Source organism: Kiloniella majae, assembly GCF_002118315.1.
GTDB lineage: Bacteria > Pseudomonadota > Alphaproteobacteria > Kiloniellales > Kiloniellaceae > Kiloniella > Kiloniella majae.
The window spans coordinates 230,685-288,355 of record NZ_MTSZ01000001.1; the positions used below are offsets into that span (position 1 = coordinate 230,685).

Below are 57,671 nucleotides of genomic sequence, written 5' to 3' on the forward strand. Positions count from 1 at the left end.
CGTGCCCATATATCTTCGTCCCCTAACCCTAGAACCTGCATCAGGGTAAAAAGTTTTGAAATAGACTGGATAGAAAAATCTTCTTCTGCGTCACCAACCGTAAATTCTTGTCCCTCAGCGGTTCGTATAGCCATGCCGAATTTATGGCCCGGCACATTCGCTAAAGCTGGAATATAATCAGCTTGTTTTCCCTTTCCAAAGAAAGGTTGAACTTCTTCTTTGATCTCTTCAAGAATTCCGGGAAGATCGATTGTATCAACAGTCATATAATAGCCTGATCCAGAAACAAGTGTGATATCGCACCACCACAAACAGCGCACGAAAAACCGTAAACGACCAAACCAATAAAGAAGATAGATTTCATTGCAACCGATTTATTCAGATTTTCACGGAACAAATAATACTCGGGATGCATATATCGAGATTCTATGAGCCTGATATTTCGATACAATCACATAATTTTTAATAAATAATAACAGTCTGAACCTCAGCGAGATCCAGCTACTTTTATGTTTCAGAAATAAAAAATCGGCTGACCAGTGCGATCAGCCGATTTTTATCACCACGCTTAAAAGGCGTTTTCCCCGTTATCCCCCACCCATCAGATAATTGGGTAGCCATGTTGCAATCTCGGGGAAGACACAAAGAATGGCAATGGCCAAAACCATACAGAGCATAAAGGGAAGCGCCCCTTTCAAGATGGTGGGGAGCGATACATCAGGTACAATACCGTTAATCACATAAAGATTTAGCCCCACAGGCGGTGTAATAAGACCTATTTCCATATTGATGGTGAAAACAACCGCAAACCAATAGGGATCAAACCCGGCTTGAATAATGATCGGCAGAAGAATTGGTGCGGTCATCAGTATCACAGCAACGGGTGGCAGGAAAAAACCCGCGACCAGCAGAAACAGATTGATAATGATAAGTAACTGCCATTTTCCAATATCAAGATTGGCAATGTACTCTGCCACAGACTGGGTCACAAAAAGTGATGAGAGGGTATAGCTAAAAAGTGCTGAGGCCCCGATAATCATCAAGATCATCACAGATTCTTTCATAGAATCAGACAGAATTGCCCAGATCTTTCGCGGCTGCCACATGCCATAGATCACAACAACCAATAGCAAACAGAAAAGAGCCCCTACGCCCGCGGCTTCTGACGGAGTTGCAACACCACCGTAGAGCACATAAAGCACCCCGATAATGATCAGCAGAAAAGGAAAAACGCGAGGTAAAACTTCAAACTTTTCGCGCCAACTATATCCACCAATTTGCGCTTTAAAACTATAGCCATTTCGCCAGGCTGTGTAGAGCGACCAGCACATAAACAAAACGGTCAGAAGTAACCCAGGTAGCAATCCAGCCAGAAACAGGCGGCCAATAGACGTTTCAGTCGCAATGCCATAAACAATCATCGTAATAGATGGCGGGATAAGAATTCCAAGGGTTCCACCAGCAGCAATTGAGCCTGTCGCCAATCCATCCGGATAGCCACGTTTGCGCATCTCAGGGATGCCCATCTTCCCGATTGCAGCACAGGTCGCGGGCGAAGAACCACTCAAAGCTGCAAAGATCGAACAAGCACCAATATTTGAGATAATCAAACCACCCGGTACGCGATTGAGCCAGCGATCAAGCGCCGCATATAAATCTTTCCCCGCAGGCGAAGAAGCAACCGCCGCCCCCATAACAATAAACATTGGAATTGAGACAAGCGCAAACTCTGCCAGACCAGAAAAGAAAGTTTCCGCGACAACATCCAGAGCATCAAAGCCCTCGAAAGCGAAGAGGAAGACAACAGCAATCAGCCCAAGGCCAAAGGCAACAGGAATTCCGGAAGAGAGAACGACAATAGTTACGATGGCGACCAACAGGCCAATATAAAGCGGATCCATTATTATTCCCCCTCGAATGAACTGTGGCTATCCATCGCAAAGGGCATGTCTCGCCCGCTCATTAAGGCCATGATATCTGCTACATACTGAAGGGATAACAAGCCAATACCAAGAGGAAGTGACAAATAGGGTATCCACAAAGGTAGCTCCCAAATAGTATCAGTTACCCACCCACCTTCCAATGCCTCGGCAAAAAGTTCATAACCCTTCCAAGCTAATAAGATCGTAAAGATCAAACCACAAATACTCGCGACAAAAGCCAGAATTTTTCGCGCTGGCAGGCTTAAGTAATGTGGTAGCAAATCGACATTAACATGACCCTTGATTAACAGGACATAGGGGCTTCCGATCAATGTCGCAGCGACCAATGCATAGGTAACATAGTCCGTTTGCCACACCGTTGATTCCTGGAGGAAATAGCGCAGGACAACCATTTGACAGACGACAACAATGGCTGAGGCAATAAGAATGGAAGCAAAGACACCACATACACGGGAAAGTTGGCGTACGAGATCAATAAAAAAATTCATACTGAACTGACCAAACGAAAAGAGTAAATCAACGCGAGGAAAGTGCCCCACAAGAGTTCTGTGAGGCACATATATTCTTCCTACTCAACAGCGAGAGCTTTGTTAATCAGCTCTTCACCCCCGTCCACTTTTTCGGCGAAAGCTTTGTAAGATGTTCCCTTAGCAATTTCAAGCCACGCGGCTGCATCTTCGTTACTCATTGTAACAACTTCAACGCCAGCACCTTCGTACGCCTCAACCAACTTGGTATCTAGTCCCTTGGCCGCATCAATAAAAAAGTCTTCAGATTTTTTACCTGCAGCCATTAAAGCGTCTTGCTGTTCTTTATTGAGCTTATTCCAGCTTTTCTTTGACATCAGGAGCGGCTCATACATGAACCACAGTGCGTTATCGCCGGGTGCTGTCAGACATTTAACCTGTTCATAAATGCGATAGGAAACAAAGCTTCCCGAGCTGGTATTGGCCGCATCCAGCACACCGGTTTGCATAGCGGAATAAATTTCCGAACTTGGCATAGACGCAATAGAGGCCCCTGCCCCAACCAGCATTTGCTCAAAAGATTTACCGGCAGCACGGGTAACCTGCCCCTTCATGGTATCAGGACCAAGGATACATTGCTTCTTTGACGCAAATCCGCCTGCAAGCCAGGCATCAGCCAGAACAACTACGCCCGCATCATCTATGATTTTCTTGATATCATCCATGAACGCCGATTTATTCAAGCGCGTCGCATGGTCGTGATTTTTGACCAATCCTGGCATATTTGTCGCGTTGAATTCTGGGTGGCGCCCCGCAGCATAAGCAAGGGGAAAAGCAGAAATATCAAGCTGTCCCTTCACCATTGCGCCCCACTGTTCTTTTGGTTTGAAAAGCGCTTTACCTGGATACACTTTTATATCCAAACCAACATTCGCAGCATTGACTTCGCGCGCGATGATTTGAACCATTTCATCTCTAACATCCCCTTTACCACCAGGCCATTGATGCGATGCCTTCAGACTTTTTGCCATTGCCGTTTCAGCAAACAATCCACCCGTTAGTACAAAGCTGCCCAGCGCCAACCCAAGCGCCTTTTTTGACATTTTCATTGGTAGTCTCCCTGTTTAGGTCAGTTTTCCCCAAAGAGAGAAGATGACCTGTTGCTTTTTATAGAATTTTAAATTCGATTTTGAACACAATAAGCCAGCTTAGAAATACAAGTCAATAATTCTTGTATACAATAATTATATTTAAATATACAAAATAACCTGTATTATAGTTTTCAATTTCCCGATTTTTGAGTGATAAACTCTCTTCAAAACCGCGAAGCACAAACAGTAAAACATCAGGAGTTCTAGGCGTGGCGAACATGTCGTCAAATGACTTGAGAAGACAGCTTGAACATGAAATTGTCCTCGGCGAGATTGTACCGGGCACAAGGTTGGACGAGGTTGCTTTAACCGAACGCTTTGGTGTTTCCAGAACACCTGTCAGAGAATCCTTGCAACAACTCAGTATGATGCAACTGGTTGAAATTCGTCCCAGGCGTGGTGCTTTTGTCAAAAAAATGAGTCTAAGAGAACTCGTCGATATGTTTGAAGTTATGGCCGAGTTAGAAGGTACCTGTGGCAAGCTGGCCGCTGATCGCATGCCCGACGATGAGCGTGATAAACTCAAGGAGTTACACCTCATCACAGAACCACTTGTCAAAAACAAGGATTACGATGGCTATTACCGCGCCAATGTCGCTTTTCATGAAGCAATATACAAAGGCAGCCATAATGAATTCCTTAGTGATCAGACCAAGAGTCTGCGAAACCGGTTAACACCATACCGACGTCTTCAGCTACGCCAGAGTAATCGCCTCAATAATTCTTTTCAGGAACATGCTGAAATTACCGAAGCCATAACAAGCGGCAACAAAGAATTGGCAGAACAGCTTTTAGGAACGCATGTTACCGTTCAGCGCGGATCCTTTAATGATTTTCTCGCCAGCCTTCCCATGGATTTGATTGATCAATCAGCCTAACTCAACCACCAAGTTCAAACGTATTTTCTGCATAGAGCTATTATGTCTAAAAATCTTTACGCCCTGTTCCAATCACGCTTCCCCAATGACATGTCATCTGATTTCATTAAGTCACCGAATGGGGAAAACCTGAGCTACAATGAACTGGATCAACAGACAGCCCAAATGGCTGGGACACTATTATCTCTAGGCGTTGAAGCCGGGGATCGCGTTGCCGTACAGGTAGAGAAAACAAAAGAAGCCGTTGTTCTCTATTTGGCGTGTTTGAGGATCGGCGCTATTTATCTGCCGCTCAACACTGCCTATACTGCAGATGAGCTTGATTATTTTATGGGGGATGCACAGCCCCATGCCATGGTTTGCACACCCGAAAAATACAAGAAGCTTGAAACAGTTGCGCAGCGAAATTCAGTTCCCCATCTTCTGACCCTAAGCAATAACGGAACAGGCGGCCTGATGGATCTGTTCAAGCGGGCATTACCTCATCATGAAGTAAAGGATGTTTTTGGTGATGACATTGCCGCGATCCTCTATACATCGGGCACGACGGGACGATCAAAAGGTGCGATGCTTAGCCATGATAATCTAGCCAGTAATGCCGATGTTTTACACAAGTATTGGGGATGGGTACCTAATGACATCCTCTTACATGCCCTGCCAATATTTCATGTCCACGGTCTTTTTGTAGCGATACACTGCGTGCTGATGAACGGTTCAGGGATGTGGTTTTTGCCCAAATTTAACACTGAAGAGATAATCAGTCTCCTTCCAAAGAGTACTGTGATGATGGGGGTTCCCACCTTTTACACCCGCTTGTTGGATCACCCCGGCTTTCATCAAACCGTATGCCAGAACATGAGATTATTCATTTCAGGCTCAGCTCCCCTTTTGGAAGATACTTTTGAGCAGTTTTCAAAACGTATCGGCATGACCATTCTCGAGCGATACGGCATGACAGAGGCCGGTATGATTACATCTAATCCTCTTGGTAACCCTCAGGATAATTCTCGACAGAGTGATCGCATTGCCGGGACAGTTGGTTATCCGCTTCCCGGGGTTCAAGCAAGATTGTCAAAAAGCACACCCGATGAAGATAGCAGAGATGAAGATGTGGGGGTTCTGGAGATAAAAGGGCCAAACGTTTTTAAAGGCTATTGGAAAATGCCGGAAAAAACCGCAGAAGAATTCACCAAAGATGGCTTTTTCATAACAGGGGATATCGCAACAATTGCCGAGGACAACCGCGTTGCCATCGTCGGGCGCGCCAAAGATCTAATCATCAGTGGTGGCTACAATGTCTATCCCAAAGAAATAGAACAACTTATTGATACTATTGATGAAGTAAAGGAATCTGCTGTTATCGGTGTCCAGCATCCAGACTTCGGTGAAGCCGTTGTCGCCATTATTATCAGCGATAATACAAACAATTTACACGAAGCGTATATTCTTAATCACCTAAAAGATCAACTTGCACGGTTTAAACAGCCAAAAGCGATTTTTTTCCTTGATGAGCTCCCCAGAAATACAATGGGAAAAGTTCAGAAGAACATCTTGAGACAGAAATATGTTGATTTATTCTCAAATGTTCTTTCCAAGTGAGATCAAGCTGTCTAAAAACTATACTTAAGGACATAGTTCACTAAAACTTCCAACTCCCATAATTATAATTAACTATCAAATACTTACACCAAAATTATAATAGATTTATGTACATAAACTGATGCTTTTTAATTCCCAGATATTCTTGTTAATTTTTTTGCCGTTAACTTTACTGGGTTACTATTACGTCTCAAAACGTCCGAAAATAAGAGAGTGGTTGCTAATCCTGGCTTCTATAGTATTTTATGGATATTGGGATTTTAGATTGATCCCTCTATTAGTAACGTCAGTTATTATTAACTGGTTTTTATCTTGGGCACTCCAGTCTTCTCTACAAAAGTTAACCGTTATTATTGGTATATTGGTCAATTTAGGTATTATTGGCGTCTTTAAATATGCTGATTTTTTTTCAGAATCATTCGCTTGGCTTCAAGGAGACACACACCAATCCTTAAACATTATTCTTCCGCTCGGTATTAGCTTTTTTACATTTCAACAAATCTCGTACTTGGTAGATCGTTATAAAGAAAACGCTCCTCTTTATAATTTTCGAAAGTACTTTTTATACGTATGTTTTTTTCCACAGTTAATTGCAGGTCCAATTGTTCGCCATAATGAGTTTATTCATCAACTCAAGCTTTCTCCTTTGCGAGAAGGGCTTTACGAACGTTTATCAAGAGGGGCGACACTATTAACTATTGGTTTGATCAAAAAAGTTTTTTTTGCAGATACAGCAGCTAAAATTGCAGACCCTCTATTTCAATCTGCAGAAATTGCCCAATTACCCTTTATGGATGTTTGGCTCGCAACAGCTGCTTTTACCGTACAAATTTATTTTGATTTCTCTGGCTACTCAGACATGGCTATTGGTATGGCATTCATGTTTGGATTTACTTTACCAATAAATTTCAATGCCCCCTATCGCGCCCTTTCAATTCAAGATTTTTGGCGACGTTGGCATATTACTCTTTCCCACTTCCTTCGCGATTACCTCTACATACCGATGGGGGGGAGCCGTTCAGGAATTTCACGACAAATGCTTGCCCTCATTATCACTATGTTCTTGGGTGGTCTGTGGCACGGAGCAGGTTGGACATTTGTTGTTTGGGGGCTAATGCATGGGTTAGCATTGGGATTATGTACCTTATGGCAAACAACAAATGTCCAACTCCCTAAAACCATCAGTTGGATGACCACATTACTCTTTGTTATGATTGCCTGGATACTATTCCGTGCTCCAGATTTTAACGTTGCAATGGGTATGATTCTAAGTTTAGTAGAAGTTAATCAATTCGGCGTAACAACAGGTAACTATGGCGCCAATCCTTTTCTCCTTGTAATCGCCGCAGGGGCCGCGCTTATGGGGCCAACAAGCCAAAAAATAGCTTTAAAGTCGAATTACAACACCCCCTTCGTAGCTGCGCCAATAGCACTAGCGCTGATCTTAATTATAATACAAGTCGGATCACAGACCCATCCTGACTTTATTTATTTTCAGTTTTAAAGCCGAGACTATGATCTGGAAATCTTATTGGGCCGTTTTAAGCAAAACCATTGTTATTGGAATGGCGTTCGTTTTAATGATGATAGCCGTCATCGATCCCTATGATAATTTGCCATTTTCGCCTGATTTCAAACGAACAGCAATGGCAAGTAATCAGCGTTTTTCTTACCCGGCAATTGCTAGAAACGATCAATTTGATAGCGCTGTTTTTGGCACGTCAACAACCCGATTGCTTAACCCGGAAAGCTTAAATCAATATATAGGTGGAAACTTCGCTAATTTATCTATGAACAGCGCAACTTCCTATGAACAATTTCGATTGTTTGAAGTTTTTATAAAAACCCACCCGGCACCCAAGAACATTATTATTGGTCTGGATATAGTATGGTGTAATGCTGGTAAAGATGCAGATAAATATACATTTCGCGCCTTTCCGGAATGGATGTACGACAACAACCCCTGGAATGATATTCCACATATGCTAAACTTTAAAACCTTAGAAACATTGGGTAAGCAAGCTGGGTATTTAATAGGAATTAAAGATGCTAAATACCTACCAACCGGGTACGCAAACTTTCTTCCCCCAATTGAAAAATATGATTTAAATAAAGCCCGTTTGAATATTTACGGCTCGGAAACACCTAAAGAGAAAACGCCTACAAGCGAACCAGCTCAATATAACCCGAATGATTTCAACTATCCAAGCCACGACTACTTGGAAAATATGTTGGATAAAATACCCGCAGAGACTAAAAAAATTCTAATGTTTGTTCCCTACCATCGCTACATACAAGCCACACCTGGCTCATTATCAGCGGCTCAATGGAAAGAATGTAAGAATCGAATAATAGCAATGAGTGCTACTCGCAAAAACTCTTTCCTGATTGATTTTATGATACCATCTTTAATTACAAACAAAGATGAAAACTATTGGGACCCGCTGCACTATACCGAAGAACTCTCCGAAGATATCATCAAATCTGTTGTAAAGGGGGTGAAAAATGAACCTGCGCCGCATAACACTTATCAAATTTTAGATCCCTATTAATACTGCTCTCGTCAATATTAATAGTAAAATAATTCTACCTATTTAGGATAAAGCAATAATTAAACTATACCTTAAGTTATCATGACTATCTTTCACCATAGTCATCATGAATTTTGGTCAAGATATGAACGCGCTTAAGCTGGATAGTGTTAAATCAGACAGTCTGCATTTATCAGAACTGGTCAGTGCCATCAGTACCGCACTGGACATGACCGAAGGACAGCCTATTGGCCACTGTGTCCGGAGTTGTTGGGTTGGCATTCATATCGGTCAGGAAATTGGCTTAAGTGATCATGACTTGTCTGAGCTTTACTATATGATTCTTCTTAAGGATTTGGGTTGCAGTAGTAATGCAGCCCGCATTTGCCAACTTTATTTAACCGATGATCAAAAATTCAAACACGACTTCAAAAAAATAAACGGCAGCCTGCCACAGGCTTTGCGGTTTGTGCTTTCCCATACAGGACTGCAAGCAAGTTTAAGTGAACGATTTCAGGCTATTATCAAGATATTGCAAGAAGGCGGCGAAATCGCGCGCGAGCTTATCGAAACACGGTGCCATCGGGGGGCTGAAATAGCCCTCAAAATGCGGTTCTCACAAAAGGTCGCTGATGGTATTTTAAATCTGGATGAACGATGGGATGGCAAAGGTTTGCCCGCTGGAGTATCTGGCATGGATATTCCCGTCTTTGCCCGCCTAGCCCTATTGTCACAGGTCGTGGACGTTTTCCATACTTCTGATGGTCGGCATGCTGCATTAAAAGAAGTTCGCTCCAGATCCGGCACCTGGTTTGAACCTGACATGGTCGCAGCTTTTGAGCGTATCGCAGTCCAGGACAAGTTCTGGGAAGAACTCAATAATCCAGACCTTGAAAACGTAATACAAGATTTGATTTTCCCGACACATGATGTCACCGTTGACGAAGATTATCTCGATGACATTGCTGCTGCTTTTGCCAAGGTCATTGATGCGAAGAGCCCTTTTACCCATGGCCACAGCGAAAGAGTTATGGGGTACAGTGATTTAATCGCAGAGAAAATGGGTGTTCCCAATCACAAAAGGCGGTGGCTTAAACGCGCAGCTCTGCTGCACGACATCGGTAAATTAGGTATTAGCAACAGCGTTCTAGATAAACCCGGAAAACTGACCGATGAAGAGTTTGCAATGATTAAAATGCATCCGGTTTTTTCCGTAAACATTCTAAAAAACATTGCTGCTTTTTCTGATATATCCCCGATCGCAGGTGGTCATCATGAAAGACTGGACGGTAAAGGATACCCCAATGGATTACACGGAAATGAAATCGACATGGAAATCAGGATCGTAACTGTTGCCGATATTTTTGACGCTCTTACCGCGGATCGTCCTTACCGTGCAGCAATGCCAATCGAAAAAGCCATTTCCATAATGGATGATATGGTTGACAGTGCGATTGACTCCCAATGCTACAAGGCATTGAAATCAGTTCTTAAGGAAATTGCCCGATTGAACTCGTCTCTTCAGGATACACTTGCCAGAGCCGGCGTAAAAGAAACCGCTTAAGAAATATGTTCTCGATCACAAAGCGACCCCGATATTCTGAAGAATACTCAGGGCCGTTTCGGTTATTTATTCCAAGATATATCCTGACAACTAGGAAGAATGAAGTTTGCGGTACTCGTCCGTTTGCAAACCGCCAGCCCCCCAATTTTCAAGCGCAACTTCATCAATCACGACATAGGTTGTATTCGGATCTTTATCCAACACATCTTGTAAAAGATCTGTGACACCCTTGATCAACCGAGCTTTTTGCTCTTTGGTCACGCCTTCATCAGTAACTTTTATATTCACGTAAGGCATTTCATACATCCAATAGCTTATAAAAAATAATCCTATTAGCATCGGGCAAATTTCCTGACACTAAATCAAAGCAATCTTTGATATAACCTTTTAGCAGTCTTCAACAAGGGTAAGAGCCCGAAATCGCTAATAATTTTCTTATAATCATACAATTAATATAGATGAAGGATGTGCTCGTCGTAAAACAGGACAAACGAGCACGATCTTTAAATCAATTGAGCAGGCCTTCTGCCGCAAGGGCCGCCTGTGTTTTTTCACGCGATGCAACGCGTTTCACAAAAGCAGAAAGATTTGGAACTTTATCAAGTTTTATTCCAACAAAATTCGACCAGTTGCTAACAACAAAAAGATACGCATCAGCAACAGAAAATTTATCGCCTAGTAGATAGTCTCTACCATCAGAAAGGATTTTCTCAAAATGAGCCATTTTCTTCAAGACATTCGCTTCAGCAGGCGCGCGTGCATCACCATCGGCTTTTCCCGTAAAAAAAGGGCCAAAAGCTTTATGAAGCTCCGAAGAGATAAAATTAAGGTGTCCTTGAAGCCTGGCGCGGTCAATCGAACCTGACACGGGCACAAGATCGGCTTCCGGCTTTTGATCCGCCAGATACTGAAGGATAGCTGCACCCTCGGTCAAAACCTCACCATTGTTTAATTTCAATGCAGGAACGTATCCATTAGGGTTAACGTCTAAGAAATCTTCTCCGCTTTCCGTTTTTTTAATCTCGGTATCAACTTTCTCAATATCGAAATCCTGCCCGAGTTCATGCAGTACAATATGAGACGCAAGAGAACAGGCACCAGGTTTGTAATAAAGCTTCATAAGATTTTTCCTCAATATGTGGTTCGTGATAACCAATGAGGTAAGATTACTAGTTACTTTTGTAAACTATATGATAGAATGATACTTAATTATATAGTTTCACTATGGTAACCCGGTTTCCTTTTGGTAACGCGTTAATATCTGAGAGTTACGAGTAATAATACTAAATGAGAGAGAACTATTGTGGCCTTAAAGATGCGAAAGAACCAAAGCGGTGATGTGCCTTACAATTGCCCATTATCAGAATGTATGGCCATTCTGGGAGGTGCCTGGACCACAAACCTCATCTGGTATCTATCTGGAGGCCCTCGCCGCTTCAGCGAACTGAAACACGATCTGGCAGGAATATCAGCAAAAATGCTAGCAACACGGCTAAAAGAGCTGGAAAGCAAAATGGTCGTCAATCGCCAAGTATTGCCAACATCTCCACCCTCGGTCGAATACAGTTTGACTGACCTGGGTGAAGAGCTTGTCCCAGCGATCAACGCTATTGTCGAAGTCGGTCACAAAATCAAACTGCGAAATGGAAAGGTATAAGCGGAAATGCTAATTATTTGCGGGAATAGTTCTCGTCTGAAACAAGGCTTTTCCAATTTCACTATTCCAATCTCGGTGATCTTCTGTATGAGTTGAAAACTGCCACCCGGCAATACCTCCGAAGACATCACCATATTCAGCACTCAGGGGATGAATAATCAGTTTAATAATATCTTCCGGTGAGATGTGACCACTGAATGCATCTGCTTTATACACCGGCTTGCCAATAACAATCTTCTCGCTTGGCCAGGCCAGTGCTCCATCCTTAGCAACAAGCCCTCGGTATGAAGTACGATATGCATCCTTTTTTAATCCGACTACCTTTGTGTCAACGGGGCCGTCCTGCCCCGGATTATTATAATATTGTACGGTTATCCAGTCGATTGCTTCTCCCGAAGCTTCTAAAACATCCAGATATGGGCCTTCATGCCATTCAGGATTTAAATAGGGAGATTGTGGTGCATGACTAATCGAAAATACCGGACGTGGTAATTCTCGCCTTAGAGCTTTGGTTAGCTTGATCAAGAAGCTCTTGCCATCCGCAACACCAGCTTTGCGTACTTTATGAAGCATGTCGCTAGCTTCAAAATCCAGATCCACACCATCAAGATTTTTCGTACGAATAAAAGCTGCAATTTCTGTTGCCAGTTGATCTTCGCGCCCAACAAACTGTTTATAATCTTTTGATTTGGCCAAGCCACCACCAAAAGAAATCAAGACTTTAACGCCTCTGGCTTTTAAGGCTTTAACCGTATCCCATTGATCAGTCATTTTTTTCGGTGGCAAAAGAACAATTTTATTGTCCTTAGCAATATCAGCCCCGAGAAAAGATAAAATGACATGAGTATAATCAGCTTGGGTAACATCAAGCAAAGCAGACGCGTCGCTGTTATAATAGATAATGAAACGCGGCTTCGCGGTTACAGAGAAGGTATTCATAAAATACACAAGAAATGTAACTACGAATATTTTTAAAATTTCAGTCATACGTGCCATATCGATTCATTATTCATCACGACGAACAAAATATCTAGACGAACACAAAATTGTCGTTGTTTCAAATAGATCAGAACACATTATTAACAATCTACGTATACATTACTGGATTAATTGTAATTATTAGTGGGTACGTCAGGATGCATACAATCAAGAAAAAAGGGTTTCGGATAGGGCATAGATTAATCGCATTGATTATTGTCTCTTCTTTCTCGCTCGTACTGATCGGGGGCTATTCTATTTATAACCTTCGAAATGACCTTTTCGACCAAAAACAATTGGAGTTGAAACATGTCATTGAAACCGCCACAGCAGTCGCTGACGAGTATTACCGACGTGCACAAGCTGGTGAACTAGACGATGCGGAAGCTCAAACCCACGCCTTGGACGCCTTGAGAGCATATCGTTATGGCGACGGGGACTACCTCTTTGTACATGACATAAATTCAGTCATGATAATGCATCCAATAAAACCTTCGCTCGAAGGCAAGGATTTAAGCAAACTTGAAGATAAAAATGGCAAACAAATCTTCACGGCTTTTGTGAATGTCGTGAAAGAAAGTGGTGGCGGTTTTGTCGACTACCTCTGGCCTAAACCCAATTTTGAAGACCCCGTAGAGAAGCTCTCATACGTACAAAGTGGGAGTAACTGGGGCTGGATTATTGGGACAGGCGTTTACATGGATGACTTCAACTCTGCCCTTCAAGAGCGTATCCAGTTTTTGGTCATCATCATGATTGCAGCACTAATCCTAACAATCGTTATTTCTATCACTGTTACCAGATCAATTATCAATCCACTAAGTGCAATGACAAAAACCATGAGAGATCTGGCACAAGGTGATATTGAAACACAGGTCCCCACAACAAGATTTAATGACGAAATAGCTGAAATGGCCGAGACCATTCAGGTATTTAAAGATAATGCTCACCAGGTAAAAAAATTAAGTGACGAGCGCGAAGAAACAGAACGAAAAAATGAAGAAGAGAAACGGAAAGCAATGGTCGATCTTGCTGACCGATTTGAGGATGAAGTCAAAGGCATAGTACAGACAGTATCTGCGGCAGCAACTGAAATGCGATCAACATCAGAAGGCATGCAAGTAACAGCAGGAAATACATCCGAACAAGCCGTTGCGGTTACGTCAGCTTCGGAACAAGCATCTGGAAACGTACAAACCGTTGCATCTGCTGCTGAAGAGTTATCCAGCTCTATCAGCGAAATCAGCAGGCAAGTAAGCCATTCGACGTCCATTACAAATGAAGCGGTAAACAAAGCGGAAGAGGCAAACAAAGAGGTAACAGGCCTCCTTGATGCATCTCAAAAAATTGGAGAAGTCATTAGCCTGATCTCTGATATCGCGGAGCAAACAAATCTACTTGCTCTCAATGCAACTATTGAAGCGGCCCGAGCTGGCGATGCTGGCAAAGGGTTTGCCGTTGTCGCAAGCGAAGTAAAAAATTTAGCCACACAAACAGCTAAAGCAACCGAAGATATATCCAAACAAATTGAAGGAATTCAAGGAGCGACTGACACTGCTGCAGGGGCTATTGGTAGCATCACAGGAACGATTGAACAGATTAATGAAATCACCTCTTCAGTCGCCGCAGCTGTTGAAGAGCAAGGGGCAGCCACCCTGGAAATATCAAGGAATGTTCAAGAAGCAGCCGCCGCGACAAGCCAGGTATCATCTACAATCAATGATGTAACTGGTGGTGTAGAAGAAACTGGCCGTGCAGCGCAAGATGTTCTTGGTGCTGCGTCTGAACTATCTCAACAGTCAGAAATGCTTAATATTCAAGTAGATAGCTTCATCCACAAAATACGTGAAGCCTAAATATTCAAATTAAATAAAGTAACTTAAAAAAAACGTCTGTAAGAAATTACAGGCGTTTTTTAGGATCAAATATTAAGATTATCTATCAGAGCAAGAAACGGATAGTAGCACTTTTATTTCTTCCTATATCTTTAATACACAAAATTAGATAAAGAAAACACAGGCATGAACACACCAACTATCACCACTATGGGCGCCAGTGAATGGTTCATGTTAATTATCTTATCCATATTATGGGGAGGGTCTTTTTTCTTTGTTGGTGTTGCAGTATCCGAATTACAGCCTTTTACAATTGTAACCATTCGGGTTGGGCTTGCTGCAATAGCTTTATGGGGTATTATTTTTACTCTCAAAATGCCATTACCCAAAAACCTCGCGGCATGGAAAGCTCTTCTTATTATGGGGCTCTTGAATAATGTGATCCCCTTTACCCTTATCGTATGGGGGCAGATTTATATCCCCTCTGGCCTTGCATCAATCTTAAATGCAACCACGCCCCTATTTGGAGTTATTGTTGCCACCTTATTTTTACCGGACGAAAAAGCGACAGTTTTAAAAGTTATCGGTGTTATTATTGGCTTTATCGGTGTGGTCCTCATGTTTGGGTTGCCAGACGACAATCAAAACTTTCTGGCCCAACTTGCGATTTTAGGCGCAACACTAACCTACGCATTTGCAGGTGTTTTTGGACGACGCTTCAAAACGATGGCAATCCCCCCTATCGTTACTGCTGCTGGGCAAGTCACGGGGGCAACACTACTCCTCATCCCGATCACTTATATAATCGAAGGTGTACCTTCTTTGCCCGTAATCTCAAATGAAACATGGTTTTCCTTAATCGCACTCTCCCTTCTCTCCACAGCAGTAGCATATATTCTTTATTTTAAAATTCTGGAGAGAGCTGGCGCAACAAATCTGCTACTTGTGACTTTACTAGTACCTGTTTCAGCAATTTTACTCGGTGCATTATTTTTGAATGAAAAATTAGATGTTAGTCACTTCGTCGGTATGGCTTTGATTGCTATCGGATTATCTGCAATTGATGGACGACTTTGGAAAAAAGCTAGAAAATAAGCTCTTTGCTAACAAGTGGGTGTTATTTTATCAATAGCACGCTTGAGAAGAATTACAGCAAGCATAGAACAAATTACCGAAGTCCCAAAATAGTACATTCCGGGCTGTGACGTCGCATTTGCCATGCCAGAAGACTTTGCAGAAATAACAATCATACCGACGATAAAAACGTCAAGCATGCTCCACTTTCCCAAGAGATCAATTAACTTCACTGCCCTTTGAACTGATTTATGGCCAACTGAACGCGCCCGCCAGATATAATTAGCAACCAAGATTTTAATCGTGGGGAAAATGACTGAAAATAGTAAAATTATAACAGCAATAAGATATTCGCCACCATGGGCAAGCTGATCAATAGCACCGGAGATTGAGATAAGATCTTCAAATAGGAAAAATTTCTCAACACGAAGTATTGGAATAGTTAGACCAAAAAATAACGTCACCAGTGCCACAAAAAGTAAAATCGGAATTAGTTTCGTAATACCTGATGTACGATTAGCAAGTGAGTTTTCAGCGCGTTTAAATGTAAAAAGTAGATGCCACCAGCGAAGGCTCTCATGCTCTGAAGACCAGAATTTCTGTGCCTGTTTCAAAAACTCTAAATTTTTCATAGAGAAGCCAGTAACGCCAACTATATGACTAATGTAAAAATCGCTTAATCAATGTAAATTCAGCTATTTAACCTAGCTATTACTCATCAACGATCATTAGAAAATCTTTGTTTCGACTGTTGACTGCGGCGCTTAATACGTACTGGTACGACAGCCTGTGCAGGCTCAGCCCCAAAAGTAAGGGCACGGAAAACTGAAAAGATCAAAGCAGATAGCATAAAAAAATCTATTCCTTAGTTTTTTGTTATTACCCTATTTAGGCTTTTCCTTGGTCTCAATCAATATGAATCCCTAAAAAATATTGAACTCGTAAAACAAATAATGATGAATTTGTATTCTGAAACATATGTGTGTTTAGGTTTTATTTTTCTTCTGAAAGTTTTCAAACACTCTCAAAGACATAGTCCGTGGTGAACTTTCGCCCTATTTACAGTTAATTCAACAAATCTCCGAGCTGTGTATTTTGGATCAAAAAACTTTCTTTTACTTTTGCAATTTCACCATTCTCAGATAATTCAGAAAGCGCCTTATTAAAACGCAGGACTAACTCTTCAGATTTATCAAATTCTCTGGTGAAGATTACATGCCCATAGTCAGTACTAATGGTTTTTTCCAACTCAACAACTTCATTCATTCTTTCGGCCAAAACTTCTCTACGAAAAATATCCGCGACAAAAACATCTTCCACAAAAAAATCGGCTCGTCCGTTTAGAACCATCAACCAACAACTTCTTATATAGGGTGTACGTACACGCTTTATCTGGCCAGCAGAGTAAAGTTCGTCGAGTACTGGTAAACTTCCATAATGATGAGGCAAGCACTCTCTCAACCCAAATAAATCCAGCGTACTATTATACTCGACACCAGAATCACCCCGCACATAAACCTTGCTTTCCCATTCAATGATCGGTGCACTAAAAAGAAAATCTACTTCACGCTCATCGGTCAGAAGATAAGGATAGGTTGCGATATATTTGCCCCTTTTAGACAAAACATACCCTCGCTTCCAAGGCAAATAATCAACGGATGTTTTATATCCCATTCTAGAAAAAACCAATTCGACAAGTTGAGAAACAACACCGCCTCCTGGTATATGTTGAGAAGTAAAAGGAGGATACTCGCCCGTCGTTAATCGCAGTTCCTCAGCAATCGTTCGAGAAAGAGTCATCCCCTTAAAAACAAGAACAACCAAAACAACAAACATTATTTTATGTACGCTTCTCAAAACGAAGTTTTCCTGTAGATACGGTGTAGTTGGGGCATTCTCATACAAAAATCCCTCCTGTACGTAGTATAAAACAGGTTAAAATCCGGTTATACGGCCAACAATTTAGCTTGTACGAAATGTACAGCGATCCAAAATATATTTTTTAATCAAATTTTTTCACAAAAAAAGCGCTTACAAAGCGCTTTTTATAAATAATGGCGGAGAGTGAGGGATTCGAACCCTCGATACGCGATTAACGTATACTCCCTTAGCAGGGGAGCGCCTTCAGCCACTCGGCCAACTCTCCACATTCTGTGAACAGCCGAATTACTAAGGTCTAACATCAAATCTGTAAAGTGAAAAAATACAGAAAAATGCACTTTCTATCAAAGTGCGCAGGAACAGTGCTGTTAAAGCGTTATAAAACCATACTATCAATACTTTGATTAGAAAGCTTGGATTCTAAATTATAGTAGCTAAGCTAACAAATTCATAAACGGTTAAATTTATAAAGCAAAATGACGCAGAGTATTTTGGTGGTCAATGTGCTACTTGATAAACAAACTGACAATAATTAAACATTACACAGAAATCGATTAACAAAATGGTCAATCCATCACAAACCATTGCAAAATTCACAACCAAGAACATACTTGTTTTACCGCAAGCATTAGATAATTTCGTGGAAGCGTCTTGCTTGATGAAAGATGGAAATAATGCCGTTTATTATAAAGAGCTGAAAAAAGACCTCGTAAACGTTGAGTTTTACTGTAACACACCATGTTTTATATACGCCGAACAGGGCAAAGAACGTATAACCTCATCCGATGGGAATATTGTTACAATAAATGCCGACACGATAACGTTTCTTCCTTATGGTATTAATTTACATAGTGATTACGTCAGAACGTCGGGCCAACTGAAAGCTTTTCTAATTTTCTTGGATGCAAATGTTGTAAAAAATTTTCTCGCCGACCAAATCATTAGAAATCGAAATAAACAAAAGAATGAAGTCAAATTTTTAAATATTAAAAGTAACATTGCCTTTAAACATTACTTCCAGTCGCTAAGGCTCTTTAATGAGCAACAACTTTCTTCTAAAGGGCTATTAAGAAGTAAACTTTTGGAGTTTTTAAATCTATTAGCTCTCTCTAATCCAGAAATTAATCTGCCATCACTTATTGCCCAGCAGCGACCTCGATCTGCAAAAAGAAATGTAAAAAGGCTGCTACAAAATCCGGAACACCTGAAACTCAGTATTGCGGATCTAGCAAGATTATCAGGAAGAAGTTTATCAAGTTTCAATCGAGATTTCCGTGCCAGCTATAACATGCCCCCAAAACAGTGGTTAAAAAAACAACGTTTGTCTTATGCAGAAAAACTTCTAAGAAAACAGAATCAAACCATTACAGAAATTGCGCTCGATATTGGCTATGAAAACGTTTCACACTTTATTAAATCTTACAAAGAATCTTATGGTATGACACCAAAAGAATATCGCCGTTTTATAACTTAATGAAACAAAAACGGTACTCTTGACATTTTCTGGGCAGTTTTAATTTCTATAAATACATAGCATCTCCATATCAATATAATATGGAGAAAAACTATGTCTGTAAGAGTAACGTTAAATTGTCAGATTAATACCGACAAAACAGATACTCTAATTACTTTTTTAAAACAAAACCTACCAAATGTACGCCAGTTTCCTGGCAATATTCGAGTGAATATACTCTTCGATCCTAGCAGAAAAGAAATGCTTATAGATGAAGATTGGGCATCTATTGAAGAGCATAAGGCCTATATCAAGTTCATAACCGAGAATGGTATTATGCAGGAACTTGTTACATACTTTCTCGAACCACCTATTGTAAAATACTTTGCGCCACAAGACCTTTGATCAAAAGACAAGACACCTAATAAAACTCAGTAATATAGTTTTATTAGGTGTCTTTTTTATAAAATACATACGGAGACAAACTAAAAATTATCATCTTGAGATTAACCATCATCCAACCAAGCAGCCTGCCCGCCCAGCCTAACAGCAATATAAGCAACCCAACGTTTGAGCCACGGCATACGATCTTGTTCCGCGACAATACGCAGAATAGCATCTGCTACAGTTCTTGAACCTTCACGGCTTGCATAGAGTAAGTCATGCAGAGTTGCTGCCCTGAAAAAACGCGCATCGGCGGGATGGATAAACCACCATAAAGGACGTGGAACAGATGCGCCGTCATAATTAAAGCCACCCGGCACAATCACATCCATGCCCCTTGGTCCGGTGATCTTATGGGCACACGCAGCCGTAAAAGGGTTGTCAGGATCTTCGGGCGACACCCAGACCAGCACCGCACCGGACGGGCGCGATGCTTTAATCTGGGCTATGTCGTATTCAGGTGTGAACTCGTACACCTTAGCCATTGTTTTTACCCGCCGCTTCCCATTCTGCCCAGGCATCGTCCAGCTTTGCTGAGATTGCTGGCCATTCGGCACGGATCTCTTCAGGCGTTTTATCACCGTGTTGAACCGCCTTGATTGATTTAAATGCAAACACACCGATTTCAATAAGCGCGTTTACTGTTGCGATTGTTGCCGGGTTCATGATTCAACACCTTTCTTTACAGTCAGAAGGACAAAAGCGGTTTCCTGCAAGGTGGTCAGGGCAGATTGATAATCTGTCACCTCGCCAGAGCAGAGCTTCACAGTGGATGGCATCAGATCAGAAACTGTCTTCACGGTTTCCTCTGACAACTCACCGGATACACGATAGCCAGCAAGGACCCGCACCGTTGAGATAATGCCTTCGCAGGTAATCTGCACCTGTTGTTCAGCACTCAGACGATTGCCGCCCGGTGTTGTGCAGGCAGACATAAAAAAAGCCGCTACAAGAGCGACTGTCATCAGTATGTGTTTCATGGTGAATAGCTTCCCTAATAACTCCAGGACGCGGGGCGATATGCGTATGGGTGGCCCTCGTCTATGTGAATGAAAGATTTAGCAACCCCAATGCCTTTAAAACGCATGTCGCTAATGGTGGTGAGTAAATCGTAACGCCTTGCCTTAAGCGGGATGATATCCGCAGCAAGTCCTGCTGAATGTGCGCCGGGTCTTTTCTTATTTTTCTCGACGGGGTGGCTCCGACATCGAAAACCACTTGTAATTTCCAGTGGTCCAACCTGATTACGAAGTTCTTGCAGCTTTTCCATAAACTCAGGCTTCATATCAGCACGCCCACAGCCACACTTACAAGCAAGCTCTGAGGCCGAGAAGTTGGGATAGTCGGGCCAATTCAATTTTGTCATGACTTCCCCCTCTCCTCTTTCGCCTTTAAGTAATCTTGTCTGGCCTTTGCTATCCTGAAGCCAAGTAACAACACGCCTCCAAGACCAACACAAATCGCGATACCTGTGTTAAAATAATGAAGCCACAAAGGAGTTGATACAGCGGTAACACCGATAAGTTTATCCATGTTTTCTCCTCTTAGCACTGTATCAATCATGATGTTTGCCATGTTATATCATCAAGAACATCGACTTTTATCAATTCTTCATCTGGTAGAAGCATCAAAGCATTTGACCTTGAGCGAATGGCCTCAATTTCTTTACGTTTTGCTCGAAGATAATCAGCCTCAACAATCTCATCTTCACCCCACTCCCTCGTGTTTTTTATCTCAAGTAATTCAATGGCACGTTCACTCCCCCTAATCTGTTTCCAGATCGGTGCGATGTTTTCGATCCGACGAGCAGCTTCAATATTAATATCTAATCGTTTTTGAGTGCTAATTTGATCTGTAGGTTTGTCCTTTGCTGTTTGAGAGATAACCCATTCATTCCCGACCAATGCACCACCATCATCAACAACATATTGATAAGATGTTGGACTAGCTTTAACAGTCCGAACAACCCTAAGCGTCGCGCCATCCCCCAAATCAAATGGCAAACCTTGAGGAGCCTGTTTGTTCCCTATAAGGTTACATTTCTTTGCTAGTCCGGGTGTCCAACCGCTTATTTGGGAAACAAGGACCCCATTTTTTTCAATTGTATATTTCATGATTAATTCCCCAAGATAGCTGGAAGGTTGCCGCCGCCAGCGAGGTCTGCGATTGCGAGGCCGATGTAGGTGATTCCGGCATTATTCAGCCCATAACCCGCAGGTTGACGAATTGTGATACCGTTAGCCGTTACATCAATGCCGTAGGCCCACGACCCTTCAACATTAGAAAGGTTTGCATACAGAGGAGTTTTCATTTCGTTAATAGTATTACGCTCTGTATCAATGATGTACCAATGGGTGCTGTTATTGACCGCCTTGATCATGACAAAACGAGCCTTAAAGTCTAAAGCGACATGGGGTCCGTTAGTGTTACTATTCCCATCGTAACTAAATACTTTTGAAAGCCCCTTAACAGACTTAAAGTTATAAGTAAGCATAGGCCCATTGTCGTTAGCATCATCATTGGCCCCAAGACCCATAACTAAATCAGTGGCGATATTTCGCTCAAAATAGTCAGTCGCAGGGTTGTTTTGAGAAGCATTTGAGTTCAGGAATATGCCGTAAGAAGCTGTAGCCAAATCTTTGTGCCAACAAACCCAACCTGTTGCCCCTGATAGTGCTTTAGCGATTACAAATTCAGGAATATCATCTAGGCCATGCCCATAAGTTGCACCTTGCGTTTGGTTGCCTACGTATTTAGCAATCGACATATAACCAGAGCTATCGGCTATAACCTGAGAAGGGATTGTACCGTCGTTATTAGTGACTTCCGTACCATCAAGACCAAACACCCAATCAACGTAATTATTACTCGCTCGATTACTCTCGTTTGATGTACCAAGGGTATAACCATCATCCTCAAACAACTTGAGAGTTTCAATATAATCTCCCTCAGCGTTTGTTGTGTCTGTTCTGAGATACTTTCCTGCACCTCGCAAAACATCATAAAGAGAGTTGCTATAAGCACCATTACGAGATTTCGTCCAGACAACGGCGGGTTTGACAGCAGGATAAACTTTGGTCTCAGTGTTATCTGAATACCTTAAAAGAACATCAAACTTATCCCGCCCGTGATGCTTAGGTGTTTCCCGGTTGGAGCCTTTTAGTTCCTTGAAGCCTGTCGGAATAGGATATGTAAATGGTTTCTGCCCAAAGTTTATATCCCAAATGTTCGAGCCTGAAGCAGAGCTAACCTGCCCAACCGCAGCAACGTAAGACGGTTCCGCATTAACAAGGAACTTGCCTCTGGACGCATTATTTTTGAAGAACTCAATCTCATTAGTATCAAGATCAAGTGCGACGCCGATTACATCTCCAGTGGTGTAGGTAAGGCCTGTAGATCCTTGAACATTGTTAGAATAAACAGTCCCATTATAACCGTAATATCCATACGTTTTCTCATTAATATACCAAGCACCAGATAACTGTGCACCAGCAGGAACAATACCAACTGCCCCTTGGCTTGGATTAGCCCCACCGGAAATGGTGACTTCCCAATACCATTTTCCAGATGACATAGGCATAGAACTTTGGGCATGTCGTGTAACACCGGAGGCAGACAATCTAGTTCCGCCGTGGCTAATGCCAGAGGCACCGTTCATTATGGTACTCAGTATTGGATAAGGGTCCCCCGGCGTGTCTGTTAGCTGATCCTCTGATGTAATTCCCGTTAAGCTCCACGGCACAAGATTACCGGCAGAGGATTTCCCAAGATTACCCCCATCTTCAAATAATAGCTGTGTACCGTTCGGGCCGTACTCACGCTCTGGCTGATAGGCCGTTTCAGCGTTAAGGGCTTGCCACCCCGCAGGAGCTACGGCATTAACATCCCACGTAACTGAGCCATTGCGATAAGCGCCTAACCACCAAGAATATTCAACATTATTAGCGTTGAGGCCCATAGCACCAGTGCCAGCTTCATTATCCCCAAAGATGAGAGTACCGTTCACCTTTTGCCACATCAACTTAGCGTCAAGATCAACAAAGACCTCAGCAACATCCCCCGCAGAAGGGTTAGGGGAATATATAGAGCCAGCACTACCTGCTCTATATATACGAGGGCCATCAGTAGGCTGGAAGTACATGCCGTATGCATCGCTTCTTGTATAAGTATCTAGCTCAAAGGATTTTGTTATTGGTCCCGCTATTCCGATCATTAAGTGATCGGGGGCATTCATAATGAACCGACCGTAATACTTACCCGTTTTCATGGTGTTCTTGGAGTAGGTGGAAGGCCACGTATTAGTACCGTTAGTGTCTACTGTAAGATTACCATTAGATAGTGTTAGGGTGTTTTCAGTTGGCTTATAAAATTCATCTTTAAGGAGTGGACGCAAACTATCAAAGTCAAACTCAGCAGGGCCTTTAAAGCCTGTTGGTGGCGTGTGTTCCCAAGGGCTGTCACCGAAGTTAAACAGACCACCACCATACGTGTGTGCTGAAACCCAAAGCTTCCAATCACGTCCTGTTGGAATTGTTAAGCCACCAGTGCCCAACGCAGGATCACCGACCCATTCATCATCTGATCCGTACCACCAAAGGCCAGCATCGAAGTCGATAGCTATTTTGGTGGTTTCATCACTACGCTGTGCACCAAACCATTTGCCTCCGCCAACATTTGTAGGCCAAGATCCTGTATTACCGTGCTCTTGGTGATAATGATTTGCCGCGTCAAGATACATTCCAATAGAGTTTGCGTTTGCATTTCCAAATGTCGCATTTGAAGCAAAGGTATTAATCCCACCAAGGTCATTAGTCATCCCCCAAGCTACCGAATTTACATCCGAAGTTTGGTTAGTGAACTCAATGTAAATTTTGCCCTTATTAAGTACAAAGTTGCTGTAAGCACTCCACCACGATCCACTCGCCTCATCAATCCATAACTGGCGTTGACGTAAGCCGGATAAAGCACGATTAGGAAACGGAAATAATTTACATCGTTTGAGGTTTGACTTTGCTGGTTCTTTAAGGGGGCCGTACCCAGCGACAGGGCATTTGTAGTCAGCTTGACCGAAGTTGACCCTTGCACCTAGCATTGCATAGAGAGATACATAAAATTTGAAATCGTCATCACCAGAGAAGATATAACCACCAGTGCCAGCTGCAGGATCTTGACCTGTTACAAAAACTCCATCATAAGCAAAGTAAAGTTTCTTTGCGTCCATATCTATGCAGAATGAAGAAATCCCACCCACACGCGAACTGGAAGCAGGAGCGCCCACCATAGGGCTTTCAAGCACCCCAGCATTATATGCTATCAATCCCGCAGCTCTTGCGAAGTATGCCCCCGCAGCCCCTGACCAAGGGTAGCCAATGTATGTGGTATTATTTTTGTGGGATGATGGGGCTACACCTGCTTGGACGTCTTCAACATCTAACGCTGTAATTTCCACAAGATACTTACCAGTTCTAGGTAAATCTTCTGTATGTACTGAAGACCAGCTTGTAGAGGCTCTATAAATGTATTGGCTTTCGTCATTGATCACGTTGTTAGTGATCTGAGCAGGATCATTCGTGGCGAGACTATAGAACCGCTCTTGCTGTCCCTCAGTGGTGAACCGCTTCGTCGTGGTGATGACATTATTACCAAAAGGCACATTCTGAGTTCGGTAATTGATCATTTCCTGTGGCGTCAGGACTTCACCATCGAGAATGACCACATCAGAGATGCAATAATTACTATCCTTCGAGGTGTTGTTATTGTATGTACCAATATCCTGATTGGCACCCGCAAGGTTCATATTTGTTTGATAGTTAGCGGAAGGCAGTGTTAAGGCCCCGGTTAGCTCTTCATCATTCATGACAACTTTAATTGTTCTCGCCACGCTGTCATAAGCGGCACCTAAAAAAAACCATTCAGTGTCACGAATAACTTTATCTGAAATAAATGCACCAACAGCAGCAACACCACCAATCTCAATCTTCCCATCAGCCCGGATACGATAGTAAAATGTTGTTCCGGCGTTAACTAACCAATGTTGTTGGTCGTGGTTAATACGACGAATGTTCATCAAGATTGTAAACTGACGACGGTTTCCTGTAACGGTTGGCACTCGACGTAAGTACGAATTGTTGTTTAGAACAAGGGAAGCCTCAAGATCATTTTGCCAGCCGTCAGTACCTGAATAAAGAGCTCTCATTCCAACACCTCTAACGCAACGCGGGCAATGCCGTTGACGGTAGACATATGCATGATGGTGATCACACCGTCCCCGACACCAAATGATCCCTTCACATAATCAAAGCTGGAAATATCCAATGCCCCTGCTGTCGGTCCATTGGTCAACCAGACATCAACGGCATTATTATTGCTCTTATCTGCTGTAATGACCCCATTGCCATTATTGGTCATTGATGTGAGGAAAGTTTTGGTCAGATCAATCACAGGATTATCTGTCGTATTGCCATATGAATTAACAGCGGTCGGGTAACTCACCCCCAAAATTCGGGATAAATTCGCCAAAAGAATCTGATCTGTTCCGGTCAAAACCGAAAAATCATGGGTATGTGCCTGACCGGTGTCATTGGCGAGATTAATCAAATCCTGAACAGTCGACATCAAGGTGCTAAAGCCAACTGATGACATCACCAACTTGCCAGTTTCATCGTAATAGGGAACTTCATTGGGCACCGGTGCCGGGAATTGCAACTCATCCCCTGAATAGGCAATTGGTAACTTGATTGCCCGACCAATCTGTACGTCCTGCTCCTGATTCTGAATGGTCAGTAGGTCAACAGCTGTCTCGATAACATCGGCGGGCATACCGTCTGATACCGCCAAATCAGTCTGCTGCTCCAATGGTGTCGCCCCAAGAACAGTAACCGTATCCCCAATGACAGGTGCAGAAGAAAGTGTAACAGAGCCGCCATTTTCTGTTCCCGCCCCGATGATTTGTGATGGGGTAACAACCGTCTCCCCACCATTCACCGTTGTCACCACCACCTTCAAATGGCTATCGGCAAGGAACTTAAAGGGCACAGCAAAAGTTACCGTAGAGCCATCCCCGGTGTAAGAGGCCCTCCGCGGTGTCGCAGAAATAGTCATGTCAGATTTCCCCAATAAAAAAACCTCCGCTAAAAAGCAGAGGTTGAGACCTGTTTATCCAAGAACGATTATAGATGGAGGATCGGAGATGAACAATTCATCTCAAAAAACGTTTTAAGGTACTCTAATCACATCTCGAACAACAGCTTTAGAAGATGGTGTCAAAAAAACATTCCCAACAGCAGAAACAGTATTTTCTCCTATGACTTCGACAACCTTGCCACCTGGTTCTAATGCCTTTTGAACAATCGGATTTTTAACTGCAGAGTTAACCATCCCCCCCGTCATAACACTCGCAGCACCAGCAACAAATGCTTGCACTCTTGCGTCTTTTCTTATTTCGTCACCATATTCCGTCATTGTTTCTTGGATGCTTTTGGGATCCTTCAAATCTGCACCATATTCTTCCAGTTTTTCCATTAGAACCTTAGAGTGCTCTAATGAGCCTGAAACTGCAGCACTTGCAGCGGGGCCTCCGACGACACCACTAGCCATATCTACCGCAGTGCTAGCCAAATTCTCTAGAAAATATTGTCCAACAACCCCCATAGGATCATAAGACATCAACTCCCAAAATTCGTCTGGATTTTCTACTTTTTCCATTGCCACTATAACTGGATTTCGACGCCCTTGCTTCATCAATTCATGGAACTCAGCTCCGTTTTTAATAAAGCCAATAAAATTTTCTTGATATTTCTTAGCCTGATTATTGTAATATTTTATTTTTCTCTGAGATGGCCCAAGGATATACTGATCTTCTTCGAAATTTGTTCCATTCTTTAGAGCAAATTCACGGAGTAGTGCTTCTTGGTTTTCAAGAGATTTTGTTTCCCTGTCAGACAGAGATTCAAAATATTCTTGCAATTGAAGATGATTCAACCCAATTGAAATATTACCTGAGGCCATAATCCCTCTTGCGCCATACATAAACCCATCTCTAAACCGTCCAAATACACTCGTTTCTTTATAGTATTTCTCTAAATCTCGCCCTAATTGTGTAGTTGGCGGTTTATATCCATTTAATCGAGGAGCCTTACCTTTCGCGGCAAGGTCATCAATCATGGTATAGATTTCCCCTTGTGGTATATGATTCTCATCACCGTACTCTTCCCGGATAATGCCGTAGATATTTTCAGCTAATAGGAAGATCTCTTTTTCTTCATCTTCATTTACTGAATGCCGTCCACGAATTCCGTAGATATAATCCCTGGCAGCCATACTTGCCAGATTGTATTGTTTTTGGTTTCTTGGTTCATCTTTCAAAAAACCCTCTCCTGGCACATACCTAAGATGGCTTTGTTTGTTAGGCTCTCCAGGAAGGCGTTTCATAGTTGCAGGGCCATCTATAAGATTTCCATCTGAATCGTGAAAGATAACATTGTAGCTTGGTTTTCCTGTATGCTTATCATCAAGAGCTGTCTGTTCATCTTCTACAAAAGTTGCTGTCACTCCTTCTGGAAGTTCAACCTGCTTTTCAATTAAATTGTTAAATTCTTCTTCATTTGATACAGTTACTGGGAAACCTACACTTAAATCTCTTTCATTTTCAAAGAACTCTTGTTCTCCATCGCTAAGTGCTTCATCCACGTTCTCTAGTGAAATCATCTCATCATTTTCAATCATCCTGTTGGCGATTTTGTTGATATCCCCACCGCTTGCAGGTCTTTCTTCAAGCGTAATAAAGTCGTCAATTTCTTCGCCGAAACGAATGCTGAAGTTAATAAAATCCTGCCGATCCGGTTCGTCATAACCATTACGGCCTGTTACTTGTTTCCAGACCCTGAGGGCCTCTCTTTCACGCATTTTGAAACTGGCGGCACCCTTTGGATCAAGTCCGTTTTCTTGCATTGCCATGACCCCGGCAATTTGCTTTGGGGACAAACTCTTAAAATAACCAGATAAATCCCGATCTGCGAAAATGTCCGGGTTCGCTATCTGCAACTTCTTTATTTCATAAAGGAGCACGTCCGGAATCTTGGCACCCGGACCTTTGGGATCATACAATCCCATGTTCAGATCATCTTTATTATTCAGATAGGAAATGAATAGATCCCGATCTTCATCGGATAGATCCAAAGGTAAATCAGTGACATCAACATTACCGTTAGTCTCTGTAATATTTTGCCATACTGAATAGCGTTGTTTTTTGGCCCGGTCTCTGTTTACCTTTTTTTCAATTCGCTTTCTGTCTTGCCAAAGGGACAGTGCTTCCTGACCAAGACTGCTATCGGGATGATTTTGCAAAGCATCCAACAACTCATCCGTTGATATAACCTGGGCCTCAACTTCATCCAGTAATTGGTATGCCGCCTCACGCCTTAGTCCTTTGCCAGCCAGGTTTTGGAAATAGTCTCTCTCTTCTGCTGTGATATAATCGCCACTGTTTAATTTAGCATTCGTCACCGGATCAATGCCATCCAAAAGAGATTGTACTGCAATATAGTTTTTTTGATCCGCATATCCCTGTAAGGTGTTGCTAAACAGTAATCCCCGGGTTTCTCTTATTTTGTTTATGGCCCCTTCCCGCCCAATTCCGGGAGCCAGCTTATTAACAGTATCCTCAATCGCAATCATGGCATCCGTCAAGGTTTCCGGACTTTGCGTAACACCATGACCATATTTCTTAGCTAGACGGTCAATCGTACCAAAAGCTTTTTTCTGGTAAGCACTTTGCTGCAAACTTTCAATATACTGTTTATCGGCACTGATCTTTTTATCCAGTTTTTCGTCAAACTGGTGTGCTTGTTCTGAAGTCTCCTTTTTATAACGTGTAGAAAGTTCGGCTTTTATTCCGCCATACTCCTGATCTACTTTTTTCCGAACTTCTGTTGGGGAAAGATTTTCAAAATTGATTAGATCAACAACTCCCCGATAGATATCTGTGGTAAGCTCAGAAATGCCGTCATGGAGATCCACATCCTGCAAAGTGTTGTGCAAGTATTCTGATACAGTATCTATCCCGGATTTTATATCATCCAACAGTCCACCATCATCAGCATTTTCCGTCCGGTATGTTTTCTGTTCTTTATTTTCTTGGGTTTCACGCAATACGACGGTACTGGAAAGGTGGGAAATGCCATTTTCAATTGTGGCGCTGTTTTCTTCAGGAAGTTCAAATCGAGCTGTGGTCGATACCTGATTATCAGGAATGTTTCGCATGGCAAAAAACCTCGTTGTACGAGCCAGAAATACTCGGAATAAAAAAAGGCCCAGTGTATAAACTACCGGACCTTGCAAATTAGGTATGGTGATTTTGGATAAGCTTTATCTGCCCGCAAACGGGACAACGAGAAAGCAACAACACAAAGACTAGCTAGGTCACAAACCTCTGTTTATGTTCTTTCAATAACGAACAAATCGAAGCGCTCTCAGAGATTATTTTCCTATACCCTTCGTGTTTTCTTCGTCCGAAACAGCAATGAAGAATTAGCAGCATACCCCCCAAGTAAGCCTGGATTATATTTCTCGTGAACGGCCTGCTTTCTCAACTTATTCATCTTGGCTTTCTCTTCTAAAGCCTCATCTCGATGGCTTTTAAGCTTTTCATCAGAATCAATAACATCCTCTGGTTCACCAAAGAAAAAGGCATCCAGTTTTTTATCCCAGCCCCTGCGTTTAATTCCCTTCACCAAAGACTCATACCCATCGACAAGATCTTTGACATTCTCATCGGGAAGCTGAAATCTAACAGTTTCTGGTGTACGACTATCCGGAATATTTGGCATTTTTGGAAACCCTTTGAGCTTGAACCAACTGAATTTGTGACAGAAGAAAACAGGTCCAGCAGCAATGCGTGGACCTAAAAAAGAAATTAGAGATTATACACGATAAGGTAAAAACTATGATCTGAAGTGGCGGATTAAAACATCCTACAGATCAATTGTGACAGCGCCATATTCATCCGTGAAAAACGTTGCCGTACCATCTTCATTTAACTGCCATTTGTCTGACATTTTCTTTGTTTCCTCTTTTATAGAATCTTAGATAAACAGCTGCGCCAATCAAACCTTCAGCTAAATCCACAAAAAAACCTTTTGCCCAGATTTCATACCCGCAAGCGGTCCGAACATTGTCAACAATAGCCACGCAATCCCTCGTGCTATAACCAAACGTTGATGGACCTTGACGTGGATACATAAATTCAAACAGGTTATAAATATCATATGAAATGAAGCAGATAACAAAGAGCAAATATGTCCAAATGATCCGTTTCACTTTAAAGAAATTCAGGACCAATCCCCCCAGGAGAACAGGCAAATTTGACGGAATTTGATAGAGAACTAAATAAAGCGAAAACTTTATGATCAACTCCAGAGCTCTCTCCAGAAGCATATTTGTCTTTTGAGGGTTCTTTTCATCTATAGAAATAAAGTCATAATAAATTTTATCAATAAATTCATATACAAAGGTCAGAAGAAAAAGAACCAGTATAGAAATGATGAAGGCTTTCAATACCCGTTTGAATTCTATTTCCTTAAAACGTGACTGAATAGCTGTCATAAACATTCAATGATCTCATTTACTATCAAATTCAGATAGCCAATTAACTCAGAAAGCGCCACTTTATTCAACCATAAGATATAAAGGGATTAGATCTCTATTTTAAAATATCATTATCTATAAGAAGCTTGATCCTGCATTCAAAAAACCACCGATCATAGCGTTGTTTCCGGCACGTTTATAAGCTTTGGCTTTCTGATTCCCGGCGTAGAGAATATTATCCACTTCCTGCGCCCCCAGTTTTTCAGTTTCTTCAATCAACAGAGCAGGACTGCCTTCAATCTTCAAGCCTGCCGCAGCGAAGTTCGCGCGCTGCTGCCCCGCCAAACGTTGTGTATTTCGCCGACTGATCGCGGCCTCCTGTGCCGCAAACCGTCGAGCCATTTTAGCCTGTTTTTTTGCCCGTTTGCGTTCGGCAAAACCGTTAAAAAGTGCCCCACCTGCCCCAAGCAAACCAGCAGTAGCTCCCAATCCGCCAATCCCCGCCAGCGCACCAATAGCTGGGGCTGCATCTTTCAATACATTTCCAACTTTTTTAAATATCTTTTTGAACCATCCCATAGCTTTTCCCTTTATTTAATTGTTTATAAAATTGAAACCAGCTATCGTTACATGTAACCGACCGGTATCTACTTACACCTTCATGAGACACGTTAACTTATGTTTTTCATCGAAAATTTTGATAATGGGCCAACACATAAAAATACTTATAAAATACTGTAGCAATTACCCTTGGACATATCGATTAGTTTCTTTTTCACTAAGTATACTTTTCGCATTATGCCTATTTCTTTATTTTATATTTTTAACACCCAATGATCTTATACGAGCCGGGAAAGATTTCCGGCCTCCCGAATTACAAATGTACAGTCAATTCCGGGATATCGCCGTATCATTGCTGCTTTTCTTATTCTTGTTTATATCCCTCAAAATTACTTTATTAGGACCGTTTTACCTTAAGAATAAAAAAATATTGGATAAGGTAATACTCCAGTACAAATTGTGGGCGGGCAGTATTATAAGAAATTACAGCTTCTTGAAGTATTCATTTATTGCAATAATAATTATTTGGACCTTAACGAGTAGCGCTTTTACAATTTGGCTTTTATTTAAAACCTACCCACCAACTCTGGGCCAACTAATTTTTGAAATTTATGGGATGTCAACGGCAGAACACTTTACTACACACATCAACCTTCTTTTTTATAGCATTTTGTTTATTGGTTTTGTCTCAATTTTCAGCCCTTTATTTTTAATCACTTATTACCGTTTCAAAACAAAGGGAGAATGCTGAAGTTTACCTTCCTGATAAAGCTTCATAATTATATCAGCCGTTTTTAAGTTCTTATTCTTTTTATTCATTGCAGCATCTCGACCAACTCGATTGTTATAAAGATCTTGCAACTCACTTTCTCTATTATCGTCATCCAACCCTATATAACCTAAAGGGAAAGAAGTTCTTTCATGTCCATCAGTTATTTCTTTTGCCACATCAACTCCATATTTCTTGACTAAAAGATAACTTCCCAACGCATGCCGTACAGCATCTTGTGCATCATCAAATCCTTTATAGGGTTTTCCTTCTTTATCTCTTGGCAACAACTGACGAGCAGCTTCTTCAGCTTCATTGATAATGTCCCTTGGATCACCATAGCGAATATAATTACCTATATCTCCACCCCCATCTTCTGGGTTATAATTCAGGAACCTGTAATATTGTTCTGCATTAACAGGCTCTGTTGTTGGGAGAGGAAGCGTTCCATATCTTCCGTTGTACAGCCCGTTTCCTCTTATGGGTCTTTCTTTGCTATCTTTATTTACCCCAGTAATATCTTTATTAAACTTATTTTCAAGAAACCCCATAACTTTACCCCTCTGACTGTACTTCTGTGATGAGTGACCGGATCGTGGCTGGTAGCGGTTGTCTTGCTCTGATGAAAATTTGTGCTTTATCGCTAAAGCCGTTTTCCGGATCGATTTCCAGATACCCGGTGTAGAGATCCGGGGATTGTCCGAATGGTGTCGATCCATCACGGAAGATATGCGTTTGCGTATCTTCCAAACTGTCCCCAGCTTCGATTGTTCCCGTGTTCATCACATCAACGCCCATGGAAACAACACGCTTTTTCTTGCCTCGGCCTGTCCCATTTTGCAAAGCAACAATCGGGGACAAGGGCTGTACGACCGACTGGTAAGGCAAGCCAGCTGTAATTTTCAAACCTGTACGGTTATTTTTTAGCGATACCTTGCCATCATTTGCCACCGTTGATCGCGGAGACACTTTGCCATCATGCAAAATATCCACCCCTTCACCGATCAGATGATCAAATCCATTGATGGTGTTCGCCGCGACACCTTCATAGGTTCCGCCACAATCCACAAAGAAGGCGTCTTTTTTGTCCAGACCATCATCAAACCCGGCTTCCATAAATTCAATGTGGCGTACGATTTCTCCATTGACTTTACGCTTGACCGACAGCCACAAAACTTCCCGCTTGGCTTCATAGGTCACAGCAACGGTTTCAACTTCACCCCAGTCATGCTCGTCTGTTGAACCGCCCAGCTTATGACGGTGGAACGCGACAACCTCTTGAGATTTTTCATAGGTAACGCCTACCAGTTGCCCATCGTCCCGGACCATCCAGATAATGGAATCAGGGTCATTGACCATGTCCATATCCTTGATCCCGGTTCCCGTTATATGTTGAGATAAAAAGGTCTGATCGGGCGCAATAAAGCTGTCTCGCTCAAACGAGAACACAAATTCATGCAACCGTTTTCTGTTCCGGCTTAAAAATAGAGCCACCTCCCCCTTCTGGATAGGCGGAATAGCCGCTGATCCCTCGGTGGTATGGCGACGGTTGATAACCGACGTAACCGTTAAGGCTTCATTGGCCGAAGATCCACTCAAAGTCCTTGTGGCACCGGACGTCCCCATCATCAGGGCACGTCCCTCGACCATCCATTGAATGTGGTTGACTTGTCCGGCCTTGATCGTGGCTTTGAACGCATCGTCGGCATTGGTGCCTAAAGTGAAATTCTTCTCATTAGATGTTTTCGATGTCCAGATGGTTTGTGGCTGATCAGGTGGTGAGGCAAAAATAGATCGCTGCTGATAAAAGGAACAGCGTCTGGGATAATTCCCTGCCTTCCATTCCGACGGTTTGGCGGTAAAGGTAATATCCGCCAAGGCCCAATCGGCATGATCATTTCGTTTCAACTCTTTAGGCGGGTGATCCTTGTGCACAATCCACAGACTGTTTTCCGTCTGGGTAAAAACCAGATCAAACAGCTCTTCTTCCTTATAAGGCGTGGTAATTTCATAGGGGGCATCATCTTTTTCTATTTGCCCGAAATCACGGTAAAACCGCATGTAAAGATCGCCAATTTCCAGAATATAGGCGTCTTCTGTCGAATATTCGAACGAAATAAGGCGACATTGTTTATCCGCATGTTTTGCTTTTGCGACAAATCGTGTTCCAGGACGCCGCGTCATGCCGCCATGCGGGAGGACGATCCAGTTTTCGCACAGCGCCAATCCTGTTTGGTAAAGTTGTGTATCTTCCCGTCCATGTAATCGGGGCGTAATCTCGCCACGAACAAAGCTGGCCTGAAGGGTTCTTGGTGGCATCAGTTTCGCGCCTCCACCCATGATGAAGACATAATATCACTCACACCATCTTCCATCATGTCGTTGGCTTTTGCCTGAGCCAAATCATTCCGATAGAGACCAAGAGCCATATTCAATTTGGTTTGCGATCCGGTCAGAACCTCTGCCAATCTCACGGCCAACTGAGTTGCCACAACACGGCGTAAATCCGGCGGCATATCAGACGGTTCAACCTCACTACTGATATAGCGATAATAAAGCGGTGCGTCTTGGTGGCACAGGATATACCGTCCCTCTAGTTGATAGGTCACGGGCAAGCCATTGGCTTCACCTGTCGTTGTGATCGGCAAAACCTGAATGTCATCAACCGGGCGGCGATATCGTTCCCACTCTCCAAAAGCAGATACTTCTGCTGATGCAGCCAGTTTGACCCGACGAATGGCGCACGACCAGGGATAGCTACGCAAGACGGTCTCTACCGCTCTGGGATAGGCAATCTTGCACTGTCGTGCTTCTTTGCTGCTGTCTTCCAGACTGACAATCGATTTATCCCCCAGGATCTGTAAAGCATCCCGACAGATTTCAACCTTGCTGCTCATCTGTTTTCCTGACCTGTAATTATGGGAAAATATAAAAACGGGAGATCAGTGTTCCGATCTCCCGTTTTCTCAAACATCAAAGGAAATTTTAACCCTTGATGACGCTAAATCCTTTCCATCCAGCTGGATGAAAAGTGCTCTGCCTCTCTCAGTTCAAAGGTATCTCCCTCCTCCCTGAGTTCGGCACCGTAATAGCCCAAGGCAATCGCCCGTACATTCAACGACACAGCTTCCGACACAGTATTTTGGACACCCGAAAGGCTTTCAGCAGACACTGATCGTGCAGAACTACGCGTCCCCTTTGCAGTCACCCCTTTTGCTGATTTTGCCCGCAGCGCCATTAACTCTGCACTCCGGCCACAATTGCCGCCGAAATTTTACCGTTGGTCGGATTTGTGCCCGTCACGGTATAACGCAGACGCATATAACGTTCATTCAGACCTTTGGGCAGAATGTGGAAAGACGTCTGTTTACCAGCGACGAGGTCGGCCCGTACAATAGACTGGGACAATACTTCACGTGGAGAAGAGAAGCTTGTTGTGCTATCCACTTCAATTCCAATCTTAAGTGACGTCAGATTGTTGAAATCCTCTGTCACCTGAACATTCAACGGCACCGCAGTACCATCACCAGGGTTACTTGGCAGCGTAGCAGATGCACCGACAACTGTTCCGGTTGCACCAAGATCAAGAATGTTGGTTGATGCAGCAGTACTGGTAATTGCCTGCTGATCAGAGAAGGTGAGTTGCTTACTATGAATCATATTAAATCTCTCTCTAAATTTAGTCCCTAAACTTTGCCCCTCAAATTTTTTCAGGGATTAAGCAGACAAAACGCGTGCTTCGGTATTGAGCAACGCATCGGTTTCACGAATTGGAATACCGCGATAGGTCAGAACTTCCTGACCTTCCAGTTCACTGTCTTTCAGACGAACAAAGTTGTCTCCGGCCCCGGCATTCGTGGCCAGTGCGTCCAACGCTTCAAGCACATCACGGTTACAATAGATAACCTGACGACCGCCTGCTGCATCTCCGCGACGGATACGACTTTGCAGCTTGTAATAAGCTTTGCGCATAAAATCATACAGCTTCACATTGCCCGCCTGCATTTCAGACACATCAATGTTGGCAACACGGGATACATAACGCCAATCTTTGACCGCCAAACCAAGATGCCATGTGAACTTTTCTTCCTTCACATAGTATGGATTATTGTTTTCATCCAAAACGCGTTGACGGCCCATATCGTCCCGTTGCAAGCCAGCTTTTGTGCCTTGCGGATAAAGCAGATGACAATGACGATCGCCCCAGGTAACAAACCAGATAGACGTGTTGTCAGATCCTGTACCACCAGCGTCAATGACCTGTTCGCCAGCTCCGCCGCCACCAATGGCACTAAATCGCGCAGAAAGCCCTTTGAACTTTTCAGGGGTAGAGGCTGTGTCATGATAAAACAGCCCCGAAGCCGCTTCCTGGTTCATTGATTCCATGAACGCCATAGCTTCGTTAAGACGGACACCCGCTTCATTTTTTGACAAGCTTAGAACACGCTCATCAATGGTTGCCAAAGCTTCCAGATAACCTGTTGTATCGGTTACCTGTTGTTGTTTGGCTTTTGATTGCGTGATCCCCTGATACAACGCGCCCCAGGAAACAGACGGCAAACCGGTACGAATGGTATGCAGGTGTTCTGATCCTTTATTACACTCCATCGCAATCGCATCATCCAGAATAGGATTTTGCTGTTTGAGAAGCTCAATAATGGTTGCCGTAGAACCATTTGGATCAGTTTGTTTGTAAATATCGATAAGATCGACAAAAGTATTTCCAAGTGTAGCCATGATCAGCCTTCCTTAGTAGATGATGGGTAGAGAATTTCCGCAGCAGATTTGTTGCGTCTGGTTGCACCGGCACCGCCGGGGCTGCTGTCCTCTACCAGGGAGAGGCCAGCTTTATGAAAGGCGCGAATGACAACAGGGTCGTTCAGAACCCCGGCCTCAGACAACACCCCCTCAAGTTCAGAACCACCCAATGCCTTCAGGGCACGATTGGCAGTTCTGACATTCACATCCATTTTGGATCCCCACTCATCGCGAAGCGTTTCCGTGGTTTCCTCAATTTGTTGGCTCAGATACTGTTCTTGCTCACGCTCCATGTTTTCCATGGATTGTGTTTTGGCCTGTAAATCCATATCAGCCAGGGCCTGTGCCTGTTCTGGCGAAAGCCCCAGTGCATGCGACAACTCACTAATAGCTCCGGTATAGGCTTTCCAGTCTTCCTCACTATGCTGAGAACAGAGCTCTTCGGGAACTTCCAGTTCGTAACCATCCGGGGTTTCCGGCACGCCCAACGCTTCATAAAAAGCGTCAATTTCGTCTTCATTGGCCCCTTCTGTGGGTAACTTGATATAACCATCCTGCCCAATGGTATGATCTTCGCTTTCTGGAAGAACCTCATTGGATGCCCCACCATGCGCTTCAAAAGCCTGGGTATTTACACCGTCATCATTACTTTGGTTTTGAGCATAGCTTGAATTTTCGACATAAAAAGACCCGCTATCTTGCGATGCGGGCTGATCTGGAGAAGGTTGTGAATAACCGGGACTTTCAGCTCCCGAAAACTCATGACTACTTGAACCGGGATCGTCACTCATTCTGTGTATCTTCCTCTTGTTTCAGATAAGCTGCTTTTGCCAGCTCTGCTCTTAAGTCAGAACTGACAGAAGCTTTACGAAGAATATCAAACGCAACAGCACGCTTTCCGTCATTGAAGACAGACGGCCCATCAGGGGGCGTCGCCTCAAAAGCTTGTGCCTGGTCAAGAATATCGGTAAGAACTATCTGACCATCACTTGACGCAAAAAGTCGACTATAAGCCTCGACAAGTTCGTGTTGTTTTTGCAGGGAAAAGGGCCAGCCTTTAAGCATATCCTTAAACCTCTCCTTCCGGGATCTGATCAGGGTTAAGTCCAGCCGCCCCCAGTGTTTCCATTATCGGCAAGGCTTTCCCTGCGGTATCAACATCCTGTGCTTGCTGCGCAGCCATCAACTGCTGTTGCTCCGCATCTATTTTTGCCTGTCTACTTGCCTGTACGTCTTCCACAGGCCGCATCAAATCTGCGGGCATACCATTAATATCTGCACGGGCACGAATAATACGGTCATGGTCAAAATTATCCATAATCGTCGGGTCGAACTGTGCCTGCTGCGCAGCCGTTTCCAACGTCCGTTGAATACCCACATCTTCTGCCGCACGACGTAATTTGGCCATGGGGCTGGTAAATTTCAGGGTCAGGCTTTTCCCCTCTAGTCCATCAGGCCGCGGCGGCAAATCGATAATGCCGTCCTCTGCCTGACGTTCCAAAATCGCATTTTCGCGCATCACCATAGATGCCAGCATTTCTTCCTGCTTGGCAAAAGGTGGCCCAATCAATTCGTTCTTTTCCTGCGCCCGCAACGCCGCTTCATAGGCGGTCATATCCGGCTTATTCACAAGGATCTGCCAAAGATCCCCATAAAAATTCGCACTGATATCCATCTGCTTCTTGGCAATCAATTGTTCTCCGATATCCGGTCGTGCACCAGTCACAATTGGCTGAATTTTTAAACGTCCATCATCTGTTACAAGATCTGGATTGATTGCATTGGCACTCAGGTTCAGTCTACGCTTAAGCTTTTGCACCGTTGCAAAGGCTGGTGACACTGCCTGTTCAGCCGCTGCAATCGTTGTCTTGTTCATCACATTGAGCTGTTTGATATCCGGCAGGGCCATCATGCCCGGCCCCCATCCATAAGCTTCGCCGTCACTCTCTACGAATGATGACGCGTGAATGGGAAATTCGTAATAGCCGGACTGCCGTAAGACATGATGATGACCTTTGAGAACATGAACAGATGGCCAGGGAAGGGCAGTTTGCGTATCCCCACTCAGGGTCGTATCTATGGCATGGATAATTTCAAACTTTTCTTCCAACAAGTCTGGCTTGTCCAATCGGGTCATCAAAAACTCAGGCAAAGCCTCCAGACCAAACTCATCAATAATCTGGCGTAGTGTAAGCTTATAAACCCGGTAGAAGGTATCTACCTGTCCCCAGGCCGTGGTTGCCAGAAAGCATTCAATAATCGGGATCATGCGATAACGAATAGGTGGCAAATCTTCACCGCCCGGACCTCTGGATAGTACTTCCTCTGTCATCAGCACCTGATTGCCATAACACCCCAATGACCGAAACATCCGTTGAGTGTTTGAGACAAAGCCTGATCTCGCCATATACCGAATGGAAAAGAGCTTCTTCGTACGCTGTTCTGCCCAGGCCTGAATTTCATCGCTCTCTCGCAAATCATCATCGACAGGCTCTAACCCATGCCAGATTGATCCCCGTGGAATGAGCAGACTTTCGATTGCCGCAGAAAAACGCGCCAGATCCTGTAAAGGACGAGAGCTGAACATCTTTGACATGTCCCCACGTCTGCCCTCCAGTATCGAACCAAAAGGATCGAGGCGTTCAGCCGTTTCCACCCAGATCTTGTCAAACTTGGATCGTTCATTTGCCAACCCGGCCTGACGATTAATTACCTTCTCAGCAAGTTCCATAAGATCTCCAGTTCGCTATATTATTGGTCCCACAAAACAAAACCCCTCGCATCAAATACGAAGGGTTCAAGACTTATCCGTCATGATTTTTTAATTTCTATAAAACGACGAAATAGCCAATCAATTTCATCATTCAAGGGACCTATTTATCCAAGAACGAATATACCGCTATCCCTATACTCAAACAAAGTATAACAAAGATAAATCTCAACGAATTTTGGTATATTCAGGACGATATAAGTTTAATGTCGCCAAGCCGCGAACCCGTCGGACAGGTGATGGAGCCAAACTGGTATAGGGCGTCAATAAAGGCTTTGAATAGTTTGCACTTGGATACAAAATATCCTCAGGGGGACGCCTGATCGTCCTCAAACTTCGGGCATCCTCAAATCGTCCTTGAGAAACACGAAAGGATCGACCTGTACTTTGTTGAGCCTTTTGGGATACCAGAATTCCCTCAACCGCCTCAGATTTTCTAGCTGGTCGTGGCGCCCGGTAATTCGTCGAAGTCAGCTGCATTATCTCACCTTCCCGAAATTAGCCCGTCTGGCTTTTAGCTTGGGTCTTTCATTTGCCAACGCGGCCTGACGATTAGTTACCTTCTCAGCAAGTTCCATGAAATCTCCAATTCACTATATTTGGCCCAGTAAAACAAAGCCTCCAAAACAAAACCCCTCGTATCAAATACGAGAGGTTCAAGGCTTGTCCGTCACAATTTTCTAATTTCGATAAACCCGACGAGGCAGTCGATCAATTTCATCATTCAAAGGACCTATTTATCCAAGAACGAATATACCGTTATCCCTATGCTCAAACAAAGTATAACAAAGATAAATCTCAACGAATTTTGGTATATTCAGGACGGTATAAATTTAACGTGGCCAAACCACGAACCCGTCGGACAGGTGATGGAGCCAAACTAGTATAAGATGACAACAGAGGCTTTGGATTATTAACAGTTGGGTACAGAACCTGTTCAGGTGAACGCCATCCACCATCCAAACTCCGAGATGCTTGAAAGCTTCCGCTAGAACTGCCTGAAGACCGAGAGGCACTTATATTTTCTCGGTTGGATGAAAGGCTATTCTTTAGAAACCCAACATCTCTGTCTTTCGTGGGTTCATAATTATAAGATGAAAAACTAGCTAATCCCATTTACCTAACCCTTCCGAAATTTGCACGTCTGGCATTTAGTTTTGATAGTTTTGGCGCCCTGCGTACTCTGGATTTTAAAGGTATTACAGATAAATTTGCATCATCTTCTGTATAGGGATAAAGAATGTGTTCAGGCCGTCTGTTAAACACGTCAGTGAAATCACTCCTTCCTCCATCGCGCTGCAAAGAAGAATTTTGTTTCTCTCTATATCCTCGTTGAATTGCCTGAGATCTATAGGAAGTATTCTTCAAAGATTCTTTTGCTTTTGTAACATCTGGTGACGTTACATCTGGTCCGACATTAAAACCTGACCATCCTTCTTTACGTGTTCCAAGAATGTCATCTATACCCCATCCAAATTCATCTGCTACGCCATTTAACATGCTACCGAAACCAAGACCTTGAGCCATTCTTGATAGCGGACTAACCATACTACCAAATTTAGCAACAGTAGACAGTGCACTCCCAACGGGTCTTTTCCCCGTACTTCCACGTAAAAATTCATAACCAATTCCAAGCATCGGATTGGCCATTGTTAGTCCTAAACCAATAGCTGCACCGGGAATACCAGAAAAAGGGTTAAAGCCCCAATTTGCACGTGTATTCAGATTTTGAGGTGAAAAGCTCGGCTTCACTTCATTAAAGCCAAAAGCACTTCCTATTAGATTGCCTATATTCTCTGCATTCGTATTACCTTCATTCATATAATCAGAAAGTCTTTGCTGATAAGCTTTGTGCGAAACAGATCCCAAGTATTCATGATATCCTCGCCGGTCCATATTCTGGGCGGCACGACCTGAGGACGTTTGTCTCCCTCCCCATTTACGTTCATGTTTTGGATGTGCTCCGGAACCTTCTTCTTCTACAGAAATTCCTGCACCAAAGTTCTCCACACCAGGATATTGCGGATCCAAAGTAGATTTTCGATGAGTCTTTCTCATTTTAGCAATGGCAGAAGCTCTTTGTCCTGCCCTTGCATTTTGCCAATCCCTTATATTAGAACGGTGTGCTTCAGGTGATTGCGACGGTTTTTTTCCAGGTGCAGGATTATTCCATGGATCGGAATGTCTCCAACCTCCTGTACTTGGTCGATCATATCCCCCCCGGTTACTACCAAAATCAGGATTACCACCGTTTCGCTCACTCGTACCACCTCCGCCGTAACTGCCTCTATCAGTATCGAAATCCCTAGATCTGGCCATCTCAATTCCCTTATAAAGTATATTTCGATGAGTCTCTTCTTCATCAACCATTCACCCAACAAAAAAGCCCCGCATCTGTGGAGCTTTTTGATCGTAAGGCGCATTTTCCTATGGGGATATTACCTGCGGAATCATCAGAACGAAAAGTATCATAGAACTATGCTATCTTTTCTAATAATGATCCTCTTTTATCTGCTCAAAAATATAGATGAAAATCATTTGAACTCAGGGTATTAACATCCTACTGTTACGCATAATTGAGATTACTATATATTTTTCTATCATGGTTAGTGCCCTAGAAATGCGTATCATTACATCGATGGTTTTATTGCTTGTCGTCACAGCCTGTCAGACAACATCCTCATCACATAAAAACAAAGCCTCTACACAGACAAAATCTGAATACAACTATTCGCGACATTATCCCTTGGAGATAGCAAAGCGCATAACCAATATCTTTCAGTTAAAACACGCGCTCACATCCGGTGATTTTAAACACTACGACCAAAAAACTCTTGATACTCTGGCACTGGATAGAAAACTGGTCGATACGCCCGGCAAAGCCGTCATCTATCGCTATAATTATCAGGACATCACTGATCCAGCAGAACGACAAAAAGTTGCAAAGCTATTTGACGACCTGAAATCCAAACCAGGTGCGCCGCATTCACATGTTGTGTTTTTTGAAAAACTAAAAGACCGCATTATCAATATGACACCAGAAGAGTCTTCCAAAACCGCGGCCTGTATGGCCGATTACACTTGGAAAGATTTTCCCGATAATCAGAAAGAAACGTTTAACAAACTTGCTTTAGGTGTGGATGCAACTCCAGAAGAAGTGCTCGATCTCGCGCACACACCAACTGCAACAAAACCTTCTGGGAAAATACCCAAATCAGTAAAATGTACTCTTGTACCTATGGGACTATACAGCGAACTTAAAACGCGGTTTCGACTTTACTAATCCCAACACCTCCAGATTTCTTGCAAATAATTTCTTCATGACCAAAGTACAATATTTGACCTGACAGGATTAACTCATGCGATTTTTTGCCCCCATATTTTTCATTCTAAGCTTGATAATAAGTAATATATCTTACGCTCAATCAATTGATGCCAAAGAACTTGAACGTCAAATGAGAAATGGCGAATTTACAAAATACCCGCCAGAAATTCTAAACGAGCTCGAACAAGTCAATGTTTTATTTGATCAACCCGGCATGTCTATCGGCTATATGACATGTATGAAACAGGCTGATACCAACTTAACAAAAGATAGTATTATCCAGGAATTCAATCAATTCATTGATCATCCTCAGATCACCAGAAAACAAAAAGACTTCATGAAAAAAGCAGTCGACAGGCTTATAAATTTAAAACCTGCTGAACAATCAGAAATGTGCTCCTGTAATAGCAAAGATACATGGGATAATCTGATGACAACAGCCCATCGCAAAGCTTTCAATAAGATGGCACAAGGAATTCCGTTACAAACAGAAGATCAAAAAGCTTTGCAAACGAAGAACACCAACTTCCGACCAGTATCCGAATATGATCCATTACAATGCATGTTTAAACCTCTGGGACTGTACGACGAATACCGTGACATTCTCTGAGCTATTGAGCGCGACTGATCATTTCAAAGCATAAGCATAATAAGATTAGTACGCATACTTCGTTACAAGTCATAAATTTCTCACAACAAAACATTGACGAAAGGCATAAACATCGTCAAAATCAACACAACCATAAGGATATGTTACTACGGTAAACTCCAATGAAAAATAGTTTCCTCGGTGCACTCATCGGCACTATAGTTGCTCTGATATTAAGCTGGTTTAGTATTACTTTCATCGGTGGTACTTTTGGTCTAGCAACGATAATTTTAATCCTGGTTTTCTCAACTATAGGCTATGCGTTGGGAAGTATGCGTAGTAGTCATTACGATTAGCTACGCATTCACTCGCAAAATGAACTATTTTTTGATCACCCAAGGTAATTTGAATACTTATTCTGGGATCAGCGAGATTTAATTCCAAACATCTGCTGAAAATTTTTGAGGCCAGATACCAAAACGCCGCGCCCCTCAGCAAGGTTTGCGGCGTTCGGTACAATCAATCAGTCACAACAATCCTAATCATATTAGGTTATTTTTCAATCATTTTTTAAAACAATGATCACATCATCGTATATTGACTTGAGATATGCGCCCAATCACTATTCATCAGCACATTAAAGTTAGCTTTTGCTCAAGACTTAAAGAGAGAAGTGAAGATAGAACTACACGAACAATGAAACAGCGATGAGAAATCGTTAGATTTGACGGCTATAAATACGACTAATCAAATGAAGTGTTAATTCAGATTAAATGCTTACAAATTTCCGGAACAGCTTGATGATTTTCAAACAGAGGCTGTTAGATCTCTTTTTACTCCTCCTCTTTCCACACCTGTGTCTGTCTGTGTGGGTCAGTGAACGCATTTCCCCGACATTGAGCATAATCATAACCGTTTTATATGCTGGTGGAATTTGCTATTTTCTCTTTATCAACCAGCCAGGGTTTTACTACCAACTCACCCAATTCTGGCTTTTGCTTATCACCGTATACGCTGCGCTACCTTGCCTGTTTTTCCTCGCCCGGGGTTTTGATAAAGTTTAAAGGGGGTTTGATAGATTTCACCTGATCAATTTTATCTGGGTGCGTTCAACGACTGCGATAGTAAATCACAACAATGGAAATGATAATCAAAACCCCGCCAGCTAGAGCACTGAACATCGGGTAGAGGCCATCCATTTCATCAAATCGCACCCGGCCAGCATCCGTATACATCCCCCACATCCCAAACGCGAGCCCCACAAGACCAGCAAGAAAAAACACGAACCCCATTTTATCCTCCAACAATAAACAAAGATTTATACTGTTAGTCAGCGATATTATCCAAAAAGTTCATATAAAACACAAACCGCATCCATAAACTTCCTCAATCTACATCGGGATCTCTAGATCGTGCCATTTCACAACTCCTTATAGTTGACTCTTCATCATTCCACTCTCAATATGAGGGTAGATAACGGGGTTATTATGTTTGCTCGAATTTGTGTTTTATTGCTGTCGTTAGGCTTGGCTTCTTGTCAGCCCGCTGAATTGGCTCATTTTGGCGCTAAGGCTTTAAACTTTGCGAACCCGAACAAATCATCAGGCACAAATTACAACTGCACTAGCTCCCTATTTAGCAGCGACATCTGCATTTAGCAGCGACATCTGCAAAAAAGACGCAGAAAAACTTGCCACAGCTGATAAAGCTCGCGTCTGTGAGGCGAGAATGACCAACTGTAAACATAAACCGATTGAGCAAACTACCAACCTAACCCGCAGGTGCTTTTCCTCGGATGGAGAAAGTAGCTTCTGCTGGTTTGAAGGCAAAAACACATAACAAAAAAGGCCCTGCATTTGCAGAGCCTTTGGGCGAACTAGCCCGCGAGAATGATACGAGATATTGAGTTAGAACGCAATGGGATACAAAGCACTGTAATAGTCAAGGTTAGAGATAAAGGTTCTACTATCACTTTACTTCAAATGATCATTGATTCAAATAAGCACAACTTTCTGAAATTCCATGTTCACAAGATATTTGAAAATAAGAAATAGCTTTAGAATCATTTGGCTCAACCCCTCTGCCTTCTAAGTACATAGTACCCAAGTTATGACAACTTTCGCCATGAAGTAAATTATTGCAAAGGGCTTCATACATTTTAATCGCAAACAAATAATCTGCTTCAAAATGTACTCCTTCGTCGAACAAATAGGCCACCAAGAAACATGAATCAACATAGTTCACTCCACAAGAATCTTCATATAACTTCAAGGCCTTATCAGCATCATATGCTAGATATCGCCCTTCTAAGTAAAAACCCGCAAGATTAAAACACCCCGGACCATTACCGGCGTCACAGGACTTTTTATAGTATTCTGCAGCCTTTTCATCGCTTTGAGGCACGCCTTCCCCTAGACTGTACAACACCCCTAAATGTTTACAGCCAACGCTAACGGTATCGTTACAAGATTTATTTAAATAGTATAATGCTTCTTTATAATTTTTTGTTACTCCCTTACCTTTGCTATACATAAATCCGAGATTAGAACAAGTTTGAAAATAATCTGCCCGACACGCTTTTAGCCATAATTGTACTGCTTTAGCGTCATCATTATTGAAATATTTTTGTCCAGATTTAAGGCAATGATTTTCTGACCCTCCCAAGCAAGCTTTTGAGAAATATTCCAAAGCCTTTTTATCATCTTTGGTTAAATTAGCTTGAGCAACGCATACTTCAGAATCTCTTTGGCATAGCACGTCGTCAAACACCCCTTTGCTTTGTAAACCTTCAAAACCGAGAACAATAAAATACACCCATGTCCCACAAATAAAGCTAAATATCACGAACGGATACTTATCCGGACTTGCTCGATTTGATTTAAAAAGTCCTTTTGTAATCCGCATAGTTGTTACGGAGAGAAAAAATAAAATTGACCAAACAGATGTAAGAAAAGAGGAGTAAATAAAAATAGCATACACACTGTAGATACCGAATAATTGCCCCCAACTTGGAATCTCAATAGGCCCCGTTGTGAGGTACGAATACGCATAAAAGTACAAATAAAGGGAGCTAAAAATAATGCTGGCACTAAGAATTATATCAAGTAAAAGCCATATAAACCCTGACACCACGCTCCCCCATACCGAAGGTATTATTCTTTCTAAGCGTGGAATAAAGCCAAGGAGCCAACGACTTTGGCGTAGAGATATGTAATCTGCAAAAACATTTACACTAAGTCCTATAATTATTATTTCAGAAAGAGGAAGAGGTGTACCTGGACGCTGCCCCAATTGGGCGGTAAAAACCCAATACAACGCTGTTACGCCAACAAGAGATGCAATCGTTGATCTAATGAAGCACCTTCTGCTCCAATGGTTATCGCCAAACACACTATCGAACCAACTTCTAAAACTATGTGACCAGTTCTTAGAATAATCCCCCTGCAAATATAAGCTGATTTCAGCTTTCAAATGATCTGAGCCTATGACTTTAGTCACGGTAAAAAATAAGCTGAAAGTAAAAATAGCCCATTGAGCAGGAAGAGGTGTCGCTTCCATAAATAATTTTAGCCATTCAGGCACAGACATACTCCTAATTAAACTAAGAGAGTAGTTATTTGTAGGCTAACATTAACTGAAAACAGAATTATTTCTACTTTTTTCAACCTATAGGTACATAATTGTGATTACCAAATACATCTAGTAATAAGAAAAAGACCCCTGTTAAGGGGCCTTCCAAATATTGCAAAAAGGTAACGCTTTTATTAACTCTTCAAAATAGGCAACACATCAGCATTCCATTTAATCTGCTGTATTGGCGTTCCATCACTGTGCTGCTTGTTAGCGTCAAGAACACGAGAGAATTTTTCACCTTGATTCCCTTCACACAACAACAGGTTGAGGCGTTCGATTAGGCTCAGTTGCCGTATTTAGCCTGTGTTTCCTTGTAGTAATCCACCATCTCATCAGTAACATCGCGCTCATAGCAAAGTGGCACAAATACTAATGCGATTTTATACATTTACCACCCCCTGTTGACTTAATCTATAACTGAGGGCAGAATTTTGCAATCAAGGGGGGCAAGAGGTATATGTCTTTTTTAGAAATAGGTTTAATTCTAGCAGTTCCCGCAGCGCTCGGCACATTGATAGATGTCTGGATGAGTAATGCGCAAAAAATAGAATTCCATCGCAAATTACTGATATATTTAACGAAACTTAACTATTACAAACCTCCTGAATTACCTCGTCTGACAGCTATTAACACTCTAAAACTTGGTAGGTTATTACTAGGTAAAAATAGCTCTTCAACCAAAAAAATACTTGTAATAGCATCATCAAGTTTCCCGCTAACGATTATCGCGATTTCCCTAGGAGTTATGATATCATACGAAACAATGCACTCTCTCCCCTATACCACAACCCTTAGATCCTATTGGGGCTTAACTTTTGAAAATTCAAATACTGATCCAATTTCAACATTGTTTTTATTATTATTAATTAATGCATTTTTCGATACACTTACTGCAATATTGGCAACAAAAACATTGTATAAAATAGCAAAATCTAAACTAACTTTTTTAAAATTCAACATGACATTACTTCAATTAACAACACAAGCCTTAATATTGTCACTCTTATTATTATGGTTTCTATTTACTTTCAACTTACATTATTCATCGTATATAATTGCCTTTATGAACGAGCCATTTAAATTTATAATTGATTTAGATGTACAATTATTTTTAAGCTACTTAAATGATGTATTTATTGAATCTCCTTTTGAAGCAAACAATTTGAGCAATATACTTTACTCTCTAACATCCTTCGTACCACTAACCATTTATTTGGCATTTCTTTACATTATGTTTTTTTTAAAATTCATTTTATATTTAGGAAAAACACTCAGTATCCAATGGATAACAGTAACTACAGATGAAGACCCAGCTAACACTTCTTCAAAGTTCAAACCATTTTCATTAATTGGAGGGATCTTTTCTTTCACAGGCCTTATACTAACTACTATTCACAAACTACTCTAACCCCCCGGCTCATAATCCGAGATAGCAACCTCCATATCTCCGTAATCATCCTCTGACCACTTGACGATATCCTCGGCAAAGGTAAGCGCCAGTGCATCCGCCACATCAGGTGAGTGCAGCCCCCGCTTTTTCATGTCTTCCTTACGTTCAAGCTGTAGCCTGTTCTTTGCGTCAAAGCCGTATTCAATAGCTGTCAGATCCGTTTCTACCTCCTGATCATCAGCAGGGATATCACCACCCTTGAGCCAGTCACGCATCTTGCCCCACATCTCGGCGCGTTTATTCATGTAAGTCTTCTGGTCCTGCGCTCTGGCACCGGCATTCACATCAATGCAGTCATGGCCCAATTGCTTCAGGCGATCCACAACCCCACCACCAACGCCTACACCATCAACGAGAACACCGTCTGGACGATATTGGCGTATGACCTCAACCACATGCCCAACAAGCTGCATGGTATCCACACGGTACTTTTTGATTTCCAATACCTTACGTCCCTGCCGTACTAAAATCACCGACTGATCATCGCCAAAACGGGCCACATCCACACCGATGACGATGGCATCTTGTGGCTGCGCCGAAAGCTGGCGACTTTGTGCCACCTCAACAATCACACCACTGATAAACTGGGTTGATCCTGCCCTTGGGAAAACACCTCGGACACGCACGCGGACAAAGTCACTGTCTTCGCCATAGTCCTCAACCCATTGCTGCATCAGGTTCTGGTTGGTTCCATCCACCGAACGACTGTCAATCTGTCTGGTTTTCCAGCGGTGGCGTAACCGATTAAAGCACTCAAAAAAACGCCCCGAGTTTCTGGTTGGATTGCCAAAGACAAAGCGCATGGGCTCGCCATCGGTCAGTCCGCCATCCGAAACTTCCCAGATTTTATCGGGTACAGCTGAGGCTTCATCAAAAAGATAAAATGGCGTCGAATTTGCTGCGTGCAAGCCGGCAAAGCTTTCAGAGTTTTCCTCGCGACAAGTCTGCGCATCACACCGCCAGCTTTCGGGGTGGCGTTTATGGACCAGCGCCATATTCCCTTTGCTTGCGCTATAGCTAAACCAATGACCGGTTAAACAACGCTTATGCCACTTCCCCAGCTCGGCCCAGGTTTTTGTGCGCAGCTGATCACTGGTATTCGATGTTACCACCCCTTTGGCAAAGGGCCGCGTTGACATGATAAAGAGAATAAGCCAAGCCGACATCGCTGATTTGCCAATCCCATGGCCAGAAGCCGTTGCCATATCCATTGGAGCAACGGGATGAAGACCATCAAACCCGCGTTCTCTGATCTGTTCCCCCAGATCTTCCAGATACGCCAGCTGCCAGTCGCGTGGGCCTTCAAAATCGGCTAAGTCTCCCTGCCCCCAATCAAAAGCCCATAGGACAAACCCGAGCGGATCGGCATAAAATTTTGCACAGTCCTCGGCAAGATCCAAATCAACCCCATGGGTCATCAAACACCTCAAAAAAACAGATAAAAAGGTAGTCACAAGAAGATGAGATGGCTTATGTAAAGCTACTTATCATTCAACCGCTTACGGCCACGCATCAGACGGTCGATGAGTTCGTTTTCGATCGACATTTCAACTTTTTCCTTAAAGGCCTGAACAGAAACATGCCGCCCGATAATCTCCAACGCTTTCCCAGCCCCCGTGTGCTGAAACTTGTATTCACCATCTGCATCAGCAACCGGACTGCGCTGCATACAACGTTCAAACAGCTCTACGGCTCCCTTAAGAACGTAATCGGCATCTACCTGCAAACGTTGAGAGCGTGCAGCTTTAGCTTGTTCAATGGCTTCTTGCACCAAGGGATTTTTCAATGTTCGGCTGGCGCTTTGCTTGATTGAATTGGGACTATATCCCGCCCGAATTGCAGCTTGCGTGGCGTTAAAATCAATCAGATATTCTTCGACAAATCGCTTTTGTCGTTCGGTCAGCTGCTGCTTTAGATCCGGATCACTCATTATTCCTCCCGCCAGATATAAAACAGAAATGAGGAAATGATATGTGCATATCCAACGCAGAAATCACGCCCACTTCCCCGCCCCTATTTTATAGCTGACAGGCAAACCAAACAATTCATCTGGAATTTTGTGAAGAAATCCATTTAGAGGAAAAAACCAATCAAACCCTCAACACGCAAACTTTTTAAAAAGAGAGGCTTTATCCCACGCCCTTCTTTACGGTAAAAGCATAGGAGAGTTGAGTGACGGTAAAGGGTTTCAGATTGTCCACCATTATTATTACGGAAAAAACCTCGCAAAAGCGCGACGTTCAAGCGGCAATCGGCAGTAAATACGGGCAAATTCTTCCCGCGGAAGGACACTTGTTAAGCCTGCAGGAACCTCAACAAATTCAAAGCAGTTGGGGACGGTGGTCATTTGACTTGCTCAAGCCTGATGATTTCTATCCAACCTGTCCGGCCCCTGATGCCTCGCCTTCAGCAAAAAGCAAACTGGAAGCCATTGCCAAAGCTCTTAAGACAGCCGAACGCGTCATCATCGCAACCGACTGTGACCGCGAAGGGCAGCTTATTGGTGAAGAGATTTTACGGCACTATAAATTTGCAGGTCAGGTTCAGCGCGCCATGTTCACAGCGCAGGACGAAAAGACCCTGCGACAGGCTTTTGATAATCTGGAACCCAATGATAAATATCATAATCTGGGCCAAGCAGCAGTTGTACGTCAGCAAGCGGATCAGGTTTATAACCTGTCTCTAACCCGTGCCGCTACCGTTGCCCTCAAACAACCCGGACAATACGGCGCAATAGGTATTGGTCGTGTAAAGACGCCGACCATGGCAATCGTCTGTATGCGCGAATTGGAAATTCTGGATTTTACGCCGCAGGATTATTACCATCTTGTCGCGACGGCAAAGGCTGAAAGTGGCGAACTGGACCTTCGTCACGCCCCCAAAGACCGTATTCTGAACCCGGAAAAGGCTGAAAAACTCCGCGCAGCTGTCGAAGGCTTTGAAGGTCCACTCAAAACAGAAAAGAAGATCAAGAAAACAAAACCACCGCGCCTTCTTGATCTGCCAGAATTACAAAAAATATGCGCCCGCCGCTGGGGATGGAGCGCCGACAAGACGCTTAATATTGCTCAAGAACTCTACGATGGGGAAGGTAAAAAAATTCAGACCTACCCCCGTGCTGAATCCCGTTATCTGGCAGAAAACCAGATAGAAGACATCGGCGAAATCATTCAGGGACTGACCAAGCTTCCGCAATATCAGGGGATTGACCTGTCATCTCCCGAAGTGCGCAAAGGAAAATCCGGCCACTTTTCTGATGCAGGTTTGAAGGGTGTATCGCACCACGCGATTGTCCCCAATAAAAACACCATGGATCGCGTAGAAGTCATCTATGCACGCCTGACCCAAGATGAACAACGCATGTTCGATCTGGTTGCAAGTTCTTATCTCGCGATCCTGATGCCTGATTACGTCTATGAATCGACCAGTGTATCTATGGAAGCCCCGGTAACTTTGCCTGATGAAGAGACAGGTCAAGAAAAAGAGAACATTCTCGATTTCAAAGTGACAGGTAATATCCCCAAAGAACAAGGTTGGAAAGCCGTCTATACCGATGTCATGGAAAAGAAGGAAGATCATGCTGGTGAACTTCCCCCTATTCAAGACGGAGACATTGCCGTTCTGTCCCCCGTGACAACGGATACCAAGAAAACCAAAGCGCCCCCACGCTACAACGAGGGAACCTTGATCGACGCCATGCAGAATGCCTGGCGGTTTGTTGAAAACAAAGACCTGAAAGAACGTCTAAAAGAAGCTAAGGGTATCGGCACACCGGCCACACGTGCAGCGGTAATTACCGGGCTAAAACTACAAAACTTTCTGGCCCAAAGTGGAAAACATATCGTTCCAACCGACGCAGGTCTGACCCTGTTCAAAACCCTGAAAGCAGCAGCCCCGGAACTGGTTGACCCCGGTGTTACCGCCATGTGGGAAATGAACATGGACGACGTGCTCGAAGGGAAACAGACGGCTCGGCAGGTTTGGGACGATATCGGCAATGATACAGAACGCCTTATCAGCATCCTCAAAACCAGTGCTGCTACCGCGCCCAAGATCAACACAGGCGTGGCAATGCCAAAAAATGCGGGTAAAGGCAAGCCAACGGATAAAATGAAGGAAACGGCAAAGTCCGTTGCCCAAAACAAGGGGTTAAAACTTCCCAAGGGCTATACATCCGATTTTAATGTTTGTCGTGAGTTTTTGGACGAACATCTCGGCGGCAAAGGGCCAAGCCCGGAAAAAGTTCTCGCAAACCTTGAAAAACAGCTCTCTGACGGCATGATCAAAGGGCTCGGGGCAAAGGCAGCAAAACAATTGGTCGAAAGCTTTGGAACCGATACGCTGAAAGTAATCATTGAAGCACCGGAAAAGCTTGCGACAGAAACATCCCTGCCAAAAGGGAAAGTTAACCTTCTGCAAGAATGGTCAGAAGAAAGAAAAACACTCTCGGAAATTGCGACCTTCTTGCATAACCACGGTGTTGATCCTGCTAGGGCCTATCGACTTTTTACTTGTTTTGGACAAGACACTATCGCGAAATTAAAAGGCAATCCCTATTGTATCGTTCGCGATGTAAAGGCTATTCCCTTTGATGTACCCGATAGTATTGCGCACCGACTTGGATTGGAAGCGCACTCTATAGAACGAGCTGGCGCAGCCTTGTATTACGCACTCGCTCAGGCCGCTGATGCACGCGAAAAAAACAACCTTTTGGCTCTCCTGCATAAGCGCCTGGAAATCCCTGCTGATATTCTTGAACAGGCTCTGGCAAAAGAGATTGAAGCCAAACATATACATGCCTTCAAAGAAAAAGATGCCCAAAAAAATACAACTGGGAACTCACACGAATTCTTGATCCTGAAACAAGATTGGCAGGTAGATACAAAAATCAAAAAGCGTCTGAACACATTTTCAGAAGGCACTGTTCCCTGGGGAGAGATAGATACCCAAAAAGCAATTGATTGGGTTATTAACCGCGACAAGATTGTTCTCGCCGAAAAACAAAAAGGTGCCGTTGCCAAACTGCTGGAAAGAAAGTTCACCATCCTGGAAGCCATTCACGGAACTGGTAAAGATGACGTTATAAAAGCTTTTGCTAAAATCGTCACAGCAAAAAACATATCCACTGTCGTCGCGGTTCCATCCTCTACACAGTTAAAAACAACAAATTCTGCACTGGATACAGATACAGTTTCAGTAACCAAACTACTTGAATACAATGCCAAGAGTAAAAGTTACAAACGAACCGCACGCAAGCCACTGGATTGCGAGCTTCTGATTATTGATCAGGCAGATCTCTTGGACCGTTCAATCTTACTTTCTGTACTGGACGCTCTGCCTGAGAGTGCAAGTCTGGTGTTGATGAAAAATCATTTACCCACAACTTTTCCAGGTAGTTTCTTCCCCGGCACTGGCCGGGTACTCGATAAGCTTCTTAAATCAGTTGATCATAGTAAGATTGCTCTTGATCAACTATCCGCAAGCTTTCAAAGCAACAAGCTTGCCCAAAACACGCTTACACTAAGCACGGGCGGGGACATCGACTATAGTTCTGACACACAAAATCCTGGTAGCTTCTATTTTATTACAGCTGAGAATGAGCAGGACGCACAACGTAAACTAGTCGAAGTCATCAAAAACCGCTTACCCAAAAGCTTTAAATACAACCCGATAAAAGACATTCAGGTCATTAGCATGGCCAAAGGCATGATCGGGCCGCAAAACTTGACGTTTCAACTTCAGAATCTGTTAAATGATCAACAGCATGGCTTAAATCTGCAAAAATTTGGGGCGCGCTATAAAATTGGCGACAAAGTCATTTTGCAACAGAATGATTGCGAAAAAGATTTAATGACAGGCGATATTGGTTTTATCAAAGATATCACCCGTGATGAAATCCCCACGACTGGTGCTGAAAAATCCTATTTAGACGACGGGCGGGTTACGATAGAATTTAGCGGGAAAAATCACGATTTTTCTTTTGGGGAACTGGATAACCTTAACCTCGCCTACGCTCTCCCTGCCAACAAAAGCCGGGACCAACTATCTCCGGCAACTGTCCTTATCCTTCCGCTCGAGAACTCTGTATCACCCTCTTCAGAAACCAAAGACATCACGTTCAGAAATACTTTATTAAAAGGCCTATTAACTGCCTCAGAACGGATCATTTTGATCGGACAACCTCAGTAAAACCAAAAAATTTCCGTTGTCCTTCATCAAGTGATTATTTTCTATAAATCCAGGAGAAAATTTAACCGCGAACACGCTCGGATGGGAAGATAAGTGTTACTTCGGTACCTTGGCCAAGTTCGGACTTTATCTCGATGGTTCCGCTGTGAATTTCCATCATCCGTTTGGCCAATGGTAACCCCAAACCAGTTCCTTTTGTATTATCGTCATAGGCACTCCGAACCATACCAAATGGTGTTAACGCAGTTTCCATTCCCTCTTCATCCATACCAATACCTGTATCAATGATAACAAGATGGTAATCGCCATTTTCTTGAAAGCTATCACGAATACAAATCGTGCCACCATTTGGAGTAAATTTTACAGCATTTACCAGCAAGTTCATAATAACTTGCCGAACTAATCTTTCATCAGCAAAAAGCACCAATCGTTCGTATTTAACTTCACTGCAAAGCTTGACATTTTTTTCAGTAGCCTGAAGCTTGACCATCAACTCGGCTTCGTTCAAAGTTGTTTCAAAAACGAACTCCCCTTCATTTATTTTAAACGAACCGGCTTCAATTGCAGAAACATCCAAAATATCATTAATGATATCCAGAAGGTGTGCCCCGGACCGCTTTATATCCTGGCAATATTCGATGTATTTATCATTTCCCAAGGGACCGAATGCTTGCATTTTCATTATCTCAGAAAAACCGATAATCGCATTCAAAGGTGTCCGCAATTCATGGCTCATTGATGCCAGAAAATTATCTTTGGACTGATTGGCAGCTTCGGCCTGACGCCGCAAATGACCAAGTGTATCAACCTGTTTTGAAACCGCTTTGAATATCAACCAGATCACAATAAGAAAAATTAAGCCTCCCCAAAAGCTGATCAATGAAACTGTAATCCACGTCTTCGATAAATTTTCATCCGACTTCACAACAGAGAGTTCGTGTAATTTGCGTGTTGTATTAACAAACGAAACCCAATCCTGATCCAAATTAACAAGGATTCCACTTAATTCATCGCGTAACTCTTTATTGCGAACCTGTAAGCCCAAATAATCATACATAACGGAATAAAGACTGACACCAATATCTCTTTTAGATGTGACCTCACCAAGATACTCAGTTCCCAAGAGCTTTACTTTGAGCAACGCCAATTCATTATCTAGGTCGCTATTCACATTGGCGCCAAGATTGATAGAACGAACAGCCCTTTCAAGGCGCTCTAAACTCGGTTTTAAGCGATTATCTTTTATATCCGATAGACGGTCATAATCTTTCTCTCCGGAAAGAACCTCAACCAACCTTTGTAGGTCCGCCAGTTCAGTTAAAAGATTTCCAACATTCCGACTTAAGAGATTTTTATGTTCACGAATAATTGCATCAACGGCATGCTTTGAGTTTCTGCCTTTTTTGCCTCTTTCATACTCTTTCAACGAAAGCACCATATCCAGCCGTAATTTCCCAATAACAGCATTAATGAGCACTTGAATTTTGGTCAGTTGGCCGCGAACATCATTCAACGTCACATCGCGACTGATATCTTCAAATACCCGATCATTCCGACCACGCCAATCCGCCGCTTTAAAAAGAACACCAAGAAGTTTTTTTGACTGTTCTTTAAGTGAATTTTTGAGCTGTTTGAGTTCCGCATTATCATTAGTAGGCAAGCCATTGATAGCAACTTCTAGTCCTCGTATAGCCTTGATTCCCTCAACAGGTTTCGTTCGCTCAGATGCTTCCAACAACCTCTCAATCTCAAATATACCAGTCCGTATCTTTTCATTAATATTTGAAACATCTTCGTTAAACGTTTTTTCTTGCTCTATTAATACACCTTTTTGTTCCTGTTGATTAACAACGCCCCACCCCAAAAAAAGATTGACCACAAGAGGAATAAAGATGCTCAGACCGATGAGTGCCCACAGCATTCGTTTTATTCTTCTAACATGACTATCTTCGATCATTAATACGCCCTAAGGAACCAATAGTGATGGTATGTTTTTCCAATTGAAGGGAATAAATTCACCTTGCCTTAAAATTGTTGACCAAACCCTGTGACTTGCTTGATGGTTTTCCCGGTCATAATACAGTTTATGTCCCAAACCAATTTCAAAGTTTCCAAGATTTTCAAGGGTATCAATAATATTCTCGCGATTGGGCTGCTCTTCGATATTGTTCATCGCCTTGATTAAGATCTCCATGGCGATATATCCCTCTAAACTACCAAAAGAGACATTTCGGCCACTGCCATAAAACTTCATATCGTCATGATAAGCGCGCACAATTGGGACAGACAGATCTTCAGGATAGGGTACAACCTGTGTCACAATTACCCTTTTCATATCATTGCCAAGTTCTTTGGCCAGTGGTGCACTCCCGACAAAAGATACATTAAGAAAAAGTGACTCTAGTCCTACCTTGCGGGCGAGCTTCATAAACTTTGCTGACGGAGCATACGCACCGACAATAATGATCGCTTTTGGAACAGGATCTGCGAGCAAAATATCGGCTAACGCACTTTCAACGACCAGTGTGTTTCTCTCGTACCGACTATGGACGATATCCGTTTCAGATTGCAGCCCATGTTCTTTCAGGG

52 protein-coding genes and 1 tRNA gene (2 of these 53 cut by a window edge) are annotated in these 57,671 nt (G+C 43.0%); 14 read left to right on the plus strand and 39 right to left on the minus strand.

Annotated elements, in window-relative coordinates; all coding sequences use genetic code 11:
* The 4 genes from BKB51_RS01040 to dctP form a co-directional block, all read right to left on the minus strand.
* On the minus strand, positions 1–266 hold the 5' end (the start) of the coding sequence (locus BKB51_RS01040; protein WP_085899241.1) for a glutaminase. 664 nt of this gene lie to the left of the window's left edge; only the first 266 of its 930 coding nucleotides appear in the window; the start codon lies at positions 264–266; the stop codon falls past the left edge of the window.
* Positions 267–587: 321 nt separating this feature from the next.
* Positions 588–1,901: a TRAP transporter large permease gene (locus BKB51_RS01045; protein WP_085899242.1), complete on the minus strand. Its 1,314-nt coding sequence runs from the start codon at positions 1,899–1,901 to the stop codon at positions 588–590.
* Between the two features lie 2 nt (positions 1,902–1,903).
* Positions 1,904–2,500, minus strand: a complete 597-nt coding sequence (locus BKB51_RS01050; protein ID WP_198946591.1) for a TRAP transporter small permease — start codon at positions 2,498–2,500, stop codon at positions 1,904–1,906.
* 11 nt (positions 2,501–2,511) lie between these two features.
* Positions 2,512–3,519 carry a TRAP transporter substrate-binding protein DctP gene (dctP, locus tag BKB51_RS01055; protein WP_198946592.1) on the minus strand — a complete coding sequence of 336 codons (1,008 nt, stop codon included), beginning with the start codon at positions 3,517–3,519 and terminating at the stop codon, positions 2,512–2,514.
* A gap of 260 nt (positions 3,520–3,779) precedes the next feature.
* Between dctP and BKB51_RS01060 the strand changes: the two genes are divergently transcribed.
* The 5 genes from BKB51_RS01060 (at position 3,780) to BKB51_RS01080 (ending at position 10,133) form a co-directional block, all read left to right on the plus strand.
* The gene (locus tag BKB51_RS01060) at positions 3,780–4,439 is read left to right on the plus strand and encodes a GntR family transcriptional regulator (protein ID WP_085899243.1); all 660 of its coding nucleotides are present in this window, start codon (positions 3,780–3,782) and stop codon (positions 4,437–4,439) included.
* A 42-nt stretch (positions 4,440–4,481) separates the two neighbouring features.
* Positions 4,482–6,038, plus strand: a complete 1,557-nt coding sequence (locus tag BKB51_RS01065) for a malonate--CoA ligase (protein ID WP_085899244.1) — start codon at positions 4,482–4,484, stop codon at positions 6,036–6,038.
* Between the two features lie 217 nt (positions 6,039–6,255).
* Positions 6,256–7,542 (plus strand): MBOAT family O-acyltransferase, encoded by a 1,287-nt coding sequence (locus tag BKB51_RS01070; protein ID WP_158090102.1) that lies wholly within the window; start codon positions 6,256–6,258, stop codon positions 7,540–7,542.
* 10 nt (positions 7,543–7,552) lie between these two features.
* Entirely contained in the window at positions 7,553–8,590 is a 1,038-nt protein-coding gene (locus BKB51_RS01075) for a hypothetical protein (RefSeq protein WP_085899246.1), read from the plus strand.
* Between the two features lie 124 nt (positions 8,591–8,714).
* Positions 8,715–10,133, plus strand: coding sequence for an HD-GYP domain-containing protein (locus BKB51_RS01080; RefSeq protein ID WP_085900169.1), 1,419 nt, complete (start codon positions 8,715–8,717; stop codon positions 10,131–10,133).
* A 90-nt stretch (positions 10,134–10,223) separates the two neighbouring features.
* On the opposite strand, the gene BKB51_RS01085 is transcribed toward BKB51_RS01080, so the two are convergent.
* Both BKB51_RS01085 and gstA read right to left on the minus strand, forming a co-directional pair.
* Positions 10,224–10,430, minus strand: a complete 207-nt coding sequence (locus BKB51_RS01085; protein WP_085900170.1) for a tautomerase family protein — start codon at positions 10,428–10,430, stop codon at positions 10,224–10,226.
* 211 nt (positions 10,431–10,641) lie between these two features.
* Complete coding sequence (gstA, locus tag BKB51_RS01090) at positions 10,642–11,253, minus strand: glutathione transferase GstA (RefSeq protein WP_085899247.1); 612 nt, start codon at positions 11,251–11,253, stop codon at positions 10,642–10,644.
* A 183-nt stretch (positions 11,254–11,436) separates the two neighbouring features.
* Between gstA and BKB51_RS01095 the strand changes: the two genes are divergently transcribed.
* Complete coding sequence (locus BKB51_RS01095; RefSeq protein ID WP_085899248.1) at positions 11,437–11,790, plus strand: winged helix-turn-helix transcriptional regulator; 354 nt, start codon at positions 11,437–11,439, stop codon at positions 11,788–11,790.
* Positions 11,791–11,799: 9 nt separating this feature from the next.
* Here BKB51_RS01095 and BKB51_RS01100 read toward each other — a convergent pair whose 3' ends face one another.
* Positions 11,800–12,786 carry a glycosyl hydrolase family 18 protein gene (locus BKB51_RS01100; RefSeq protein ID WP_085899249.1) on the minus strand — a complete coding sequence of 329 codons (987 nt, stop codon included), beginning with the start codon at positions 12,784–12,786 and terminating at the stop codon, positions 11,800–11,802.
* A 140-nt stretch (positions 12,787–12,926) separates the two neighbouring features.
* On the opposite strand from BKB51_RS01100, the gene BKB51_RS01105 reads away from it, so the two are divergent.
* Together BKB51_RS01105 and BKB51_RS01110 are read left to right on the plus strand one after the other, a co-directional pair.
* Positions 12,927–14,624, plus strand: a complete 1,698-nt coding sequence (locus BKB51_RS01105; RefSeq protein WP_085899250.1) for a methyl-accepting chemotaxis protein — start codon at positions 12,927–12,929, stop codon at positions 14,622–14,624.
* A 165-nt stretch (positions 14,625–14,789) separates the two neighbouring features.
* Complete coding sequence (locus BKB51_RS01110; RefSeq protein ID WP_198946593.1) at positions 14,790–15,698, plus strand: DMT family transporter; 909 nt, start codon at positions 14,790–14,792, stop codon at positions 15,696–15,698.
* An 8-nt stretch (positions 15,699–15,706) separates the two neighbouring features.
* Here BKB51_RS01110 and BKB51_RS01115 read toward each other — a convergent pair whose 3' ends face one another.
* The 3 genes from BKB51_RS01115 to BKB51_RS01125 all read right to left on the minus strand — a co-directional run bounded on the left by BKB51_RS01115 (position 15,707) and on the right by BKB51_RS01125 (position 17,823).
* Positions 15,707–16,309: a paraquat-inducible protein A gene (locus BKB51_RS01115; protein WP_085899252.1), complete on the minus strand. Its 603-nt coding sequence runs from the start codon at positions 16,307–16,309 to the stop codon at positions 15,707–15,709.
* A gap of 433 nt (positions 16,310–16,742) precedes the next feature.
* A complete protein-coding gene (locus BKB51_RS01120; protein WP_125911752.1) occupies positions 16,743–17,582 on the minus strand; it encodes a substrate-binding periplasmic protein in 840 nt (279 codons plus the stop codon).
* A 150-nt stretch (positions 17,583–17,732) separates the two neighbouring features.
* Positions 17,733–17,823 (minus strand) — tRNA-Ser (locus BKB51_RS01125).
* A gap of 297 nt (positions 17,824–18,120) precedes the next feature.
* Here BKB51_RS01125 and BKB51_RS01130 point away from each other — a divergent pair.
* Positions 18,121–19,032: an AraC family transcriptional regulator gene (locus BKB51_RS01130; RefSeq protein WP_085899254.1), complete on the plus strand. Its 912-nt coding sequence runs from the start codon at positions 18,121–18,123 to the stop codon at positions 19,030–19,032.
* Between the two features lie 93 nt (positions 19,033–19,125).
* Positions 19,126–19,416 carry a putative quinol monooxygenase gene (locus tag BKB51_RS01135; protein WP_085899255.1) on the plus strand — a complete coding sequence of 97 codons (291 nt, stop codon included), beginning with the start codon at positions 19,126–19,128 and terminating at the stop codon, positions 19,414–19,416.
* A gap of 101 nt (positions 19,417–19,517) precedes the next feature.
* Here the strand turns inward: BKB51_RS01135 and BKB51_RS01140 are convergent, their stop codons facing one another.
* From BKB51_RS01140 to BKB51_RS01255, 23 genes are all read right to left on the minus strand, one after another.
* Positions 19,518–19,940 (minus strand): DUF1353 domain-containing protein, encoded by a 423-nt coding sequence (locus tag BKB51_RS01140; RefSeq protein WP_158090103.1) that lies wholly within the window; start codon positions 19,938–19,940, stop codon positions 19,518–19,520.
* A complete protein-coding gene (locus tag BKB51_RS01145) occupies positions 19,933–20,121 on the minus strand; it encodes a hypothetical protein (protein ID WP_085899257.1) in 189 nt (62 codons plus the stop codon). Before BKB51_RS01145 ends, BKB51_RS01140 begins: the two co-directional genes overlap by 8 nt.
* Positions 20,118–20,435 carry a hypothetical protein gene (locus tag BKB51_RS01150; protein WP_085899258.1) on the minus strand — a complete coding sequence of 106 codons (318 nt, stop codon included), beginning with the start codon at positions 20,433–20,435 and terminating at the stop codon, positions 20,118–20,120. The genes BKB51_RS01145 and BKB51_RS01150 overlap by 4 nt, the downstream gene beginning before the upstream one ends.
* A 14-nt stretch (positions 20,436–20,449) precedes the next feature.
* The gene (locus tag BKB51_RS01155) at positions 20,450–20,821 is read right to left on the minus strand and encodes a D-Ala-D-Ala carboxypeptidase family metallohydrolase (protein WP_085899259.1); all 372 of its coding nucleotides are present in this window, start codon (positions 20,819–20,821) and stop codon (positions 20,450–20,452) included.
* Positions 20,818–20,988 (minus strand): hypothetical protein, encoded by a 171-nt coding sequence (locus tag BKB51_RS20680; RefSeq protein ID WP_158090104.1) that lies wholly within the window; start codon positions 20,986–20,988, stop codon positions 20,818–20,820. Before BKB51_RS20680 ends, BKB51_RS01155 begins: the two co-directional genes overlap by 4 nt.
* A 26-nt stretch (positions 20,989–21,014) precedes the next feature.
* Positions 21,015–21,569: a hypothetical protein gene (locus BKB51_RS01165; protein ID WP_085899261.1), complete on the minus strand. Its 555-nt coding sequence runs from the start codon at positions 21,567–21,569 to the stop codon at positions 21,015–21,017.
* A 2-nt stretch (positions 21,570–21,571) separates the two neighbouring features.
* Positions 21,572–25,651 carry an SPRY domain-containing protein gene (locus BKB51_RS01170; protein ID WP_085899262.1) on the minus strand — a complete coding sequence of 1,360 codons (4,080 nt, stop codon included), beginning with the start codon at positions 25,649–25,651 and terminating at the stop codon, positions 21,572–21,574.
* Positions 25,648–26,556, minus strand: coding sequence for a hypothetical protein (locus BKB51_RS01175; protein ID WP_085899263.1), 909 nt, complete (start codon positions 26,554–26,556; stop codon positions 25,648–25,650). Before BKB51_RS01175 ends, BKB51_RS01170 begins: the two co-directional genes overlap by 4 nt.
* Before the next feature lie 114 nt (positions 26,557–26,670).
* Entirely contained in the window at positions 26,671–29,715 is a 3,045-nt protein-coding gene (locus BKB51_RS01180) for a hypothetical protein (RefSeq protein WP_085899264.1), read from the minus strand.
* 224 nt (positions 29,716–29,939) lie between these two features.
* The gene (locus BKB51_RS01185) at positions 29,940–30,281 is read right to left on the minus strand and encodes a hypothetical protein (protein ID WP_085899265.1); all 342 of its coding nucleotides are present in this window, start codon (positions 30,279–30,281) and stop codon (positions 29,940–29,942) included.
* A gap of 202 nt (positions 30,282–30,483) precedes the next feature.
* The gene (locus BKB51_RS01190) at positions 30,484–31,062 is read right to left on the minus strand and encodes a hypothetical protein (protein ID WP_085899266.1); all 579 of its coding nucleotides are present in this window, start codon (positions 31,060–31,062) and stop codon (positions 30,484–30,486) included.
* A 111-nt stretch (positions 31,063–31,173) separates the two neighbouring features.
* Positions 31,174–31,617 carry a hypothetical protein gene (locus tag BKB51_RS01195; protein ID WP_085899267.1) on the minus strand — a complete coding sequence of 148 codons (444 nt, stop codon included), beginning with the start codon at positions 31,615–31,617 and terminating at the stop codon, positions 31,174–31,176.
* A gap of 702 nt (positions 31,618–32,319) precedes the next feature.
* Positions 32,320–32,919 (minus strand): DUF6973 domain-containing protein, encoded by a 600-nt coding sequence (locus BKB51_RS01200; protein WP_085899268.1) that lies wholly within the window; start codon positions 32,917–32,919, stop codon positions 32,320–32,322.
* A gap of 4 nt (positions 32,920–32,923) precedes the next feature.
* Positions 32,924–34,687: a phage tail protein gene (locus tag BKB51_RS01205; protein WP_085899269.1), complete on the minus strand. Its 1,764-nt coding sequence runs from the start codon at positions 34,685–34,687 to the stop codon at positions 32,924–32,926.
* Positions 34,687–35,265 (minus strand): phage connector family protein, encoded by a 579-nt coding sequence (locus tag BKB51_RS01210; protein WP_085899270.1) that lies wholly within the window; start codon positions 35,263–35,265, stop codon positions 34,687–34,689. The genes BKB51_RS01205 and BKB51_RS01210 overlap by 1 nt, the downstream gene beginning before the upstream one ends.
* Before the next feature lie 104 nt (positions 35,266–35,369).
* Entirely contained in the window at positions 35,370–35,606 is a 237-nt protein-coding gene (locus tag BKB51_RS01215) for a hypothetical protein (RefSeq protein ID WP_085899271.1), read from the minus strand.
* Positions 35,606–36,028, minus strand: coding sequence for a Bbp16 family capsid cement protein (locus tag BKB51_RS01220; RefSeq protein WP_085899272.1), 423 nt, complete (start codon positions 36,026–36,028; stop codon positions 35,606–35,608). Before BKB51_RS01220 ends, BKB51_RS01215 begins: the two co-directional genes overlap by 1 nt.
* Before the next feature lie 57 nt (positions 36,029–36,085).
* Positions 36,086–37,105 carry a major capsid protein gene (locus BKB51_RS01225; RefSeq protein ID WP_085899273.1) on the minus strand — a complete coding sequence of 340 codons (1,020 nt, stop codon included), beginning with the start codon at positions 37,103–37,105 and terminating at the stop codon, positions 36,086–36,088.
* A gap of 2 nt (positions 37,106–37,107) precedes the next feature.
* A complete protein-coding gene (locus BKB51_RS01230; protein WP_085899274.1) occupies positions 37,108–37,917 on the minus strand; it encodes a hypothetical protein in 810 nt (269 codons plus the stop codon).
* Positions 37,910–38,191 carry a Bbp19 family protein gene (locus BKB51_RS01235; RefSeq protein WP_085899275.1) on the minus strand — a complete coding sequence of 94 codons (282 nt, stop codon included), beginning with the start codon at positions 38,189–38,191 and terminating at the stop codon, positions 37,910–37,912. Before BKB51_RS01235 ends, BKB51_RS01230 begins: the two co-directional genes overlap by 8 nt.
* A 4-nt stretch (positions 38,192–38,195) precedes the next feature.
* On the minus strand, positions 38,196–39,857 hold the full coding sequence (locus BKB51_RS01240; protein ID WP_085899276.1) for a portal protein: 1,662 nt from the start codon (positions 39,855–39,857) through the stop codon (positions 38,196–38,198).
* 207 nt (positions 39,858–40,064) lie between these two features.
* Entirely contained in the window at positions 40,065–40,376 is a 312-nt protein-coding gene (locus BKB51_RS01245) for a hypothetical protein (protein WP_085899277.1), read from the minus strand.
* Positions 40,377–41,012: 636 nt separating this feature from the next.
* On the minus strand, positions 41,013–42,266 hold the full coding sequence (locus BKB51_RS01255) for a hypothetical protein (RefSeq protein WP_125911753.1): 1,254 nt from the start codon (positions 42,264–42,266) through the stop codon (positions 41,013–41,015).
* A 250-nt stretch (positions 42,267–42,516) separates the two neighbouring features.
* Between BKB51_RS01255 and BKB51_RS01265 the strand changes: the two genes are divergently transcribed.
* Entirely contained in the window at positions 42,517–43,179 is a 663-nt protein-coding gene (locus BKB51_RS01265) for a hypothetical protein (protein WP_125911754.1), read from the plus strand.
* A 76-nt stretch (positions 43,180–43,255) separates the two neighbouring features.
* Positions 43,256–43,831 (plus strand): hypothetical protein, encoded by a 576-nt coding sequence (locus BKB51_RS01270; RefSeq protein ID WP_085899282.1) that lies wholly within the window; start codon positions 43,256–43,258, stop codon positions 43,829–43,831.
* A gap of 1,088 nt (positions 43,832–44,919) precedes the next feature.
* On the opposite strand, the gene BKB51_RS01280 is transcribed toward BKB51_RS01270, so the two are convergent.
* Both BKB51_RS01280 and BKB51_RS01285 read right to left on the minus strand, forming a co-directional pair.
* Positions 44,920–45,102: a hypothetical protein gene (locus BKB51_RS01280; protein ID WP_085899284.1), complete on the minus strand. Its 183-nt coding sequence runs from the start codon at positions 45,100–45,102 to the stop codon at positions 44,920–44,922.
* 694 nt (positions 45,103–45,796) lie between these two features.
* On the minus strand, positions 45,797–47,392 hold the full coding sequence (locus BKB51_RS01285) for a tetratricopeptide repeat protein (protein WP_158090105.1): 1,596 nt from the start codon (positions 47,390–47,392) through the stop codon (positions 45,797–45,799).
* 508 nt (positions 47,393–47,900) lie between these two features.
* Between BKB51_RS01285 and BKB51_RS01290 the strand changes: the two genes are divergently transcribed.
* A complete protein-coding gene (locus tag BKB51_RS01290) occupies positions 47,901–48,851 on the plus strand; it encodes a hypothetical protein (RefSeq protein ID WP_085899286.1) in 951 nt (316 codons plus the stop codon).
* Here BKB51_RS01290 and BKB51_RS01295 read toward each other — a convergent pair.
* Positions 48,848–50,311 (minus strand): terminase, encoded by a 1,464-nt coding sequence (locus tag BKB51_RS01295; RefSeq protein WP_085899287.1) that lies wholly within the window; start codon positions 50,309–50,311, stop codon positions 48,848–48,850. The genes BKB51_RS01290 and BKB51_RS01295 overlap by 4 nt on opposite strands.
* A gap of 62 nt (positions 50,312–50,373) precedes the next feature.
* Positions 50,374–50,823: a terminase small subunit gene (locus tag BKB51_RS01300; protein ID WP_085899288.1), complete on the minus strand. Its 450-nt coding sequence runs from the start codon at positions 50,821–50,823 to the stop codon at positions 50,374–50,376.
* 242 nt (positions 50,824–51,065) lie between these two features.
* On the opposite strand from BKB51_RS01300, the gene BKB51_RS01305 reads away from it, so the two are divergent.
* Positions 51,066–55,082, plus strand: a complete 4,017-nt coding sequence (locus BKB51_RS01305; RefSeq protein WP_085899289.1) for a DNA topoisomerase — start codon at positions 51,066–51,068, stop codon at positions 55,080–55,082.
* A gap of 61 nt (positions 55,083–55,143) precedes the next feature.
* Here the strand turns inward: BKB51_RS01305 and BKB51_RS01310 are convergent, their stop codons facing one another.
* Both BKB51_RS01310 and BKB51_RS01315 read right to left on the minus strand, forming a co-directional pair.
* Positions 55,144–57,039 carry a sensor histidine kinase gene (locus tag BKB51_RS01310; RefSeq protein ID WP_085899290.1) on the minus strand — a complete coding sequence of 632 codons (1,896 nt, stop codon included), beginning with the start codon at positions 57,037–57,039 and terminating at the stop codon, positions 55,144–55,146.
* A gap of 9 nt (positions 57,040–57,048) precedes the next feature.
* Positions 57,049–57,671, minus strand: the 3' portion of a protein-coding gene (locus tag BKB51_RS01315; RefSeq protein WP_198946594.1) for an ABC transporter substrate-binding protein. 634 nt of this gene lie beyond the right edge of the window; the window shows 623 of its 1,257 coding nt (coding positions 635–1,257); the start codon falls outside the window, past its right edge; it ends in the stop codon at positions 57,049–57,051.

Excerpts from the sequence above, each read along its gene's own strand:
- BKB51_RS01195 (WP_085899267.1), bottom strand. The coding sequence starts at position 31,617 with ATGGGATGGTTCAAAAAGATATTTAAAAAAGTTGGAAATGTATTGAAA.
- BKB51_RS01235 (WP_085899275.1), bottom strand. The coding sequence starts at position 38,191 with ATGCTTAAAGGCTGGCCCTTTTCCCTGCAAAAACAACACGAACTTGTC.
- BKB51_RS01170 (WP_085899262.1), bottom strand. The coding sequence starts at position 25,651 with ATGAGAGCTCTTTATTCAGGTACTGACGGCTGGCAAAATGATCTTGAG.
- BKB51_RS01265 (WP_125911754.1), top strand. The coding sequence starts at position 42,517 with ATGCGTATCATTACATCGATGGTTTTATTGCTTGTCGTCACAGCCTGT.
- BKB51_RS01150 (WP_085899258.1), bottom strand. The coding sequence starts at position 20,435 with ATGAAACACATACTGATGACAGTCGCTCTTGTAGCGGCTTTTTTTATG.
- BKB51_RS01065 (WP_085899244.1), top strand. The coding sequence starts at position 4,482 with ATGTCTAAAAATCTTTACGCCCTGTTCCAATCACGCTTCCCCAATGAC.
- BKB51_RS01180 (WP_085899264.1), bottom strand. The coding sequence starts at position 29,715 with ATGCGAAACATTCCTGATAATCAGGTATCGACCACAGCTCGATTTGAA.
- BKB51_RS01130 (WP_085899254.1), top strand. The coding sequence starts at position 18,121 with ATGGTCAATCCATCACAAACCATTGCAAAATTCACAACCAAGAACATA.
- BKB51_RS01075 (WP_085899246.1), top strand. The coding sequence starts at position 7,553 with ATGATCTGGAAATCTTATTGGGCCGTTTTAAGCAAAACCATTGTTATT.
- dctP (WP_198946592.1), bottom strand. The coding sequence starts at position 3,519 with ATGAAAATGTCAAAAAAGGCGCTTGGGTTGGCGCTGGGCAGCTTTGTA.
- BKB51_RS01230 (WP_085899274.1), bottom strand. The coding sequence starts at position 37,917 with ATGAGTGACGATCCCGGTTCAAGTAGTCATGAGTTTTCGGGAGCTGAA.
- BKB51_RS01135 (WP_085899255.1), top strand. The coding sequence starts at position 19,126 with ATGTCTGTAAGAGTAACGTTAAATTGTCAGATTAATACCGACAAAACA.
- BKB51_RS01165 (WP_085899261.1), bottom strand. The coding sequence starts at position 21,569 with ATGAAATATACAATTGAAAAAAATGGGGTCCTTGTTTCCCAAATAAGC.
- gstA (WP_085899247.1), bottom strand. The coding sequence starts at position 11,253 with ATGAAGCTTTATTACAAACCTGGTGCCTGTTCTCTTGCGTCTCATATT.
- BKB51_RS01225 (WP_085899273.1), bottom strand. The coding sequence starts at position 37,105 with ATGGCTACACTTGGAAATACTTTTGTCGATCTTATCGATATTTACAAA.
- BKB51_RS01175 (WP_085899263.1), bottom strand. The coding sequence starts at position 26,556 with ATGACTATTTCTGCGACACCGCGGAGGGCCTCTTACACCGGGGATGGC.
- BKB51_RS01220 (WP_085899272.1), bottom strand. The coding sequence starts at position 36,028 with ATGATTCATAGTAAGCAACTCACCTTCTCTGATCAGCAGGCAATTACC.
- BKB51_RS01255 (WP_125911753.1), bottom strand. The coding sequence starts at position 42,266 with ATGGTTGATGAAGAAGAGACTCATCGAAATATACTTTATAAGGGAATT.
- BKB51_RS01185 (WP_085899265.1), bottom strand. The coding sequence starts at position 30,281 with ATGCCAAATATTCCGGATAGTCGTACACCAGAAACTGTTAGATTTCAG.
- BKB51_RS01155 (WP_085899259.1), bottom strand. The coding sequence starts at position 20,821 with ATGACAAAATTGAATTGGCCCGACTATCCCAACTTCTCGGCCTCAGAG.
- BKB51_RS01240 (WP_085899276.1), bottom strand. The coding sequence starts at position 39,857 with ATGGAACTTGCTGAGAAGGTAATTAATCGTCAGGCCGGGTTGGCAAAT.
- BKB51_RS01210 (WP_085899270.1), bottom strand. The coding sequence starts at position 35,265 with ATGAGCAGCAAGGTTGAAATCTGTCGGGATGCTTTACAGATCCTGGGG.
- BKB51_RS01295 (WP_085899287.1), bottom strand. The coding sequence starts at position 50,311 with ATGACCCATGGGGTTGATTTGGATCTTGCCGAGGACTGTGCAAAATTT.
- BKB51_RS01205 (WP_085899269.1), bottom strand. The coding sequence starts at position 34,687 with ATGCCACCAAGAACCCTTCAGGCCAGCTTTGTTCGTGGCGAGATTACG.
- BKB51_RS01310 (WP_085899290.1), bottom strand. The coding sequence starts at position 57,039 with ATGATCGAAGATAGTCATGTTAGAAGAATAAAACGAATGCTGTGGGCA.
- BKB51_RS01060 (WP_085899243.1), top strand. The coding sequence starts at position 3,780 with ATGTCGTCAAATGACTTGAGAAGACAGCTTGAACATGAAATTGTCCTC.
- BKB51_RS01100 (WP_085899249.1), bottom strand. The coding sequence starts at position 12,786 with ATGGCACGTATGACTGAAATTTTAAAAATATTCGTAGTTACATTTCTT.
- BKB51_RS01080 (WP_085900169.1), top strand. The coding sequence starts at position 8,715 with ATGAACGCGCTTAAGCTGGATAGTGTTAAATCAGACAGTCTGCATTTA.
- BKB51_RS01115 (WP_085899252.1), bottom strand. The coding sequence starts at position 16,309 with ATGAAAAATTTAGAGTTTTTGAAACAGGCACAGAAATTCTGGTCTTCA.
- BKB51_RS01085 (WP_085900170.1), bottom strand. The coding sequence starts at position 10,430 with ATGCCTTACGTGAATATAAAAGTTACTGATGAAGGCGTGACCAAAGAG.
- BKB51_RS01215 (WP_085899271.1), bottom strand. The coding sequence starts at position 35,606 with ATGGCGCTGCGGGCAAAATCAGCAAAAGGGGTGACTGCAAAGGGGACG.
- BKB51_RS01110 (WP_198946593.1), top strand. The coding sequence starts at position 14,790 with ATGAACACACCAACTATCACCACTATGGGCGCCAGTGAATGGTTCATG.
- BKB51_RS01200 (WP_085899268.1), bottom strand. The coding sequence starts at position 32,919 with ATGGGGTTTCTTGAAAATAAGTTTAATAAAGATATTACTGGGGTAAAT.
- BKB51_RS20680 (WP_158090104.1), bottom strand. The coding sequence starts at position 20,988 with ATGGATAAACTTATCGGTGTTACCGCTGTATCAACTCCTTTGTGGCTT.
- BKB51_RS01145 (WP_085899257.1), bottom strand. The coding sequence starts at position 20,121 with ATGAACCCGGCAACAATCGCAACAGTAAACGCGCTTATTGAAATCGGT.
- BKB51_RS01280 (WP_085899284.1), bottom strand. The coding sequence starts at position 45,102 with ATGGGGTTCGTGTTTTTTCTTGCTGGTCTTGTGGGGCTCGCGTTTGGG.
- BKB51_RS01290 (WP_085899286.1), top strand. The coding sequence starts at position 47,901 with ATGTCTTTTTTAGAAATAGGTTTAATTCTAGCAGTTCCCGCAGCGCTC.
- BKB51_RS01190 (WP_085899266.1), bottom strand. The coding sequence starts at position 31,062 with ATGTTTATGACAGCTATTCAGTCACGTTTTAAGGAAATAGAATTCAAA.
- BKB51_RS01045 (WP_085899242.1), bottom strand. The coding sequence starts at position 1,901 with ATGGATCCGCTTTATATTGGCCTGTTGGTCGCCATCGTAACTATTGTC.
- BKB51_RS01140 (WP_158090103.1), bottom strand. The coding sequence starts at position 19,940 with ATGGCTAAGGTGTACGAGTTCACACCTGAATACGACATAGCCCAGATT.
- BKB51_RS01300 (WP_085899288.1), bottom strand. The coding sequence starts at position 50,823 with ATGAGTGATCCGGATCTAAAGCAGCAGCTGACCGAACGACAAAAGCGA.
- BKB51_RS01105 (WP_085899250.1), top strand. The coding sequence starts at position 12,927 with ATGCATACAATCAAGAAAAAAGGGTTTCGGATAGGGCATAGATTAATC.
- BKB51_RS01270 (WP_085899282.1), top strand. The coding sequence starts at position 43,256 with ATGCGATTTTTTGCCCCCATATTTTTCATTCTAAGCTTGATAATAAGT.
- BKB51_RS01245 (WP_085899277.1), bottom strand. The coding sequence starts at position 40,376 with ATGCAGCTGACTTCGACGAATTACCGGGCGCCACGACCAGCTAGAAAA.